At 64.2% G+C, this 52744-nt stretch carries 64 protein-coding genes and 2 tRNA genes (1 of these 66 cut by a window edge); 23 read left to right on the top strand and 43 right to left on the bottom strand.

From position 1 onward, the window contains the following. Positions 1–50 precede the first annotated feature (50 nt). Positions 51–127, top strand: a tRNA-Met gene (locus E7681_RS15760). A 215-nt stretch (positions 128–342) separates the two neighbouring features. On the opposite strand, the gene E7681_RS15765 is transcribed toward E7681_RS15760, so the two are convergent. Further along, the gene (locus E7681_RS15765) at positions 343–858 is read right to left on the bottom strand and encodes an acyloxyacyl hydrolase (RefSeq protein WP_136340223.1); all 516 of its coding nucleotides are present in this window, start codon (positions 856–858) and stop codon (positions 343–345) included. Between the two features lie 172 nt (positions 859–1030). On the opposite strand from E7681_RS15765, the gene E7681_RS15770 reads away from it, so the two are divergent. Further along, the gene (locus E7681_RS15770) at positions 1031–1357 is read left to right on the top strand and encodes a YnfA family protein (RefSeq protein WP_136340224.1); all 327 of its coding nucleotides are present in this window, start codon (positions 1031–1033) and stop codon (positions 1355–1357) included. A gap of 44 nt (positions 1358–1401) precedes the next feature. Here E7681_RS15770 and E7681_RS15775 read toward each other — a convergent pair. The 12 genes from E7681_RS15775 to hmgA all read right to left on the bottom strand — a co-directional run bounded on the left by E7681_RS15775 (position 1402) and on the right by hmgA (position 13814). After that, positions 1402–1476 (bottom strand) — tRNA-Glu (locus E7681_RS15775). Between the two features lie 88 nt (positions 1477–1564). Continuing rightward, entirely contained in the window at positions 1565–2791 is a 1227-nt protein-coding gene (locus E7681_RS15780; protein WP_136340225.1) for a Tm-1-like ATP-binding domain-containing protein, read from the bottom strand. A 3-nt stretch (positions 2792–2794) separates the two neighbouring features. Beyond that, positions 2795–3730, bottom strand: coding sequence for a phosphotransferase enzyme family protein (locus E7681_RS15785; protein ID WP_136340226.1), 936 nt, complete (start codon positions 3728–3730; stop codon positions 2795–2797). Next, complete coding sequence (locus E7681_RS15790; protein ID WP_136340227.1) at positions 3727–5010, bottom strand: aspartate aminotransferase family protein; 1284 nt, start codon at positions 5008–5010, stop codon at positions 3727–3729. The genes E7681_RS15785 and E7681_RS15790 overlap by 4 nt, the downstream gene beginning before the upstream one ends. A 147-nt stretch (positions 5011–5157) precedes the next feature. Next, positions 5158–5925 carry an HpcH/HpaI aldolase family protein gene (locus E7681_RS15795; protein ID WP_136340228.1) on the bottom strand — a complete coding sequence of 256 codons (768 nt, stop codon included), beginning with the start codon at positions 5923–5925 and terminating at the stop codon, positions 5158–5160. Between the two features lies 1 nt (position 5926). Further along, the gene (locus E7681_RS15800) at positions 5927–7342 is read right to left on the bottom strand and encodes a pyridoxal phosphate-dependent decarboxylase family protein (protein ID WP_136340229.1); all 1416 of its coding nucleotides are present in this window, start codon (positions 7340–7342) and stop codon (positions 5927–5929) included. A 96-nt stretch (positions 7343–7438) separates the two neighbouring features. Further along, positions 7439–7639: a DUF2783 domain-containing protein gene (locus tag E7681_RS15805; RefSeq protein WP_136340230.1), complete on the bottom strand. Its 201-nt coding sequence runs from the start codon at positions 7637–7639 to the stop codon at positions 7439–7441. Position 7640: 1 nt separating this feature from the next. Continuing rightward, positions 7641–9245 (bottom strand): FAD-dependent oxidoreductase, encoded by a 1605-nt coding sequence (locus E7681_RS15810; protein WP_136340231.1) that lies wholly within the window; start codon positions 9243–9245, stop codon positions 7641–7643. Between the two features lie 95 nt (positions 9246–9340). After that, the gene (locus E7681_RS15815) at positions 9341–10291 is read right to left on the bottom strand and encodes an MBL fold metallo-hydrolase (protein ID WP_136340232.1); all 951 of its coding nucleotides are present in this window, start codon (positions 10289–10291) and stop codon (positions 9341–9343) included. 14 nt (positions 10292–10305) lie between these two features. After that, positions 10306–11562, bottom strand: coding sequence for a fumarylacetoacetase (fahA, locus tag E7681_RS15820; protein ID WP_136340233.1), 1257 nt, complete (start codon positions 11560–11562; stop codon positions 10306–10308). Positions 11563–11576: 14 nt separating this feature from the next. Continuing rightward, positions 11577–12428, bottom strand: a complete 852-nt coding sequence (locus E7681_RS15825; protein ID WP_136340234.1) for an MBL fold metallo-hydrolase — start codon at positions 12426–12428, stop codon at positions 11577–11579. 24 nt (positions 12429–12452) lie between these two features. After that, positions 12453–13814: a homogentisate 1,2-dioxygenase gene (hmgA, locus tag E7681_RS15830; protein ID WP_136340235.1), complete on the bottom strand. Its 1362-nt coding sequence runs from the start codon at positions 13812–13814 to the stop codon at positions 12453–12455. A 71-nt stretch (positions 13815–13885) separates the two neighbouring features. On the opposite strand from hmgA, the gene E7681_RS15835 reads away from it, so the two are divergent. Beyond that, positions 13886–14332, top strand: a complete 447-nt coding sequence (locus tag E7681_RS15835; RefSeq protein ID WP_136340236.1) for a MarR family winged helix-turn-helix transcriptional regulator — start codon at positions 13886–13888, stop codon at positions 14330–14332. On the opposite strand, the gene E7681_RS15840 is transcribed toward E7681_RS15835, so the two are convergent. The 12 genes from E7681_RS15840 to ffh form a co-directional block, all read right to left on the bottom strand. Then, positions 14329–15138: a division plane positioning ATPase MipZ gene (locus E7681_RS15840; protein WP_136340237.1), complete on the bottom strand. Its 810-nt coding sequence runs from the start codon at positions 15136–15138 to the stop codon at positions 14329–14331. The two genes, E7681_RS15835 and E7681_RS15840, sit on opposite strands and share 4 nt — an antisense overlap. Positions 15139–15333: 195 nt before the next feature. Next, positions 15334–15555, bottom strand: a complete 222-nt coding sequence (gene rpmE / locus E7681_RS15845; RefSeq protein WP_136340238.1) for a 50S ribosomal protein L31 — start codon at positions 15553–15555, stop codon at positions 15334–15336. 11 nt (positions 15556–15566) lie between these two features. Further along, positions 15567–15950, bottom strand: a complete 384-nt coding sequence (gene rplS / locus E7681_RS15850; protein ID WP_136340239.1) for a 50S ribosomal protein L19 — start codon at positions 15948–15950, stop codon at positions 15567–15569. 273 nt (positions 15951–16223) lie between these two features. After that, positions 16224–17024, bottom strand: coding sequence for a tRNA (guanosine(37)-N1)-methyltransferase TrmD (gene trmD, locus E7681_RS15855; RefSeq protein WP_136340240.1), 801 nt, complete (start codon positions 17022–17024; stop codon positions 16224–16226). Positions 17025–17034: 10 nt separating this feature from the next. Then, positions 17035–17934 (bottom strand): MATE family efflux transporter, encoded by a 900-nt coding sequence (locus E7681_RS15860; protein ID WP_136340241.1) that lies wholly within the window; start codon positions 17932–17934, stop codon positions 17035–17037. Between the two features lie 48 nt (positions 17935–17982). Beyond that, positions 17983–18822, bottom strand: coding sequence for a hypothetical protein (locus E7681_RS15865; protein ID WP_136340242.1), 840 nt, complete (start codon positions 18820–18822; stop codon positions 17983–17985). Next, entirely contained in the window at positions 18819–19331 is a 513-nt protein-coding gene (gene rimM, locus E7681_RS15870) for a ribosome maturation factor RimM (protein WP_136340243.1), read from the bottom strand. The genes E7681_RS15865 and rimM overlap by 4 nt, the downstream gene beginning before the upstream one ends. A 129-nt stretch (positions 19332–19460) precedes the next feature. Next, positions 19461–19814: a 30S ribosomal protein S16 gene (rpsP, locus tag E7681_RS15875; RefSeq protein WP_136340244.1), complete on the bottom strand. Its 354-nt coding sequence runs from the start codon at positions 19812–19814 to the stop codon at positions 19461–19463. A 70-nt stretch (positions 19815–19884) separates the two neighbouring features. Continuing rightward, positions 19885–20181: a chorismate mutase gene (locus tag E7681_RS15880; RefSeq protein WP_136340245.1), complete on the bottom strand. Its 297-nt coding sequence runs from the start codon at positions 20179–20181 to the stop codon at positions 19885–19887. Next, the gene (locus tag E7681_RS15885; protein WP_136340246.1) at positions 20174–20776 is read right to left on the bottom strand and encodes a GNAT family N-acetyltransferase; all 603 of its coding nucleotides are present in this window, start codon (positions 20774–20776) and stop codon (positions 20174–20176) included. The genes E7681_RS15880 and E7681_RS15885 overlap by 8 nt, the downstream gene beginning before the upstream one ends. Continuing rightward, positions 20776–21327, bottom strand: a complete 552-nt coding sequence (locus E7681_RS15890) for a GNAT family N-acetyltransferase (RefSeq protein WP_136340247.1) — start codon at positions 21325–21327, stop codon at positions 20776–20778. Before E7681_RS15890 ends, E7681_RS15885 begins: the two co-directional genes overlap by 1 nt. A gap of 4 nt (positions 21328–21331) precedes the next feature. After that, on the bottom strand, positions 21332–22849 hold the full coding sequence (gene ffh / locus E7681_RS15895) for a signal recognition particle protein (protein WP_136340248.1): 1518 nt from the start codon (positions 22847–22849) through the stop codon (positions 21332–21334). Between the two features lie 360 nt (positions 22850–23209). Between ffh and E7681_RS15900 the strand changes: the two genes are divergently transcribed. Continuing rightward, positions 23210–23434 (top strand): hypothetical protein, encoded by a 225-nt coding sequence (locus E7681_RS15900; protein WP_136340249.1) that lies wholly within the window; start codon positions 23210–23212, stop codon positions 23432–23434. A gap of 59 nt (positions 23435–23493) precedes the next feature. Here E7681_RS15900 and E7681_RS15905 read toward each other — a convergent pair whose 3' ends face one another. Beyond that, a complete protein-coding gene (locus tag E7681_RS15905) occupies positions 23494–24087 on the bottom strand; it encodes an FMN-dependent NADH-azoreductase (RefSeq protein WP_136340250.1) in 594 nt (197 codons plus the stop codon). A 120-nt stretch (positions 24088–24207) separates the two neighbouring features. Between E7681_RS15905 and E7681_RS15910 the strand changes: the two genes are divergently transcribed. Both E7681_RS15910 and E7681_RS15915 read left to right on the top strand, forming a co-directional pair. Further along, on the top strand, positions 24208–25080 hold the full coding sequence (locus E7681_RS15910; RefSeq protein WP_136340251.1) for a LysR family transcriptional regulator: 873 nt from the start codon (positions 24208–24210) through the stop codon (positions 25078–25080). 1 nt (position 25081) lies between these two features. Beyond that, a complete protein-coding gene (locus E7681_RS15915) occupies positions 25082–25963 on the top strand; it encodes a DMT family transporter (protein WP_136340252.1) in 882 nt (293 codons plus the stop codon). A gap of 2 nt (positions 25964–25965) precedes the next feature. On the opposite strand, the gene E7681_RS15920 is transcribed toward E7681_RS15915, so the two are convergent. Beyond that, positions 25966–26313: an ArsR/SmtB family transcription factor gene (locus E7681_RS15920; RefSeq protein WP_136340253.1), complete on the bottom strand. Its 348-nt coding sequence runs from the start codon at positions 26311–26313 to the stop codon at positions 25966–25968. A gap of 263 nt (positions 26314–26576) precedes the next feature. Here E7681_RS15920 and E7681_RS15925 point away from each other — a divergent pair, with 263 nt between their 5' ends. The 5 genes from E7681_RS15925 (at position 26577) to E7681_RS15945 (ending at position 29133) form a co-directional block, all read left to right on the top strand. After that, on the top strand, positions 26577–26906 hold the full coding sequence (locus E7681_RS15925; protein WP_136340254.1) for an AtpZ/AtpI family protein: 330 nt from the start codon (positions 26577–26579) through the stop codon (positions 26904–26906). A 2-nt stretch (positions 26907–26908) separates the two neighbouring features. Then, complete coding sequence (locus E7681_RS15930; RefSeq protein ID WP_136340255.1) at positions 26909–27667, top strand: F0F1 ATP synthase subunit A; 759 nt, start codon at positions 26909–26911, stop codon at positions 27665–27667. A 56-nt stretch (positions 27668–27723) separates the two neighbouring features. Then, positions 27724–27948, top strand: coding sequence for a F0F1 ATP synthase subunit C (locus E7681_RS15935; RefSeq protein ID WP_136340256.1), 225 nt, complete (start codon positions 27724–27726; stop codon positions 27946–27948). A gap of 82 nt (positions 27949–28030) precedes the next feature. Further along, positions 28031–28570 carry a F0F1 ATP synthase subunit B' gene (locus E7681_RS15940; protein WP_136340257.1) on the top strand — a complete coding sequence of 180 codons (540 nt, stop codon included), beginning with the start codon at positions 28031–28033 and terminating at the stop codon, positions 28568–28570. Between the two features lie 5 nt (positions 28571–28575). Continuing rightward, positions 28576–29133 carry a F0F1 ATP synthase subunit B gene (locus tag E7681_RS15945; protein WP_136340258.1) on the top strand — a complete coding sequence of 186 codons (558 nt, stop codon included), beginning with the start codon at positions 28576–28578 and terminating at the stop codon, positions 29131–29133. A gap of 54 nt (positions 29134–29187) precedes the next feature. On the opposite strand, the gene E7681_RS15950 is transcribed toward E7681_RS15945, so the two are convergent. Both E7681_RS15950 and E7681_RS15955 read right to left on the bottom strand, forming a co-directional pair. Then, the gene (locus tag E7681_RS15950; RefSeq protein ID WP_136340259.1) at positions 29188–29955 is read right to left on the bottom strand and encodes a FadR/GntR family transcriptional regulator; all 768 of its coding nucleotides are present in this window, start codon (positions 29953–29955) and stop codon (positions 29188–29190) included. Positions 29956–30120: 165 nt separating this feature from the next. Continuing rightward, complete coding sequence (locus E7681_RS15955; protein ID WP_136340260.1) at positions 30121–30579, bottom strand: GNAT family N-acetyltransferase; 459 nt, start codon at positions 30577–30579, stop codon at positions 30121–30123. A 94-nt stretch (positions 30580–30673) separates the two neighbouring features. Here E7681_RS15955 and E7681_RS18895 point away from each other — a divergent pair, with 94 nt between their 5' ends. After that, entirely contained in the window at positions 30674–30832 is a 159-nt protein-coding gene (locus tag E7681_RS18895) for a hypothetical protein (protein ID WP_168733231.1), read from the top strand. Here the strand turns inward: E7681_RS18895 and E7681_RS15960 are convergent. Beyond that, complete coding sequence (locus tag E7681_RS15960; RefSeq protein WP_168733232.1) at positions 30829–31281, bottom strand: GNAT family N-acetyltransferase; 453 nt, start codon at positions 31279–31281, stop codon at positions 30829–30831. The genes E7681_RS18895 and E7681_RS15960 overlap by 4 nt on opposite strands. A 186-nt stretch (positions 31282–31467) precedes the next feature. Here E7681_RS15960 and smc point away from each other — a divergent pair, with 186 nt between their 5' ends. Then, positions 31468–34923, top strand: a complete 3456-nt coding sequence (gene smc, locus E7681_RS15965; protein ID WP_136340262.1) for a chromosome segregation protein SMC — start codon at positions 31468–31470, stop codon at positions 34921–34923. Positions 34924–34977: 54 nt separating this feature from the next. On the opposite strand, the gene E7681_RS15970 is transcribed toward smc, so the two are convergent. The 5 genes from E7681_RS15970 to E7681_RS15990 all read right to left on the bottom strand — a co-directional run bounded on the left by E7681_RS15970 (position 34978) and on the right by E7681_RS15990 (position 39678). After that, positions 34978–35523 (bottom strand): hypothetical protein, encoded by a 546-nt coding sequence (locus E7681_RS15970; RefSeq protein ID WP_136340263.1) that lies wholly within the window; start codon positions 35521–35523, stop codon positions 34978–34980. Next, entirely contained in the window at positions 35523–36692 is a 1170-nt protein-coding gene (locus E7681_RS15975; RefSeq protein ID WP_136340264.1) for a lytic murein transglycosylase, read from the bottom strand. The genes E7681_RS15970 and E7681_RS15975 overlap by 1 nt, the downstream gene beginning before the upstream one ends. Before the next feature lie 63 nt (positions 36693–36755). Then, positions 36756–37676, bottom strand: coding sequence for an adenosylcobinamide-phosphate synthase CbiB (gene cbiB, locus E7681_RS15980; RefSeq protein WP_136340265.1), 921 nt, complete (start codon positions 37674–37676; stop codon positions 36756–36758). After that, entirely contained in the window at positions 37673–38611 is a 939-nt protein-coding gene (gene cobD / locus E7681_RS15985) for a threonine-phosphate decarboxylase CobD (protein ID WP_136340266.1), read from the bottom strand. Before cobD ends, cbiB begins: the two co-directional genes overlap by 4 nt. 65 nt (positions 38612–38676) lie before the next feature. Further along, on the bottom strand, positions 38677–39678 hold the full coding sequence (locus E7681_RS15990) for a glutathione S-transferase family protein (protein WP_136340267.1): 1002 nt from the start codon (positions 39676–39678) through the stop codon (positions 38677–38679). Positions 39679–39925: 247 nt separating this feature from the next. On the opposite strand from E7681_RS15990, the gene E7681_RS15995 reads away from it, so the two are divergent. Further along, the gene (locus tag E7681_RS15995) at positions 39926–40285 is read left to right on the top strand and encodes a hypothetical protein (protein ID WP_136340268.1); all 360 of its coding nucleotides are present in this window, start codon (positions 39926–39928) and stop codon (positions 40283–40285) included. Here E7681_RS15995 and E7681_RS16000 read toward each other — a convergent pair whose 3' ends face one another. Next, complete coding sequence (locus E7681_RS16000; protein WP_136340269.1) at positions 40286–41455, bottom strand: MalY/PatB family protein; 1170 nt, start codon at positions 41453–41455, stop codon at positions 40286–40288. A gap of 258 nt (positions 41456–41713) precedes the next feature. On the opposite strand from E7681_RS16000, the gene def (E7681_RS16005) reads away from it, so the two are divergent. The 4 genes from def (E7681_RS16005) to E7681_RS16020 all read left to right on the top strand — a co-directional run bounded on the left by def (E7681_RS16005) (position 41714) and on the right by E7681_RS16020 (position 44023). After that, positions 41714–42232 (top strand): peptide deformylase, encoded by a 519-nt coding sequence (gene def / locus E7681_RS16005; RefSeq protein WP_136340270.1) that lies wholly within the window; start codon positions 41714–41716, stop codon positions 42230–42232. An 11-nt stretch (positions 42233–42243) separates the two neighbouring features. Next, positions 42244–42738: a peptide deformylase gene (gene def / locus E7681_RS16010; RefSeq protein ID WP_136340271.1), complete on the top strand. Its 495-nt coding sequence runs from the start codon at positions 42244–42246 to the stop codon at positions 42736–42738. 112 nt (positions 42739–42850) lie between these two features. Continuing rightward, entirely contained in the window at positions 42851–43756 is a 906-nt protein-coding gene (fmt, locus tag E7681_RS16015; protein WP_136340272.1) for a methionyl-tRNA formyltransferase, read from the top strand. Between the two features lie 30 nt (positions 43757–43786). Beyond that, on the top strand, positions 43787–44023 hold the full coding sequence (locus E7681_RS16020) for a GlsB/YeaQ/YmgE family stress response membrane protein (protein WP_136340273.1): 237 nt from the start codon (positions 43787–43789) through the stop codon (positions 44021–44023). 10 nt (positions 44024–44033) lie between these two features. Here E7681_RS16020 and E7681_RS16025 read toward each other — a convergent pair whose 3' ends face one another. The 6 genes from E7681_RS16025 to ispH are packed head-to-tail and all read right to left on the bottom strand — an operon-like array spanning position 44034 to position 47725. Then, positions 44034–44657 carry a trimeric intracellular cation channel family protein gene (locus E7681_RS16025; RefSeq protein WP_136340274.1) on the bottom strand — a complete coding sequence of 208 codons (624 nt, stop codon included), beginning with the start codon at positions 44655–44657 and terminating at the stop codon, positions 44034–44036. Then, positions 44654–45121: a ribonuclease HI gene (rnhA, locus tag E7681_RS16030; RefSeq protein WP_136340275.1), complete on the bottom strand. Its 468-nt coding sequence runs from the start codon at positions 45119–45121 to the stop codon at positions 44654–44656. Before rnhA ends, E7681_RS16025 begins: the two co-directional genes overlap by 4 nt. Continuing rightward, positions 45114–45707, bottom strand: coding sequence for a class I SAM-dependent DNA methyltransferase (locus tag E7681_RS16035; protein ID WP_136340276.1), 594 nt, complete (start codon positions 45705–45707; stop codon positions 45114–45116). Before E7681_RS16035 ends, rnhA begins: the two co-directional genes overlap by 8 nt. Then, complete coding sequence (locus E7681_RS16040; protein ID WP_136340277.1) at positions 45704–46156, bottom strand: DUF3429 domain-containing protein; 453 nt, start codon at positions 46154–46156, stop codon at positions 45704–45706. Before E7681_RS16040 ends, E7681_RS16035 begins: the two co-directional genes overlap by 4 nt. Continuing rightward, a complete protein-coding gene (locus tag E7681_RS16045; RefSeq protein ID WP_136340278.1) occupies positions 46153–46767 on the bottom strand; it encodes a LysE family translocator in 615 nt (204 codons plus the stop codon). Before E7681_RS16045 ends, E7681_RS16040 begins: the two co-directional genes overlap by 4 nt. A gap of 7 nt (positions 46768–46774) precedes the next feature. Further along, positions 46775–47725, bottom strand: coding sequence for a 4-hydroxy-3-methylbut-2-enyl diphosphate reductase (gene ispH / locus E7681_RS16050; protein ID WP_136340279.1), 951 nt, complete (start codon positions 47723–47725; stop codon positions 46775–46777). Positions 47726–47859: 134 nt separating this feature from the next. Here ispH and E7681_RS16055 point away from each other — a divergent pair, with 134 nt between their 5' ends. After that, positions 47860–48285 (top strand): c-type cytochrome, encoded by a 426-nt coding sequence (locus tag E7681_RS16055; protein WP_136340280.1) that lies wholly within the window; start codon positions 47860–47862, stop codon positions 48283–48285. Positions 48286–48319: 34 nt separating this feature from the next. Here E7681_RS16055 and E7681_RS16060 read toward each other — a convergent pair whose 3' ends face one another. Further along, on the bottom strand, positions 48320–48886 hold the full coding sequence (locus E7681_RS16060) for a LabA-like NYN domain-containing protein (RefSeq protein WP_136340281.1): 567 nt from the start codon (positions 48884–48886) through the stop codon (positions 48320–48322). A gap of 138 nt (positions 48887–49024) precedes the next feature. Between E7681_RS16060 and folK the strand changes: the two genes are divergently transcribed. From folK to E7681_RS16080, 4 genes are all read left to right on the top strand, one after another. Next, entirely contained in the window at positions 49025–49591 is a 567-nt protein-coding gene (gene folK / locus E7681_RS16065) for a 2-amino-4-hydroxy-6-hydroxymethyldihydropteridine diphosphokinase (protein WP_136340282.1), read from the top strand. A 78-nt stretch (positions 49592–49669) separates the two neighbouring features. Continuing rightward, the gene (rpoZ, locus tag E7681_RS16070; RefSeq protein ID WP_136340283.1) at positions 49670–50029 is read left to right on the top strand and encodes a DNA-directed RNA polymerase subunit omega; all 360 of its coding nucleotides are present in this window, start codon (positions 49670–49672) and stop codon (positions 50027–50029) included. 30 nt (positions 50030–50059) lie between these two features. Further along, positions 50060–52192, top strand: coding sequence for a RelA/SpoT family protein (locus E7681_RS16075; RefSeq protein ID WP_136340284.1), 2133 nt, complete (start codon positions 50060–50062; stop codon positions 52190–52192). Positions 52193–52207: 15 nt separating this feature from the next. Further along, positions 52208–52744, top strand: the 5' portion of a protein-coding gene (locus tag E7681_RS16080; RefSeq protein ID WP_136340285.1) for a DUF2062 domain-containing protein. Its footprint extends 126 nt past the window's final position; 537 of the gene's 663 nt are visible here — the first part of the coding sequence; its start codon is at positions 52208–52210; the stop codon falls past the right edge of the window.

Raw genomic sequence — 52744 nt, forward strand, 5'->3', positions numbered from 1 at the left:
GCCAAACCTAGTAATAACCAGAAATCTCTCTATAAGATGAAATAACTTGCCGCGGGATGGAGCAGCCCGGTAGCTCGTCAGGCTCATAACCTGAAGGTCGCAGGTTCAAATCCTGCTCCCGCAACCAGTACTATCGAACACGCCGCCTTCGGGCGGCGTTGTTCGTTTTGGGACACTCCCAAAGCCAACAATCCCGCCAATTCCCCGACCAACACAATGGCAAAACCGTCGCCTTCAGGCAAAAGCCGAACCTCGCTCAGCAAGCCGCGGATGATCGACTCCGTCAGATCGGCCTCGACAGAATACCAGGCCAAAAGAAAAGGCGCCTCACGGCGCCTTTCTTTACTTCTTCAGTGGGATGCTGACCCTCAGTTGGACCGTTTCCAGCCCGGGGTTCAGTGTCGCCGTGTCCGCGTTAGACCGGTGGTCGTAGGATAGGCCGATCCGCAGGCCGTTCTTGGCCTGCCAGCCAATCTCCGCGCCCGAGCGGAACTCCATCGCCGAGCCCAGATCCGGGCCGTCGCCCTCGGCGTAGATGCCGGGCATCAGGTGCAGCTGCACGTAACCGTGGTTATTGGCGAACCAACCGGTCCACGCCGCGCCGAAGCCCATCCACGCCGATCCGTCCGCCGTGATCGATGCGCCCATGACAGGCTGGAACGGACCATAAGCGCGGTTGAAATCGTACCGCACGTACAGCTCTTCGCTGATCGAATTTTTCTGGAATTGAACGTCACCCGCGGACAGGGCGATCCGGGCCGGGGTGTCGGATTGCGCCAGGCAACCCGTGGCGCAGTGGTTGATCTTCATGTCTGCCAGACCGGCCAGCAGGAACAGAACCGCAAACGTGCCGTCCATCGAAACCTCCGAATGTTGTTATCCTTGGCTACACGAGCGCGCGCGCGATGTCATCCCGGGCCGCAGGATTTCCCGCAACTGTGGGAAATCGGTCGCCGCAAGGAGAGGAGTTTTCCGTTGAGATTGTTCCCATTTGCAGCAATCTGACCCCATACGAACCAAGGGGCCGGACATGCTAACAGCCGTCGCATTCATCGTCGCCGCCATTGCGGAAATCGCGGGGTGCTTTGCGTTTTGGGCGTGGTTGCGCTTTGAAAAGCCGGTGTTCTGGGTCGCGCCCGGCATCGCGTCGCTGATCGTGTTCGCCTATGCGCTGACCCATGTCCAAACCGAGGCCGCCGGTCGCGCCTATGCCGCCTATGGGGGCATCTACATCACGGCCTCGCTGATCTGGCTTTGGGCGGTCGAGGGGGTGCGTCCCGATCGTTGGGATGTGATCGGCACGATCATCTGCCTTGTGGGCGCGGGGGTAATCCTATTGGCACCACGCAGCGCGTAGCGGCGTGCGCACGGTCGTCACATCGAAATGTCGGGTGGGAAAAATGGCAGCCCGTAGGGGAATCGAACCCCTCTTTCCAGGTTGAAAACCTGGCGTCCTAACCGATAGACGAACGGGCCAAACCGTTGGCGTGAGGCGGTGTTTAGAAAAACCCGAGAGACTGTTCAAGCGGCAAAATGCAAGTTTCCGAATAATTTTTTCGGCCGCTCAAACGCGGATCGTTCCGTCCTTCAGCCAGGCGTCAAACTGGGCCAGAACCGTGTCGCAAAATGCCGGATCGTTGATGTGGCAGTTCATCGCGCGCAGCGGCACATTGGCGGGGCAGGCCGCGCGCAGCGCTGCGTTGAAGGTCGCCAATCCCTCGGGATCATGCAGCGGCGCGCCGGGACGGTCCCACTCATGCGTGCCCAGTAGCGGCAGGAACAGGACGCTGGGGCCCGTGGCCTGACGCAGCTTATCCGCCAGCGCCTTGGCCACCGCGACACGCTCCTCAGCCCCCAGCACGGCCGAGCTCAGCAGCCGGTTATGCGCGTGCACCGGGCGGTCTTGCAATGCAGGCGGCACCTCTTGCCAGCCGATGAAATCCACCAGATCGTTGCAGGCCGGCGCGACCATCTGCGGCACACCGCGCCGCCCCGCCGCCGTCATCCGCTCTGGCCCCGCCGAGATGCCCGAGCCCATCAGGTGATTGCCCACCTCTTGCGTGGCGAAATCCATCACGCAGCAGAACGCACCCTGCGCCGCCAGTGCCTCGAACGCGCGGCCGCCCATGCCGGTGGCGTGGAACACCGCCAGATCGAACCCGCGTTCGGCCAGCGCCGGTTTCAGCACATGCATGTACCGCAGGATCGAGCCGCCAAAGCTGGTCATCCCCACCAGCGGGCGCGTCGCGCCGGGCCTCTGCACCGTACGCGCCGCCCCCAGCACCGCCCCTGCGGCCTGTGACAGCGAGGCGCGGCAGATGTCGTTCAGCCCATACAGGCCCCCCGCCCACAGCATCATCTGGATATCGGGGGCCAGCCGCTCTGGCGGGATCATGGCCGAGAAACTGACGGTCGAGACCACCATCTTCGGCACCCCCAGCGGCAGCGCGGCGCAGACGTCCAGCGCCAGATCGGTGCCCATCGTGCCACCCAAGGCGATGACGCCGTGAATGCGCCCCTCGGCCTGCAAGCGCGCCGCCTGCAGCGCCGCCCCGCGCGCCATGATCTGCATCGCGGCATTTTCGTCGTCGCAGGCAATGGCTGCGGCGATCGAGCTGTCCGCCGCCCCCGCCACCGCGTGTTTGTCGATCTCGACCGGGCAGGGCGGGTCTCCCAGAACGCTGACATCCATCCGGCACACCTGACCGCCTTGGCCCACGATACACTCGGCCAGAAACTCCAGCTCCTCGGCCTTGGTGTCGTAGGTGCCAACAATCAGGATGGTGTGCATCGCCTATTTCCCCAGAAACTTGCGCGCCAGCGGCATCACCGTCCGCACCGCCAGGGCCGAGCGTGCAGGCCCCCATGGCTCGCCCAGCCGCGGGATCACCCAGCCCGGATAGGTCATCGCGCGCAGCAGGATGAAGAACTCCAGCACAAAGGGCGACACCTCGCGCCGCGTGGCGTAGCCGTCCAGCAGGGCGCGGCGCACCTGCGGGTAGTCCGGCGCCTCGAGGAACCGCATCAGGAACGTCGCCAGCTCGAAATCGCGGAACCCCCAGGCCCCGTCGTCAAAGTCGATCAGCGCCAGACGTCCCTCATCGACCAGCACGTTTTCCGTCAGGATGTCGCCGTGGATCAGGCCGAAATCCAGGTCCCGCTCGATCCCCGCCAGCCGGACGCGCGCCTTGGAGCGCGCCTGCAGCAGCGTCTCGCGCTCCTCTTCGGTCAGGTGCGGGTTTTCCCAGAACTTGCCCCACAGCGGGTCGTCGCCCAAGAGCCCCTCGAAATCCCAATGCGGGCGGGTGAACCCCTCGGGCTTGGCCCAGCGGTCCGACAGCGTGTGCATCTTGGCGATCAGCTTGCCCAGCTCGCGCACGAATCCCAGCCGGTCGGGTACGTGCAGCGTCCCGCCCACGCCCGCCGGTTCCCCCGGCAGCCAGCTCAGCAGGCTGACCGGCGTGTCGCCGATCATCTCGATCAGCCGCCCGTTATCGGATGGAATGGGGTGCGGCACGCGCATGCCTGCCTCGGCCAGCGCCTCCATCCACTCCATTTCCGAGACCAGCTCCCCCCGGCTGCGATATCCCGGTCGGTGCAGCCTCAGCGCCCGCGCGCCGTCCGGCGTCTCCGCCCGGTAGACCACGTTTTCACGCCGCGCGGCCAGATGGACTTGATCCGCCGGAATACCCCACAGCGCCGCGGCCCGGATCGCCAGTTCGTCGCTCATGGCTGCACCTCCGTCAGAACCGTGTCCAGCGCGCCGATCATCTGGTCCACATCCCCCCGCGCAAACACCATCGGAGGGCGCATCTTCAGCACGTTCCCATGCCGCCCCAGATAGTTCAGCAGCACGCCCTGATGTCGCATCGCCTCGGCCACGCGCTGGGTAAACTCGGGCGCGGGGGTCTTTTCTGCCCGGTCCAGCACCATTTCGGCCCCGAAAAACAGCCCCGCCCCGCGTACATCGCCGATGCAGTCGTGCCGCCCGGCCAGATCCTGCAAACACGCCTTTGCATAGGCGCCCACCTCGGCCGCGTTCTGTTGCAGCCCCTCGCCCTCGATCACGTCCAACGTCGCCAGACAGGCCGCCATCGACACCGGATTCCCCCCGAACGTGTTGAAATAGCCAAACCCGTTGCGGAACGCGGCCATCGCGTCACGCGTCGCCAGCACCGCGCCCACCGGATGCCCGTTCGCCATCGGTTTGCCGATGGTGACGATCTCGGGCACAAACCCGATCCGCTCATGCCCCCAGAAATGGCTGCCCAGACGGCCAAAGCCCGGCTGCACCTCGTCCGCGATCACTACGCCACCGGCGCGCCGCACGGCCTCCACCGCCGGGGTCAGCCAGCCGTGGGGCAGGTCCGGGAAGCCTTCGTTGGCAAAGAACGGGCACACCACCAGCGCGCTCAATCCATGCCCGCGCGCTTGCAATTCAGCAATCTGCGCCTCAACCTCAGCCGCGAACGCCCGCGCATGGGCCATCCCCGCCTCGCCCCCCAAGGGGCGATAGCTGTCCGGCGCAGGCACGAACGCAACATGATCCTGAAACCCGCCAATCGGAGGTTTCTTCTTGCCCAGCTGCGACACCGCCGCCGTGTTGCCGTGATAGGTGAAATCCGTCGCGATCACCCCGGTGTTGCCGGTCAACGCCTGCGCCATGCGCAGCGCCACGTCGTTCGCCTCGGACCCTGTGCAGGTGAACAGCACCTTGTCGATGGACGGGTCGATCTTGCCCATCAGCCGCTCGGCATAGTCCACGATCCCGTCATGCAGATAGCGCGTATGCGTGTTCAGCGTCCCGGCTTGGGCGCAGATCGCCTCGGTCACTTTGGGGTGGCAATGGCCGACATGCGGGACGTTGTTGTAGCAGTCCAGATAGCGCCGCCCGTCCGCGTCCCACAGGCTGACGCCTTGGCCGCGCACCAGATGCACCGGGTCCTTGTAGAAGGTCGGCAGGTTCGGCCCCAGCAGGCGGTTGCGTTTTTCCAGCAATGTCTCGGTCATCGGGGCGGTCCTTTGGGTGGTTCCGCCCCGACTATCGGCCGAGTTTCCGGCAATGTCATGCCCCTTCGTCAGAGGCATTTTGCCAACGTACAAAAACGCCCGAGAATCATACAATTTTCCGGGTTAAGCCTTGGTTGCCGGGGCGTTTCAGCCCTTCCATTTTGCCACTTTGGCGCGGGCGGCCTGGGCGAACATCACCACATCCAGCCCCACCGCCAGGAACTGAGCGCCCCAGTCGCGGTATTCGGCGGCCACCTCGTCCACGGGCGACAGGATGCCGGCGGCCTTGTCGGATTCTGCGATGGTTTCCAGGCACTTACGGATGACGGCGCGAACGTCCTCATGCGCGGCGTTGCCCGGATGGCCCAGATCGGCGGCCAGATCGGCGGGGCCGATAAAGACGCCATCCACGCCCTCGACGGTCAGGATTTCGTCAAGGTTTTCAACGCCTTTGCGGTTTTCGACCTGCACGATCAGGCAGATTTCCTGATTGGCCGTCTGGACGTAATCCTTGATCTCGCCAAAGCGCGAGGCCCGCGCGGCGGTCGCCCCCACACCGCGGATCCCCTCGGGCGGATAGCGCATCGCCCGCACCAGATGCCGCGCCTGCTCGGCCGTTTCCACCATCGGCACCAGCACCGTCTGCGCACCCGCGTCCAGTACCTGCTTGATAATCCAGTCTTCTCCGATCGGAACGCGTACGACAGGGTGCGAGTCCGACCCCTCCAGCGCCTGCAGTTGGAACATGATCGAGCGGATGTCGTTCGGCGCGTGCTCTCCGTCGATCACGATCCAGTCGAAACCGGCGGTGCCCAGGATCTCCATCGCGAAGGGATCGGCAAAGCAGCCCCAGCATCCGTACTGCATATCGCCATTGGAAAGGGCTGATTTAAAAAGGTTTTTCTTGGCGGGCATGTCAGGCGTCCTTCAGGGTTTTGGCGGTTTCGGTGATGACGGTCAGGGCGGTTTGCACGTCGTCGCGCGTGCAATCGAACTGTCCCGCCTGGAAGCGGATGACCAGTTTTCCGGCGGTCCGGGTCTGGGTCAGGTAGATGCGGCCATCGTCGTTGATCGCGGCCAGCAGCGCCAGCGTGGCCTCGTCCGCGTCGCGCCTCTCGGGCGCCCAGCGGAAGGTGAACAGCGACAGAACGGGGTCAGTCACGATCTCGAACTCGGGCAGGGTGCGGATCTGTTCGGCCAGTTCCTGCGCCCAGGTGACGTGGTTGCGGATCATCCCGCGCAGTCCATCCAGCCCGTAAGCCCTTATGAGAAACCACAATTTCAGCGCGCGGAAACGGCGACCCAGCGGCACGGACCATTCCGAGTAGTTGATGATCCCGTCCGCGCCGTGGGTCTTCAGATACTCGGGCTGGATGGCCAGCGTCCGCGTCAGAGCCTCGGGCGATTTCACGAAATGCGCGGAAAGATCGAATTGCGTGCCCAACCATTTGTGCGGGTTGAAGACGATCGAGTCCGCCTCCTCCACGCCCGCCCAAAGCGTCCGATATTCCGGGCAAATCATCGCGGCACCCGCCCACGCGGCGTCTATATGGCTGTAAAGGTTATATTTTTTGGCGATAGCGCAGGTGGCGGCAATGTCATCGCACGCACCCGTTCCGGTGCCGCCGACGCAGGCGACGATCCCGGCGGGCAGGTAGCCTGCCTTCAGATCCGCGCAAATCTGCGCCTCCAGCGCGGTCACGTCTATCGAGCGCAACGGCCCCTGTGTCGGGATGCGCACCAGGTTTGCCGCGCCAATCCCCGCGACCCAGATCGCCCGATCGACCGAGGTATGCACCTCGTTCGAGCAATAAATCCGTATGGGTCTTTGCCCGGCCAGCCCCTGCGCATTGCCGTCCCAGTTCAGCGCGCGCTCGCGCATCACCAAGACAGCAGCCAGCGTCGCAGAGGAGGCCGAATCCTGAATCACACCCGCAAACCCGTCCGGCAGACCCAATCCCTGGCGCAGCCAATCCATCATGCGGGTTTCCATCTCGGTCGCCGCCGGAGAGGTCTGCCACAACATGCATTGCGGTGCCATCGCGGTGATCAGGTTATCCGCCAGCACCGCCGCCGGGGACGCATTCGAGGGAAAATACGCAAAAAAACGTGGGTGTTGCCAATGGGTTATGCCCGGAACGACGATACGTTCGAAATCCGCGATCACGTCCTCGATGGGCTGGGCGGCGTCGGGTGGGGCGGCGGGCAGGGCGGCCAGAACCTCGCCCGGTTTGGTCTGTGCGCGCACGGGGCGATCCCGCAGGCCCGCGTGATATTGCGCGGCCCAGTCGGCAGCCCATTTTCCCCATTTCGGAAAATCGCTCCAGCGCATCAAACCCCTCCCGGTAATCGCTTAACATGTTAAGTAGCAGAAAGGGCAGCGCCCCGGCAAGGTTAGACCATCACCGGGGCGCTTAAAGGTCAAGCATCAGGCTTTGTGGGCGGCTTCCTTCGCTGCGGCCAGCGCGGCGGTCAGAACGTCGCGCTGGCCGATATGGTTGGCAAGGATCAGGATCAGCCGGGCGTTCAACGCGTCGCTTTCTGCCTTGGTCAGCCCTTCGTGGGTGGCCAGCAATTCGGCATAGAAATCATCGGCTTGCGGGATGTTCGGGGTCAGGGTGACGGGCATCTTATTGCTCCTTGCCGATGGCGCGGCGCAGGGCTGCGGCCACGGATTTTTCATCGAATTTGCCCCAGCGGGCGGCGACATGCTGGTCGGGACGGATCAGGTAAACGGCCGAGGGCGCGCTGCACAGGTAACGCTCGGCCAGGGCCGGATCAGCGCTTTCGGTGGTCAGCGGCAGGTTGGTGATTTCCACACCGTCCACGGTCAGTTTCTCGGGGGCGTCCACGTTGATCGTCAGCAGGGTGAACTTGTCGCCCAGCTTGTCCAGCAGGAACCCGTCGGCCAGCGGCACGTCCGGACAGGGCGAGCCGGGACGCGTGCGCGAGGGCCCATCCAGACGGTCGGCACCGTTCAACGGCGAGCCGTCATAGGTGCAGGGCACCGACAACCGCCCCGAGTTCACCAGCGGGCGGGCAAAGGCGTGATGCTCGGACAGGTCCAGCACGGCGTCGCGGAAAATCCGGCTGGTTTCCGATTTCGGCGTGATGAAATCGGTCGAGCGCGAGGAGTTCAGGATATTCTCGTCCGCGCCGTAAATCCGTTCCAGATCATAGGTTTCCAGCAGGCTTTCGGGGGCTTTGCCCTCCATCACCAGCTTCAGTTTCCAGATCAGGTTGTCGGTGTCCTGCAGGCCCGAGTTGGCCCCGCGCGCGCCGAACGGGCTGACCTGGTGTGCGGCGTCACCGGCGAAAATCACGCGGTTGTGGCGGAATTTCTCCATCCGGCGGCACTGGAAGGTGTAGATGCTGACCCATTCCAGATCGAATTTCACGTCCTCGCCCAGCATCGCCTTCAGGCGGGGGATGACGTTTTCGGGCTTCTTCTCTTCTTCCTTGTCGATGTCCCATCCCAGTTGCAGGTCGATCCGCCAGACGCCATCGGGCTGTTTATGCAGCAGTGCGGACTGGCCCTTGTTGAAGGGCGGGTCGAACCAGAACCAACGCTCGGTCGGGAAGTCGGCGTCCATGATCACGTCGGCGATCAGGAAGTTGTCTTCGAACACGCGGCCGACGAAATCCAGCCCCATCATGGCGCGGATCGGGCTGCCAGCGCCGTCGCAGGCGATCAGCCATTCGGCCTCCAACCCGTAGGTGCCTTCGGGCGTGTCGATCAGCAAGGAAACGTGATCGCCCTTGTCCTCGGTCTTCAAGACCTTGTTTTTGCCGCGGATTTCGATGGGAGCCCCGGCGGCTTGCAGCTCCTGCACGCGGTTCACCAGGTATTCTTCGAAATAGTATTGCTGCAGGTTGATGAAGGCCGGGCGCTTGTGGCCGTCTTCGGGCAGCAGGTTGAAGTCATAGACCTTGCGGTCGCCGAAGAAGACCTTGCCCAAGTTCCACACGACGCCCTTGTCCACCATCGGCTGGCCGCAGCCCAGACGGTCCAGGATTTCCAGCGGGCGCTTGGCGAAACAGATCGCGCGGGAGCCGAAGCTGACCTTGTCGTTGTCGTCCAGGATGATCGCCTCGATGCCCTGTTGGGCAAGGTCGATGGCGGCGGCCAGGCCAATGGGGCCGGCGCCTACGATCACCACCTTGCGGCGGGTCAGCGCGTCCTGATCGGGACTGCGGGAATAGGGGTAGAGGGGGATTTCAAAGATCTTGTTCATGGTTCTCCTCCCAGAGACATACCGGGGTCGTTCACGCCCTTTGGGGCGTGGTGTGCAGGGTAAGGATGGGCGGGTTGCCCCGCCCGGATCCGGGGTCAGCCTTGCAGGGCCTCCCACATCTCCAGATCGCGCTGCGCGGTCCAGATGCGGGGGGTGTCGATGCCGCGCGCTTCGTCATAGGCGCGGGCGACGTTGAAGGGCAGGCAGTGTTCGTAGATCGCGTAATCTGCGAATTTCGGGTCACATTCGGCGCGCACGGCGTCCCATGCCTCTTTCAGCGAACCATTGCGGGCGGCGACCTTGGCGGCCGGGCGGTAGGTGCTGGTGACGAAATCGCGGGTGTTCTCGATGGCGGCGTTCACCATCTCTTTGCCGACCAGCGCGTCGCCGCGACCGGGCGCAATGGCGTCCACGTCATAGGCCTTGATCCGGTCCAACGTGGTGCCCCAATCGTTGAAATGCCCGTCACCGCAATAGCAGGCCGAGTGGTATTCCACGATGTCGCCGGTGAACATGACGTTCTGGTCGGGGACGTAGATCACCGAGTCGCCTGCCGTATGCGCGCGGCCGATCTGACGGATGTCGACGCGGCGGTTGCCCAGATAGACGGTCATGCTGTCGCTGAACGTGGTGGTCGGAAAGGTCAGCCCGGGGATGCTTTCGTGGCCTTCGAACAGGCGGGGGAAGCGTTGGAATTCGCTGTCCCAGTCCTCTTGTCCGCGTTCCACGACCATCGCGCGGGCTTTGTCCGACATGATGACCTGCTGCGCGCCAAAGGCGCTGGCGCCCAGCACGCGGACGGCGTGGTAATGGGTCAGCACCACATGGGTGATCGGCTTGTCCGTCACCGAGCGCACGCACTCGATCACCTTGTTGGCCAGACGCGGGGTGGCCTGTGCTTCGACGATCATCACGCTATCGTCGCCGATGATGACGCCCGAGTTCGGGTCGCCCTCGGCGGTGAAGGCATAGAGGCCCTCACCCACTTCGGTGAAGCTGATGGTTTTCTCGGTCATGTCCCCTTGGGACGCGAATGCCTTTGCCATTTTTGTTGTCCTTTTCAGCGTTTGTAAGGGTCATCCAGCGCGGGCAGGATGGTGCCCGTGCAAGTGCCAAATCCGATGGTGTAGCCGTCGCCATGCGCCGCGCCGCTTAGCGTCAGCGTGTCGCCGTCCTCGAGGAAGCTGCGGGTTTCGCCGGTGTCCAGCGTCAGGGGTTCCTTGCCGCCCCAGCTGAGTTCCAGCAGCGAGCCGCGCTCGGACTTGGTTGCGCCCGAGATGGTGCCCGAGCCCAGCAGATCGCCCACATTCATCGGGCAGCCCGAAGTCGTGTGATGCGCCAGCTGTTGGGCCGAAGAATAGTACATCTCTTTGTAGTTCGTCTGCGCGATCTGGGTCGCCGCCTTGCCCGCGGGCGCCAGCGAGACCGACAGGTCGATGTCGTACAGCATCGGGCCGGTGTCGCGCAGATGCGGCAGCAGCTCGAATTCACGGGCGGGGGTGTTGCAGCGGAACGGCTCCAGCGCGGGTTTGGTCACGATCCACGGGCTGATCGAGGTGGCGGTCGCCTTGGCCTGGAATGGTCCCAGCGGTTGGTATTCCCAAGCCTGTATGTCGCGCGCGGACCAGTCGTTCAGCAGCACGTAGCCAAAGATCGCCTTGTCGGCCTCATCCAGCGTGATCGGTCCGTCCGAGGCGGTGCCGACGATGGCGCCCATCTCCAGCTCCAGATCGAAGCGGCGGCAGGGCAGGAACGCGGGCAGCGCGTGGTCAGGCGATTTCAACTGACCCCAGGGGCGGCGAATGTCGGTGCCGCTGACCACGACCGAGGACGCCCGGCCATTATACCCGATCGGGATGTGCAGCCAGTTCGGCGGCAGCGCGTTTTCCGGGTCGCGGAACATGCAGCCGACGTTATAGGCATGGTGCCGGCCAGCGTAGAAATCGGTGTATTCCGACACCAGGAACGGCATCAGCATCGTCGCATCAGCCTGCGGGACCAGAAACGCCTCGGCTTCGGCCTGATCGGCGCTGCCTTCGGCCAGAATCTCGGTCAGGCGGGCACGCAGGGCGGCCCACAGTTCGGGGCCTTCTTCCATGACTTCGTTCCAGAACGGCACGTCGAACAGCGGCTCGCCCGACAGGTCCAGCAGACCGGCCTCTTCTGCGGCCTGGCAGTCCAGGATCATGTCGCCGATGGCCACGCCGCAACGCGGGTCCATGTCGGCGGTTTCAAACACGCCGTAAGGCAGGTTGTTCAGAGGAAAGGGGCAATCGGCGGAATTGGCCGTTTTCACCCAGCTTTTCATCAATGGCATATGCGCGGTTCCTTTCAGTCCAGGGGAATGGTCATGCCGTCGGTCCCAATAAACAACGGACCGGACCATTCCCGGCAGGTTTCCTCCTGCCAGTGGTGTTCGGTAAAATTCGGGTCGTCACAGGGGACGAGGTGATTGAGCGCCAGCCGTTTTACCCCGGCGGCTTGCGCGATGCGCCCGACCTGATCGGCGGGGCTGTGAGAGCGTTCCAGATGCACCCGCAGCCGGTCATCGCCATTGCCGACACGGGCGCACAGAGCGTCGATCCCGGCGCTCAGCATGGCTTCGTGGACCAGCAGGTCGCTGCCTTTGGCGAAGTCCGCCATCTGCGGGATCGGCGCGGTGTCCCCCGACAGGGTGACAGAGCGCGAGCCTGTCAGCCGCAGCGCAAAGCTGTCGGTGATCGGCGGGTGCTCGTTGCGGATCACGTCCATGCGCAGCGGGCCAAGGGCGTGTTGCCCGACCTCCAGTACGGAAATCTGCGCCAGCGCGGCCAGATCAGGCCGCCCCTCGTCCCGGATGCGCAGGGCAATGTCGAAGGACATCGAGGACAGGAAACCCTGCCAATAGTCTTGCAACCCCTGCGGTCCGATCACGGGGACGGGGCGTTTCAGCCCCGCCGTCCATGCGGTGTGCAAAAGCGGCCCCAATTCCAGGTAGTGGTCCGAGTGCAGATGCGTGATGACGATGGCATCCAGATCGGTCAGCGCGACACCTGCGTCGCACAGCCCGCGCGTCACCCCCAGACCGGCGTCGACCAGAATGGTCTGGCCGTCCATCCGGACCAGGGTAGACGTGGGCATCCGCGTGCCGGGCCGGATCGCCGGTCCGCCTTTGGTGCCCATCAGGGTGACACTGTTCTGCATCCGCACTCCTCCCTCCCGGGCAGCTTACTTCTTGCCCGGAGTGCCGTCGAACTTCTTCTCGAGGCTGGTCCAGCAGTCGATGTAATCGTCCTGCAGCGGGGCCTCTTGTGCGGCGAACTGGGTCAGGTGCTGCGGGAAGCGGGTCTCGAACATGAAGGACATGGTGTTGTCCAGCTTCTCCGGCCCCAGATTGGAGTTCGACGCGCCCTCGAAGGCGTTCTTGTCCGGCCCGTGCGGCAGCATCATGTTGTGCAGGCTCATCCCGCCGGGGATGAAGCCCTGCGGTTTGGCGTCGTACTGGCCATAGATGTTGCCCATCATCTCGGACATGATGTTCTTGTGGTACCACGGAGGACGGAAGGTGTTCTCGGCCACCATCCAACGCTCGCGGAACAGCACGAAGTCGATATTCGCGGTCCCCGGCACGCCCGAGGGGGCGGTCAGCACGGTGAAAATGCTGGGATCGGGGTGATCGAACAGGATCGCGCCAACCGGGCAATAGGTGCGCAGGTCGTACTTGTAGGGCGCGTAGTTGCCGTGCCAGGCCACCACGTCCAGCGGCGACTGGCCGATCTTGGTTTCGTGGAACTGGCCGCACCATTTCACGGTCAGGGTCGAGGGGACTTCCTTATCCTCGAACGCGGCCACCGGGGCTTTGAAATCGCGCGGGTTGGCCATGCAGTTGGCGCCGATCGGGCCGCGGCCCGGCATCTCGAACTTCTGGCCGTAGTTTTCGCAGACGAAGCCGCGGCAGGGGCCTTCCAGCACCTCAACCCGGTAAACCAGACCGCGCGGGAGGATGGCGATCTCTTTGGGCTCGACGTCGATGATGCCCAGCTCGGTGAAGAAGCGCAGGCGACCCTCTTGCGGGACGACCAGCAGTTCCGAGTCGGCAGAGAAGAAGTATTCATCCACCATCGAGGCTGTCACCAGGTACACATGGCTGGCCATGCCCACCTGCGTGTTCACGTCGCCAGCCGTTGTCATGGTGCGCATGCCGGTCAGCCAGGTCAGCGGCGCATCGGTGTGCGGCACGGGATCCCAGCGGTACTGGCCCAGGCTGATCACGTCGGGATCGACGCAGGGCGCGGATTTCCAGTAGGGCAGGTCGATCTTGGTGTAGCGATGCGAGTGCTTCACGCTGGGACGAATGCGGTAGCACCAGGTACGCTCGGGCGGGTTGGCGGTGAAGGCCGTTCCCGACAGCTGTTCACCGTACAGGCCGTAATCGCATTTCTGTGGGCTGTTCATGCCTTGCGGCAAGGCACCGGGCAGCGCCTCGGTTTCGAAATCATTGCCAAAGCCGGGCATATAGCCGGGCGTCGTCCCTACCGTGTCGGGGGCCTGAGTGTAGGCGCCGGGGTGGGGCTGGGTGTGCTGATTCATCGCGCGTCCTCCATTAATGGTTGCGGAGTTAATGGTTGATTTTGTAACTAACAACAGAGAGAGGTGCCGGTATGACAAAAAATGATGAATTTCCCCTGCAGCAATTTCTGCCCTACCTGCTGAATCAAGCCGCCGAGGAAAGCAGTCTGGAATTTCAGCAGGTCTACAAGAATCGCTACGGGATGCTGCGCACCGAATGGCGTGTGCTTTTTCACCTTGGCATCTACGGGCGCATGACCGCGAAAGAGATCGGTGAGCGATCCAAGATGCACAAGACCAAGATCAGCCGCGCGGTGCAGCGTCTGGCCGAGCGGCGTTTCCTGACCCGGGATCAGGACGAGAAAGACCGCCGGTTGGAGCATCTGGAGCTGACAACAGCCGGGCAGGCAGCCTATCGCGATCTGCGTGGCGTGGCCGAACGGTATGACGTGAAACTGTCCGCCACGCTGACCCCCGAGGAAAACCGCGTGTTGCGGCAGGCTCTGGTCAAACTGGCGCGGATGTCTCCCGACGCTTAGAAGCTGGCGTCGATGCCGGGCAGGTCCAGCGCCTTCATCAGGTCGCGCAATTCCTGCCGCGCCGCGACGTTCGAGATGTTCAGCTGCTTGACGCCGATATCCCGCAGGTCCAGCAAGGTCAGCCCGCGCGGGAACAGCTCGCGGAAAATGACGCGTTCGTGGAAGCCGGGGACGACGCGGAACCCGATCCGCTTGGCCAGCGCGGCCAGCGCCTTTTCCATCTTTTCCTTGTTGACCATCTGCTGAGCGCCCAGACGGTTGCGCAGCACGACCCAGTCGATCGGCTTCAACCCGGCCTGAGCGCGCAATTGGCGGGCATTCCAGACCATTTCCGAATAGACCGACGGGCCCAGAATTTTCGTGCCGTCCGAATCCACATGGGCCAGAAGGTCGAAATCGACAAAGCTGTCGTTCAGCGGCGTGATCAGCGTGTCGGCCAGCGAATGCGCCACCTGGCTCAGGCGGGTATGCGAGCCGGGGCAGTCGATCAGGATGAAATCGTTGTCCGGTTCGACCGTTGCGATGGCCTTGGACAGGCGGTGGTCATAGGGGTTTTCGCCGGGCTTCAGCTCGTCCTGATCGATCTGGGGCAGGTCGAAATAGACCGGGCTGGGCAGGTCCAGACCGGATTCTTCGAGGAAATTCTGGCGGTTGGTCGTGTAGCGGGCAAAGGTCTTCTGCCGCAGGTCCAGATCCAGGACTGCGACTCGCTTGCCCATCCGGGCCAATGCGGTGGCGACATGCATCGAAACGGTCGATTTGCCTGCCCCGCCTTTTTCGTTCCCAACGACAATAATATGCGCCATTGTTACCCTATCCCGCTATACCTGCCGCGTTTTGGCCCGTCCTCCACAGGATATTGTGGCTGGCGCGGTTTTTCAAAACATTGTTGGCCTTTTGGCGCCTTCCTTCGCATCTGTTGCAGGAATTTGGAAGGCCCTGCACAGAAAAAGAAAAACCCCGCCAGAGGCGGGGTTTTCCAAACAGAACGCTGCGCAGGATCAGAAGCCCAGGCCGGCGTACTTGTTCTTGAACTTCGAGACGCGACCGCCGGCGTCCATCAGGCGCGACGAACCGCCGGTCCATGCGGGGTGCACGGAGGGGTCGATGTCCAGCGACATGGTATCGCCTTCTTTGCCCCAGGTCGAACGCATGGTGACCAGGGTGCCGTCGGTCATTTTCACTTCGATGAAGTGGTAGTCGGGGTGAATGCCTTCTTTCATCGATCTGATCCTTATGCTTCGGCGCCGTCTTTGGGCTTGTAGTTGGCAACTTCTGCGATACGGGCCGATTTGCCACGGCGAGTGCGCAGGTAGTACAGTTTGGCGCGACGAACGCGGCCACGACGCACCACGGTGATGCTGTCGATGTTGGTCGAGAACAGCGGGAACACACGCTCCACGCCTTCGCCAAACGAAATCTTGCGGACGGTGAACGAACCGGCAATGCCCGAGCCGTTCTTGCGGCTGATGCAAACGCCTTCGTAGTCCTGAACGCGGGTACGGGTGCCTTCGGTCACCTTGTAGCCGACGCGAACGGTGTCACCGGGTTTGAAGTCGGGGATGTTTTTCCCCAGGGCGGCGATTTGCTCCGCCTCCAGCTGTGCGATCAGATCCATCGCATATCTCCTAATCTGCTTGCGGTTTGTTCCGCAAAGTTGCTCGCGTCCTCAGAGCTCTTGTCCTTCGACCGGGTCCGCATGATGCGCCCGACAGAGATCAGGTCGTCTTTCCTTGGGTGCTTTGGTGCTTGCGTCATCTCCGGTGCGGCGCGGACAGAAGGAAGCCCGCAGTCATCGGATACAAATAACCAAAGCGTCCGAGTCGGGTTCCCGCTCGGACTTGGCGCGCTTGTAGGGAAGTTTGTCCAATGGCGCAAGGGGCGCGAGGCGTTATTCGCCCTTGTTTTTCTGGTAGGCGTCCCACATGTCCGGCCGGCGCTCGCGGGTGATCTGCTCGGCCATCTTCTGGCGCCATTCTTCGATCTTGCCGTGATGGCCCGACATTAGCACCTCGGGGATGGGGCGGTCCATCCATTCGGCGGGGCGGGTGTACTGCGGATGCTCCAGCAGCCCGTGGGAATGGCTTTCGTCCTCAATGCTGTCGGCATTGCCCAGAACCGAGGGCAACAGGCGCACCGTCGCGTCGATCATTGCCTGCGCGGCGATCTCGCCGCCGGTCAGAACGAAATCGCCCAGCGAGACCTCGGTAAATCCGTAATGGTCCAGCACGCGCTGATCCACGCCTTCGAAGCGACCGCACAAAAGGGTGACGCCATCCGCCTCGGACCATGACCGCGCCATCGCCTGATCGAACCGCCGACCGCGCGGCGACAGGTAGACCAGCGGGCAGTTGCCGCGCGCGTTCCGGGTGGCATCCTCGACCGCGGCGCCCACCACGTCGGGACGCAGCACCATGCCAGCGCCGCCGCCGGCCGGGGTGTCATCCACGTTGCGATGCTTGCCCACACCGAACGAGCGCAGGTCGGTCAGTTCCAAATTCCACTTGCCCTCGTTCAGGGCGCGGCCGGTCAGGCTTTCCTCCAGCACGCCGGGAAAGGCGTTGGGGAACAGCGTGATGACGCGAGCCGTCCAGATGCCGGGGCGCAGGGCGGGTTCGGCCATCAGGTCGCTGGGCTTGACGCTCAGGCGGATGGATTTGCGGCCGTAGGATTTTGCGGGTGTGTCGCTCATGCCGGGCGTCTTACCCGTTATCCTCCCCTGCCGCCAAGGCCTGTTTTTCGCACAATGCGTCCAGCGCTGCGGCCAAGCCGGCGTAGTCATGGGGAAACGCGGCCTCGGCCTGATGCAGGTCGTAGGGCCAGGGGAAGGCCTGGGTGTCTTCCTCCTCGGCCAGCAGGGTACGCAGCAAGTTGGCCACGCCAGAGCGGACGCGGGGATGTGGGCTTTGCAGGTATTGTTCAGCCAGAGCCGCCGTGCCGCCCAGATCGGACTGGATGAAACGAACATGCGGCGTGTCCAGTAGCGCCAGCAGTAGCAGGGGCCAGCGTTCTGTGTCGCGCATGGTATCCCCCGCGGCAAAGCTGTGGTCAAACAGCAGATCGAATGCGTCAGCGTCGTGTGCCATAAACAGATCCTGCGCTATGGCGGCGATCTGGTTTGCGGTCACGGGATCGGGCAGGCCGCGCAGGGCGTCGATGGCGTGCAACACCGTTTCGGGTGTTTGCGGGCGGTTCGTGGGCATAGCCTCCAGCGCGGCCAGCATGTCATCCATCAGCGCGTCCATCTGTGCGACTTCGGGCGTCCAGCGGTAGCGATAGATGCCGATACCGGCCGCCACAGCGCCCATCGCCAAGGGCAGCCAGACGGGCAGGGAAAGGGGCGTCAGAATAGCCAGCGCGCGGCCCAAGCCGAACAGCAGGCTGGTAACGCCGATATTGACGACGAAGGTTATAACGGCGGTCGTAGCGAGCGCGCCGAAGGACTCTGGCATCCGGCGGGTCTGCACGACCAAAGCGGCGAAAAGCAGGGCAAAGACGGGTACGATTTCCCAAGGCGCGTTTGCCCAACCCGCCAGCACGGGGGCGGCGAACAGGGGGACGACATAGAGAAGAAGACCGGAGGTGGAGTATTTGCTGAACATGTGCCGATCCTACGTGAGTCGCTCAGCCCCAGCGAATGACAAAACCGGTCATCTGTCCGGGTCGTAGCGCGGTTTGCGACGGGTGTCGGCGGGGCGTTCTGCCATCGCCAGGGACTCCTTGGCGCGATATAGAGCGCGGCCCCGCAGGGTGCCGCGGTTCATCTTCAGGAACTGCGCGCTCAGTTCTGCCGACTGGCCGGGATTATGGCGCGTCACAGGCCGGAGTTTTTCCTGCACCGTCCCGGGCACGCCCAGCAGATTCAGCAGCGCGCGACCGGGGCCGAGCGGGTCGTCGGCATAGTCCTCCAACGCGGCGACATGGACGGGGACGGGGGCAATGGCGCGGGCGATCTCTTGCGCCTCGGCGCGCAGGTCGGGGGCGGGGGTGAACTCGGCCCGGAACGCGGCGTAGTCCTGCGTCAGGCGAGAGGTGCGCAAGACATGCCGCCAGGCGCTGTTCAGAAACGCTTCGGAGTCGCGCACGGTGTAGAGGAACTCGATCTGCACATCCGGCCCGAACCGGCGGCGGGTTTCGTGGATCAGTTCCTTAGCCAACGGGATCGCCATCGGGGCGTAGCGGCGCGGCTTGCGCAAGCGCGCGCCGCGAAATCCCAGCATCATGCCCGAGAAGCTTTCGCGGCTGATCACGATCACCGGATCGTCGGGGATGCCTGCCAGAAACGCCCGTACCCCGCGCCGGAAACGCAACCGGCGCAGCAACGAGGGGAACTGACCGTAGAGACGGCCCAGAAACCGCGCGTCCCCCAGCGCCTCTTTGACGTAGATCGTGGCATAGGGGGCCAGTTTGCCCCGGTTGCGCTCCAGCAGCGCCTGAAGGCTGGTCGTCCCGGTCTTGTGAAAGCCCGCGTGGATCAGGACGCGAGTCATTCGCCCAGCAGGCCCTCGGGCGGGTCGGCGATGATGCGGCCGGCGGTCAGGTCCACGGTGGGCACTGCCGCGCGGGTAAAGGGCAGCAGAACGGTGTTCTTCAGCCCCGGCCCGTGGATTTCCAGCAGATCGCCCGCGCCGTGGTTCTGCACCGATTTCACCCGGCCCAAGGCGGTGCCGCCGGTGTCGAACACCTCCAGCCCGATCAGGTCGGCGTGATAGAATTCGTCATCAGGCAACGAGGGCAGACGATCACGCGGCACGAACAGTTCGACACCTTTCAGCGCGTCGGCCTCTTCCTTGGTCGTGACCGAGGACAGCCGCACCACAAGCCCGTTCTTGGTGGGGCGCAGCACGCCCACCTCGTAGATGTGCCGCCCGTCTTCGGTGACCAGCGGGTTGTAATCCTCGATCGCCTCGGGGTCGGCGGTAAAGCTTTTCAGCCGCACTTCGCCCTTTACGCCATAGGCGCCTGCAATCGACGCCACGCAGATCAGCTCTTTGTCCATATGGCCCTGTCCATCCTGTGTTTTTCCCACAGATACCGCGTCCTGATGCGGCGGGCAATTCGGCAAAAGAAAAGGGGCACCGCAAAGGGTGCCCCAAATCCGAAAGATGCGGCCCGAAGGCCGGGCATCTTATTCCTCGGCTGCTTCGGCGGCCTTGGCTGCTTTCTTGGCGGCCAGTTCCTGAGCGGCTTTGCCCGGGGTGCCTTTTTTCGGGTTGCTGCGCTCTTTCTTGGCGACAACACCGGCAGCTTCCAGGAAGCGTGCAACGCGGTCGGTCGGCTGTGCGCCCTGACCCAGCCAGTACTGGATGCGCTCCATGTCCAGCTTCACGCGCTCTTCGCTGTCTTTCGGCAGCAGCGGGTTGTAGGTGCCCAGCTTCTCGATGAAGCGGCCGTCGCGGGCCATGCGCGAGTCAGCAGCGACAACGCGGTAGAAGGGACGCTTTTTCGAGCCGCCACGGGCCAGACGGATTTTCATTGCCATTGTGAGATCTCCTTTAGATGGCGTTGACCGGCGATGGGCCGGTTATTTCGGTGTTCACGGGACCGGAGGCTTATTGCTGGTGCTTCCGGTGGTGTTGGATGACTTCCTGAATGATGAATTGCAGAAAGCTTTTGGCGAATTCGGGGTCCAGATCGGCGGCCAGGGCCAGCTCCTCCAGACGGGCGATTTGACGGGCCTCGCGGTCGGGGTCCGAGGGCGGCAGGTCGTGCTCGGCCTTCAGCTTGCCGACGGCCTGGGTGTGCTTGAACCGCTCGCCCAGCGTGTAGACGAGGATCGCATCCAGACGGTCGATGCTTTCGCGGTGTTCCTTCAGGATTTCCGCGGCGCGGGTCACGGCGTCAGTCAATGGGCATCCCTTTCGGTTTGAACAGCGGGTCGGCGTAGTTGGCGATCTCCATCTCGATCCCGTGGGCCAGCTGCGAGTTGCGCAGCTTTTCCGGGGTCGGATGGCGATAGACGAAATCGTTGCCGTCGACGGTGGCGGCGGCATCGTCGCGCTTGGCGCCCAGACGCTCGGCCAGACGGATCGAGTCGAGGTTCTTGGGGTCCACGTAGGACACGGCGGTTTCCCAGCCCAGAGTGTTGTACAGGTATTTGCGCGCGGCGTGGGTTGCCTCCAGCGCGTAACCGTGGCCTGCGGTTTCCGGCCAGATGATCCAGGCCAGCTCGGGCTCGGGCCATTTGGCGGGCTTCCAGCCGCCGGCCATACCCAAAGGCTTGTCCGTCACCTTGTCGTGGATCATCCACATGCCGTAGCCCCGGATCTGCCAATGGCCGATCTCGGCCGCGTACAGCATCCAGGTCTCATAGGCATTCAGCGGTCCGCCCATGAACCGCGCGCGATAGCTGGTGAAGGTCGACTTGAAGTTCGGGTAATCCTCGGGCTCGGGGCCACGCAGGATCAGGCGTTTGGTTTCCAGAACGGGGATTTCGATAGGCATTATGCGTAGGCCTCCACCGAGCCGTCGGTATCCAGATCTGCCGGGCCGGGGTGCCGATACAGCAGGTCCTGACCCATGTAGACGTTGTGGTATTCACGTTCGAACCACGCGCCCATCCGTTCGGCCAGCGCGACCGAGCGGTCATTGCCCGGCACGATGTTCGAGGTCAGCGTGGCAAAGCCCAGCTCTGCATAGGCCCATTCGCGGGCGCGCAGGGCGGCCTCATAGGCGATGCCCTTGCCCTCGAACCCGTCGAACACGACCCAACCCAGTTCGGGCTCCGGCCAGCCATGCGGGTTCCAGATGCCGGAAATCCCCGCCATCTTGCCCGAGGCTTTGTCCTCGATCGAGAAGTAGCCGTAGCCGTGCATGTGCCAGTGACCGACGTTCAGCACGAACCAGCGCCACGCATCGCTGCGGTTGTCATAGGCGCCAAAGCCCTCGGCCCGGGTGCGATCGCACAGGAAATCCATCATCGGCTCGGCGTCTTCATGACGCGGGCCGCGCAGGATCAGGCGATCGGTTTCCAGGATGGGGGCGTTGGTCAGCATTAGGTTACTTTTTCTTGCCAAAACCGCTCAGGCCGCCGGGCAGGCCCAGACCCCCGCCCAGACCGGGCAATCCGCCGGGCAGCTTGCCGCCCATCGCCTTGGCCGCCGCTTCCAGCGCCTTGGGGTCTACTTGCGACGGGTCCATGCCGGCCATGTCGGCGGGCATGCCGCCCTTGCCCATCAGGCCCTTCATCGCCTGCTTGAGCATGCCGCCCTTACCCATCTTGCCCATTTTCTTCATCATGTCGGCCATCTGGCGCTGCATCTTCAGCAGCTTGTTCAGCTCGCTGACATCCATGCCCGCGCCTGCCGCGATCCGCTTCTTGCGGCTGGCTTGCAGGATTTGCGGGTTGGCGCGCTCCATCTTGGTCATCGACTGGATCAGGGCGATCTGGCGCTTGAGGATGGTGTCGTCGAACCCGGCCTCTTTGACTTGCGCGGCCATTTTGCCCATGCCGGGCATCATGCCCATGATCGACTCCATGCCGCCCATCTTCAGCATCTGCTCCAGCTGCATCTTCAGGTCGTTCATGTTGAACTGACCCTTCTTGAAGCGGCGCATCATGCGTTCGGCCTGCTCGGCCTCGATGGTTTCCTGGGCCTTCTCGACCAGGGCCACGATGTCGCCCATGCCAAGGATACGGCCCGCGACGCGCTCGGGCTCGAAGGTTTCCAGCGCGTCCATCTTTTCGCCAAGGCCGACATATTTGATCGGCTTGCCGGTCACGGCCCGCATCGAGAGCGCAGCACCGCCGCGGCCGTCACCGTCCATCCGGGTCAGAACCACGCCGCTGATGCCGATCTTGGCGTCGAATTCCTCGGCCACCTCGACGGCGACCTGACCGGTCAGGCCATCGACCACCAGCAGGGTTTCGCGTGGGTTGACGACGTCGCGGACGTCCTCGACCTCTTTCATCAGGGTCTGGTCGATCTGCAAGCGGCCAGCGGTGTCCAGCATGTAGACGTCGTAGCCGCCCAAGGATGCCTGTGTTTTCGCGCGCTTGGCGATCTGAACGGCGGTTTCGCCCGCCACGATCGGCAGCACGTCGACGCCGATCTGCTGGCCCAGAACCTGCAGCTGCTGCATTGCCGCCGGGCGGTAGATGTCGAGCGAGGCCATCAGGACGCGCTTGCCGTCCTTATCCTTAAGGCGCTTGGCCAGCTTACCGGTGGTCGTGGTCTTACCCGAGCCCTGCAGACCCACCATCAGGATGGGGGCAGGCGGGTTGTCGACCTTCAGCGCGCCGGGCTCACCCTCGCCGCGCAGAACCTCGACCAGTGCGTCATGGACGATCTTGACGACCTGCTGACCGGGGGTAACCGACTTGGTCACGGACTGGCCGGTCGCCTGATCCTGTACTTTCTTCACGAAATCGCGGGCGACGGGCAGCGAAACGTCGGCTTCCAGCAGGGCGACGCGCACTTCGCGCAGGGCGGTTTTGACGTCCTCTTCGGACAGCGCACCCTGTTTGGTCAGCCGGTCAAAGACTCCGCCAAGGCGTTCGGACAGATTTTCAAACATTCCCGCGGCTCCTTAACCCCGTTTCAACATGGCCCTACACCTAAGCAGGACCGGCCCAAATGCCAATGTCCCCCGTGGGCGCAACGCGCTGACGGGGGGCGATCCCTGCAAAAAAGCATGGGACCGGAAGACTCAGGGGCTTCCGGATTGGTCGCGATGCGTTTAGTCTGCAATGCGAAGGGTGTCAAGTTTTCGGGCTGGACCGGGGAAATGTGCCCTTCAAACAGGCCGTGTGTGTGTTTTGCGCACCTAATTCGGCAGTTCGACGCCGAACCACCAATTAATTGGGTTGCAAGGCGACTCGCGTGCTGTATTTTTAGAGGTGAAGATTCTTCTCCTTCAACAGACAGGACTTACACTATGAAAAAGATGATTTTGGCTCTGGCCGTCACCGCCGCCGTCGCACCGGGTTTCGCTCTGGCAGGCACCCCCGTCGCAGGCACCACTGAACCCGCACCGGCAAAAGACGACGCATTCGCACCGTCGTCGCTGGCAGCTGGCTCGCTGGGTGGTTCGGGCGCAACCGCGGCTGCTATCATTGCAGTGACCGCGATCGCCGTTGCAGTTGCAGGCGGCACCGACTAATCAAGATCCCTTCTGGGATTGAGAGCGCGGCGGGAATTGTCCCGCCGCGTTTTTTTTGTTCAGGCGGCCAGGCGGGCGATGTCGTCATTGGCCGACTTCAGCGAGTCTTCGGCGTCGATCGCATAGTGGTCGGACGCAACGAACTGCACGTCCGTAATCCCAAAAAAACCAAGCATATGGCGCAGATAGCCGGACGCGAAGTCGATGTCCGACCCCATCCGGGTGCCATTCGAGGAATAGGCGACGATGGCGCGCGTGTCCTTCACCAGACCCTCGGGGCCAGCTTCGGAATAGCGGAAAGTTTCGCCCGCGCGGGCCATCTGGTCCAGCCAGGATTTCAGCTGCGAGGGCAGGGCGAAGTTGTAGATCGGCAGGCCGATCACAACCACATTCGAGGCTTTCAACTCGGCGATCAGGGCGTCCGACTGGGCGGCGATTTCAGCCTGTTCGGCGGTACGTTTGTCGGCGGGCGTGTTCACGGCGACCAGCCAGTTCGCGTCAGTTGCGGGCAGCGGATTCGCCCCCAGATCACGGGCGGTCACGGTGGCTTTGGGGTGGGCAGCGAGCAGCTTGGCGACGATGTCATCGGTCAGCTGACGCGAGATCGAGCCCTGAGTCTTGATGCTCGAATCAATGCGCAGAATGTGGGTCATGTTGAGGTTCCTTCGGTGGGGTTGTTTTCGTCTGCCTCAGAAATATGTCTTGCGTGAGCGAACACAATTTCTCAAATTGCACGGTAAATGTTTGCTGACGCACAAGTCTGGAGGCTTGAAATGGACAGCTGGGATGAAATTCGCACCGCGTATCAGGTCGCGCGGATGGGAACGGTCAGCGGTGCGGCCGAGGTGCTGGGTGTCCACCACGCAACCGTCATCCGCCATATCGACGCGCTGGAGGGGCGGCTGGGCGTCAAACTGTTCCAGCGCCACGCACGCGGCTACACGCCAACCGAAGCAGGGCACGATCTGTTGCGCGTCGCGCAAGGGGCCGACGATCAGTTCGCGCAGCTGGCCGGGCGGATCAAGGGGCGCGGTCAGGATGTCTCGGGCGAGTTGGTTATCACTTCACTTTCCGGTCTCGCGCCGCTGCTGACCCCGGTCCTGTCGGCGTTTCGGCAGGAGTATCCGGAGGTGGTGCTGCGCTACCTGACCGGCGACCGCCTGTTCCGGCTGGAATACGGCGAAGCGCATGTCGCCGTGCGTGCCGGCAGCGTGCCGCAGGATCCCGATAACGTCGTGCAACCGATGCTGCGGCAACGGTCGGGATTGTTCGCGGCCCCTTCCTATGTCGCGCGGATGGGCCTGCCATCCGGCCCCGAGGACTATCGCAATCACCAGTTCGTCGGCTCGGACCACGACACCCGCGCCCCGTTCAACAGGTGGATGTGGGAAAACGTCCCCTCGGAAAACATCATCTTCCGCAGCACCGACGGCCGCGCCGTCAATCTGGCCGTGCTAGAGGGGATCGGCATCGGCTTTCTGCCCCAGTGGGAAGCCTGCCGTTACCCCGATCTGGTCGAAGTCTGCCCCGCGCACCCAGATTGGGAGGCCCCCCTGTGGTTGGTCACCCATATGGCACTGCACCGCACGACAAAAGTGCAGGCATTCCTGAGCTTCCTCAAGGATCACGCAAAGGATTGGACCTGACATGAACCAGGCCATGCGCGGCCATGCGGCCATGCTGTTGTTCTCGGCTCTGGTCGCCGGGTCGTTTTCGCTGGGCGTTCTGGCGGCCCCGCATATCGCGCCGACCGCGCTGAATGTCGTCAGATTTGCCATCGCTTCGGTGCTGGTCGGGACGGCGGCGCTGCTGACCACCGGCATCCCCCGCACGGCCTGGCGCGCGCCCTGGCGATACTTCGCCTTGGGCGGCACCTTCGCGATCTACTTCGTCCTGATGTTCCAGGGCCTGAAAACGGCAGCCCCGGTCTCGGCGGCCGCGGTGTTTACCCTGACTCCGATCCTCAGCGCCGTTGCGGGTTATTTCATGCTGCGCCAGATCACCACCCGCTGGATGGCTGCCGCGTTGGCTATCGGTGGGGCGGGTGCCGTCTGGGTGATCTTCCGCGCCGACCTACAGGCCCTGATGAATTTTCACATGGGCCAAGGAGAGATCATCTATTTCTGGGGCTGCGTCGCCCACGCCATATATACGCCGATGGTGCGCAAACTGAACCGGGGCGAGCCCGCCGTGGTGTTCACCTTCGGGATGCTGGTGGCCTGCTTTCTGGTCGTGGGCGCCTGGGGCTGGCGCGACATCGTCGAAACCGATTGGGCTGCGCTACCCGCCATTGTCTGGGTGACGATCCTCTATGTCGCGGTCTTTGCCAGCGCGGTCACCTTTGTGCTGCTGCAATACGCCTCGCTCCGGCTGCCATCAGCCAAGGTCATGGCTTACACCTACCTCACCCCGACCTGGGTTCTGGTGTGGGAGTTCTTCATGGGCCACGGCACCCCGCCCGGCCTTGTACTGATCGGCGTCGGTCTCAGCATCGTCGCACTTGTCATGTTGCTCGAAGGGGACCGATAAACTCAGTCGGGATCGACCGAAGTGTCCGTCAATTCGGTCTCCAGGAAACGCTCGAACGCGTCTAGGTTCACCGCTTCGAACTGGCCAAAGCTTTGCATCCAGACGCTCGCCCCGCGCAGCGCGTCGGGCTCCAGCTTGCACCACTTCACCCGCCCGCGTTTCTCCTGGCTGATCAGCCCGGCCCCCGCCAAAATCGCCAGATGCTTCGAGATCGCCGCCAGCGACATCTGGAACGGCTCGGCCACGTCGGTGACGGCCATGTCGTCCTCCAGCAGCATCGACAAGATTTCGCGCCGCGTCGGGTCGGCCAGGGCCGCGAATACGGCATCAAGGGAAAGGGCCTGTGTCATGCAGCCTGCGTTACCCACGGGGAAAGCTCTGGTCAACACAATGCCCGCCCCGCTGCACAAAGATCAACCGATCAGTTGAATATACGGAATCCGAGTTGGTATCGCTAACGCCCGACTGCGCCCCCTTCAGCCTTGTTTCTTTCTGATTAAAAATACTCAATAAAACAACAGCTTGAGGCCAGTGAAACGGGCCGGAATGCGCGCTTGACTCAGGGCTCGCCGCGCCGTAGCAAGTCGGCAATCGTCCGAAGGGGGTTTTGCGCGTGACCGATCCCGACCAGAAACTCGAAATGGAGCGTCTGGAAGCCAGGATCGCGGCAGCGAAAGCGGCCCAGTCTCCGAAACCCCGCGCGGACGAGCACTACTCTCTGGCCAATCAGGCCTGGCGAATGGTGATTGAACTGGTTTCCGGTCTTGGGATCGGGTTTGGCATAGGATACGGGCTGGACAGCCTGTTCGGGACGATCCCGATCTTCCTTGTCATTTTCACATTGTTGGGTCTCGCGGCGGGCATTCAGACCATGATCCGCACGTCGAAAGAGATCCAGGAACAGACATTGGCCGATCAGGCCGAGAAGGACGAGAGGGCATAGACGTGGCAACCGAAGCACATGGCGCCGAAGAGGGCGGTCTGGTTTTCCACCCGATGGACCAATTCATCGTGAAGCCGCTGTTCGGCGGTGACACCATTGAATGGTACACCATCACCAACGTGACCCTGTGGATGGCCCTGGCGGTCGTCGCTGTCATCGCGATGATGGTGCTGGGCACCTCGCGCCGCGCCACCGTGCCGTCGCGCAGCCAGTCGATCGGCGAGCTGGCCTATGTCTTCGTCTACAAGATGGTCGAGGATGTCGCCGGTAAGGACGCGATCAAGTTCTTCCCCTACATCATGACCCTGTTCATGTTTATCGTTTTCGCGAACTTCCTGGGTCTGATTCCCATGAGCTTCACCACCACCTCGCACTTCGCTGTGACCGTGGTGCTGGCGCTGCTGGTGTTCCTGACCGTCACCATCACCGGTTTCGTGAAGAACGGCATGCACTTCCTGGGCCTGTTCTGGGTTAGCTCGGCGCCGCTGCCGCTGCGTCCGATCCTGGCCATCATCGAACTGATCTCGTACTTCGTGCGCCCCGTCAGCCACAGCATTCGTCTTGCTGGCAACGTGATGGCCGGCCACGCCGTGATCAAGGTTTTCGCGGGCTTCGCTGCCATTGCGGCTGTCAGCCCCGTCTCGGTGATCGCGATCACCGCCATGTACGGTCTCGAGGTCCTGGTGGCCTTCATTCAGGCCTACGTGTTCACCATTCTGACCTGCGTGTACCTGAAGGATGCGCTGCATCCGTCGCACTAAGGTCCGGCACTCTACAACCTACTAAATTCCAACTTCCAATCGTAAGGAGATACATCATGGAAGGCGATCTGGCACACATCGGCGCAGGCCTGGCAGCAATCGGTTCGGGCGCAGCCGCTATCGGTGTGGGTAACGTTGCAGGCAACTACCTGGCAGGCGCTCTGCGCAACCCGTCGGCAGCTGCTTCGCAGACCGCGACCCTGTTCATCGGCATCGCATTCGCAGAAGCCCTGGGGATCTTCTCGTTCCTGGTCGCTCTGCTGCTGATGTTCGCCGTCTAATCCTTACGGAACACATCCTTACGGCCGGGTGGGCGCGCGTTGCGTCCGCCCGGTGTAACCGGAAGTTCCCAAGGAGGACGATATGGCGACGCAAACGCACGAAGCCGCAGGTCAAGCCGCTGAGGCCGCCGCACCCGGCATGCCGCAGCTGGACTTTTCGAACTGGGGCAACCAGATTTTCTGGCTTCTGGTCACGCTTGTCGTGATCTACTTCGTCCTGTCGCGCATCGCGCTGCCCCGCATTGCTGCGGTTCTGGCCGAGCGTCAGGGGACCATCACCAACGACATCGCCGCAGCTGAAGAGCTGAAGGCGAAGGCTGTTGACGCGGAAAACGCTTACAACAAGGCTCTGGCTGACGCCCGTGCCGAAGCGCAGCGCATCATCGCCGAAACCAAGGCCGAAATTCAGGCCGATCTGGACGCCGCGACCGCCAAGGCCGACGCCGAGATCGCCGCGAAAGTGGCTGAGGGCGAAACTGTCATCGCCGGAATTCGTGCGACTGCCCTGGACGCCGTCAAGGTCGTCGCAAAGGACACCGCAGCCGAGATCGTTGCCGCACTGAGCGGCGAGGCCGATGCCGCAACCGTGGACGCAGCCGTGGCTGCCCGGATCAAGGGGTAAGAGACATGCGTAAACTTGCAACTCTGCTGGCCCTGACCGCGGCAACCCCTGCATTTGCTGCCTCGGGTCCGTTCTTCTCGCTGCACAACACGAACTTCATCGTGCTGTTGGCCTTCATCCTGTTCATCCTGGTCCTGATCAAGTTCAAGGTCCCGGGCATGCTGGGCAAGATGCTGGACAAGCGGGCTGATGACATCAAATCCGAACTGGACGAAGCACGCACCCTGCGTGACGAAGCCCAGGCGCTGCTGGCCTCGTACGAGCGCAAGCAGAAGGAAGTGAAGGATCAGGCCGATCGCATCGTCGCCCACGCCCGCGAAGAGGCCAAACTGGCCGCCGAGCAGGCAAAAGCCGACCTGCAAAAGACCATCGCACGCCGTCTGAAAGCCGCAGAAGATCAGATCTCCTCGGCCGAAGCAGCAGCCATCCGCGATGTGCGTGACCAAGCCATTGCCATCGCCATCGGCGCTGCCAATGACGTGATCGCCAAGCAGATGACCGCAGCCGAAGGCAACAAGCTGATCGACGCAGCCATCGCCGAAGTCGACGCGAAACTGCACTGATCTTTGGGACATTCCCGAACGAATAACCCGCGCTACTGCGCGGGTTTTTTCGTTTCAACGGGCTTTTTCGTGGTCGAAACGCTGTTGGGCGATCTTTTCGTTCTGCTCGGCCTTTTGCTGGTCGGACAGGGACGCTTTGACGTAGTCCAGATGCGCCTCGACGGCGGCGCGTGAGCCTTCGGGGTCGCGGGCCTGCAGGGCGTCGTTGATAGCGCGGTGCTGGTTCAGCAGCGTGTCGCGGGTGGTGCGTTGTTTGAACATGATCTGACGATTGTAGAACACGCCCTCGCGCAGCAGCTGGTACATCGAGCGCATCATGTGCAGCATGACCACGTTGTGGCTGGCCTCGATGATCGCAAGGTGGAAATCGGCGTCCAGGCGGGCCTCGTCTCCGGGGTCGCGTTTCAGGTGGGCCGAGGCCATTTTGTCGAAAATCGTCTGGATGACTTTCAGGTCCGTATCCGAGGCTAAACGCGCCGCACGCTCAGCAGCTAGTCCCTCCATGTCGCGGCGGAACGATATGTAGTCAAAAACCGCCTCGTCGTGGGAGGCGAAAAGTTTGACGAGGGCGTCGGAAAAGGCGGAGCCTAGGACGTCGGCGACGTAGATGCCGGCGCCAGCTTTGGTGGTCAGCAGGCCCTTGTCCTGCAGCTCGGCCACGGCTTCGCGCAGCGACGGACGGGACACGCCCAGCCGGTCAGACAGTTCCCGTTCCGAGGGCAGCCGCTCTCCGGGCCGCAAAATTCCGCGTAAAATCAATAGCTCAATCTGGCGCGTCACGGCGGCAGAGAGTTTCTCGGGCTGAACTTTCTGGAAGGGCATAGCGGGTCTCTTTTGGTAAAACCATATGACCACGCCGCAATTCTGGCAAGCTGATCTATGCCGGAATCGCATATGTCCGCGCGCATCCGGCGGGCAAACTTCCCTGTGGTTTGTGTGGTTTTCCCGCCAAACCACAGGGATTGCCGAAAGGGGCGATTTTCGCGGTCAAACCGGCCGGGTGAAGGTCAACGAGGTGGGGCGGTCGTAGCCTTCGTGCCGGGTGGCATCGGTCTGCACAAAGCCCATCGCGCGAAAGGTGGCGTGGTTCTCGACCAGCTCGATCCGGGTTTGCAGGGTGACGCTGGGCAGGCCCAGATCGCGGGCGCGGGTGACGGCGTGTTCGATCATCTGGCGGGCCAGACCCTGCCCGCGCCGGGTGGCGTCAACGGCCAGCTTGCCAAGATAGAGCGTGTCCGGCTTGGCGGTCAGGATCATGCAGGCGACGGGGGTGCCGGCATCCTCGATCACCCAGAGCTCTTTGGTGGCGGCCTCGGTCGCCAGCGTCGCGGGCGTCATGCGGCCCAGAGAGGACGGCGGATTAATCCGCCCTTCCATGTAGGCGAAGGCGGAAACCAGCAACGCGTGGACCGCGTCGAAATCATAAGGGGCATGAACCTGTTTCATGCTAAGAGATCAGCGTGAGCACAGGCCGTGGTCAAGGGCCTTGCGCGCGCCCGCGCGCTTTGGCATGTGACGACGATCACAAGAGGACCAGACAATGGACTATAGCAAGATGGGTGGCGCCAAATCCGGCTCGAACAAGCCGCGCCACAAGGAACACAACGAGCCGGGGACGGACAAAACCCCCTACGGCAAGAAACCCGTCAAGGCGGCGCTGCTGGAACGGATGAAGAAAGCGGCCGAGAAAAAGGACTAAAGCCTTTTTCCCATGAACAGGCTGGCGGGGTGGTCCTGGTAATCGCCAAACCGCCCGCGCACGGCATATCCGAGCGAAGTGTAAAGGCCCACGGCGGCCTTTAGCTTGTCGCCGGTTTCCAGCAGGACTTCGGGTAGGTGCATGTCCGCGGCGTGGGTTTCCAGCGCCGCCATCAGGGCGCGCGCCGCGCCCGTGCCCCGCGCCTGCGGGGTGACGAACAGGCGCTTCACCTCGCCGTATTCGCTGCAATTCACCAGCGCGACGCAGCCCAGGGCGGTGCCGTCCTGACGGGCGACGAGGAAGGTGATCTCGGGGCTGTCCAGTTCCTCGGCGGTGAAGGTAAAGCATTCGTCGGCCGTGTAGACCGAGCGCAGCGCCTGTTCAGAGCCGTCAATCAGCATGCGCCCGTCAGGTGTCAGCGGGCTTTCGGCGGCGATGGTCAGGGGCATTTGCACTCTCTCCGGTCGGGGTTGGGTGTTTGTGGCCCGTGGGTGCGGGCGGGTCAAGCGGCGGAAATCCGCAATATCTTGTGGATAAATGGTATCATAAGGCCATATCCGGGGTGTGGGCGTTGACTCGGGCCGTCTAGGGGCCGCAGGATCGGTGGACATCTGGAATCAGGGACCGACCCGCGCGTGTTTTTCACGAAACTCAGACTGTCCGGCTTCAAAAGCTTTGTGGACCCGACCGAACTCCTGATCAAGGAGGGGCTGACGGGCGTCGTGGGGCCGAACGGGTGCGGCAAGTCGAACCTGCTGGAGGCGTTGCGCTGGGTGATGGGCGAAAACCGCCCCACGGCGATGCGCGGCGGCGGGATGGAGGACGTGATCTTTGCCGGGGCGGCGACGCGGCCCGCGCGCAATCACGCCGAGGTGGCCCTGCTGATCGACAACCACGAGCGGCTGGCCCCGGCGGGTTTCAACGAAGAGGACCAGTTGGAGATCGTGCGCCGGATCACGCGGGACGTGGGCAGTGCGTACAAGGTGAACACCAAGGACGTGCGGGCGCGCGATGTGCAGATGCTGTTCGCGGATGCCTCGACCGGGGCGCAGTCGCCTGCGCTGGTGCGGCAGGGGCAAATTTCCGAGCTGATCAACGCCAAGCCGAAGAACCGCCGCCGGGTGCTGGAGGAAGCGGCCGGGATCTCGGGCCTGTATCAGCGGCGCCATGAGGCGGAGCTGAAGCTGAAGGCGGCCGAGCAGAACCTGGCGCGGGTGGATGATGTCGTTGAACAGCTGGCCAACCAGTTGGCGCAGCTGGAACGGCAGGCGCGGCAGGCGGCGCGGTATCGGGCCATCGGGCAGGAATTGCGGCAGGCCGAGGGGATGCTGCTGTACCGCCGCTGGCGCGAGGCGGATGAGGCGCGGCTGGTGGCCGAGGGCGATCTGCGGCAGCGGCTGACGGCGGCGGCGCAGGCCGAGGCGGCGGCGCGGCAGGCGGCCAAGGCGCGGGCGGTGCAGGAGGATGCGCTGCCTCCGCTGCGCGAGGAAGAGGCGATTGCGGCGGCGATCCTGCAGCGGCTTCAGGTCCAGCGGGACGCGCTGTCGGATCAGGAGGCGCGGGCCGTCCAGACCATCCAGACCCTGCGTAGCCGGATCGAACAGCTGGCCCGCGACATTGAGCGTGAGGCCGGGCTGAACCGCGACGCCGGAGAGATGATCGAACGGCTGGAGTGGGAAGCGCGCGAGCTGTCCAAGGCGGGCGCGGGCCACTCAGACAAGCTGGAGGCCGCTGCCGAGGCGGCGCGCGAGGCGGCGAGCGTCTTGCAGGACCGCGAGGCGGATCTGTCCGAGCGGACCGAGGATGTGGCGCGTCTGGCCGCGCGGCACCAGTCGGCGCAGCGGATGCTGGAGGACGCGCGCAAGATGCTGGCGCGGGCCGACGCCGAGGCGGACAAGGCGCGCGAGGCGGTCGAGGCGGCCCAGATCGCGCTGGAGAATGCCGAGATCGAGCACGAGGCCGCGCAGGAGGCCGAGGCCATCGCCGTGGATACGGCAGCGCGGGCCGAGGAAACCTTGATGGAGGCCGAGGCAGCGCGGGCGGAAACGCAATCGCGCGAGGCGGATGTGCGGGCGGAACGATCCGAGGCCGAGGGCGAGCTGAACGCCCTGCGAGCCGAGGTGACGGCGCTGGCCAAGCTGCTGCAACGCGACACGGCCGAGGGCGGCCAGATCATGGACCGCTTGCAGGTGGAACAGGGCTTTGAAAAGGCGCTGGGCGCGGCGCTGGCCGACGATCTGCGCGCGCCTGAGGTCGAGGAAGACGGCCCCTCGGGCTGGGCGGTGCTGCCGGATTATGATGCTCCGCAATCGCTGCCCGCCGGGGTGGTGGCGCTGTCGGCGCATGTCTCGGTGCCCGAGGTGCTGGCGCGGCGAATGGCGCAGATCGGGCTGATCGAGGCCGAGGACGCCCCGCGCCTGCAACCGCTGCTGCAACCGGGGCAACGGCTGGTCAGCCTGGAGGGCGACCTGTGGCGCTGGGACGGGTATCGGGCCTGGGCCGAGGATGCGCCGTCAGCAGCGGCGCTGCGGTTGCAACAGATGAACCGGCTGGAAGTGCTGAAGCAGCAGATGGAGCGGGCGACCTCGCGCGCGGATGCGGCACGGCAGGCGCATGAGGCGCTGACGGCGCGGCTGACGGACCTGACCCACGCGGATCAGGCGGCACGGACGGCGCGGCGGCAGGCGGACCAGCTGGTGGCCGAAGCGAACCGCAAGCTGAGCCGGGCCGAGGCGGATCGCAACTTGGCGGGGTCCAAGCTGGAATCGCTGGGGCTGGCGGTGGCGCGGCACGAAGAGGATTCGACGGGCGCGCGGGCGCAGGTGTCCGAGGCGACGCGCACGGTCGAAGGGCTGGACGATCTGGACGCGGCGCGGGCCTCGGTCGAGGACGTGAAAATGACGGTCGAGGCGGCGCGGATCACGATGATGTCGCGGCGCTCGGCGCATGATGAATTGCGGCGCGAGGGCGAAGCGCGGCTGCGGCGATCCCAGGAAGTGACCAAGGAGCTGAGCGGCTGGCGGCACCGGTTGGAGACAGCCTCGACCCGGACGGCGGAGCTGGAAGAGCGCAAGGCGGCGACCGAGGATGAGTTGATCGAAGCCAGCGCGGCCCCCGAGGAGATCGCGATCAAGCGCGAGGAATTGGGCGAGGCAATCGAGCAGGCTGAGGAGCGCCGCCGGATTGCCGCCGACAAGCTGGCCGAGGCCGAGACGGCCACGCGGGCGGCTGAACAGGCCGAGCGGGATGCGGAGCGGGCGGCGTCCGAGGCGCGGGAAGCGCGGGCGCGGTCCGAAGCGCGGGCGGATGCAGCGCGCGAGACGGTGGCCTATGCCGCCGAGCGGATCGAGGAAGAACAGGAAACGACGCCTGCCAAGCTGCTGGAGCGGCTGGAAGTGGATGCGGAGGCGATGCCGCCTTCGGACACGATCGAGGCGGATGTGAACCGGCTGAAACGCCAGCGCGATGCCTTGGGCGCGGTGAACCTGCGGGCCGAGGAGGACGCCGAAGAGGTGCGGGCCGAGCATGGCACTCTGATCGCCGAAAAGGCGGACCTAGAGGAGGCGATCAAGGCGTTGCGGCAGGGGATTTCCAGCCTGAACCGAGAGGGGCGCGAACGCCTGCTGACCGCGTTCGAGCAGGTGAACGGCAATTTCGGGCAGCTGTTCCGGCACCTCTTTGGCGGTGGCGAGGCGAACCTGGTGCTGGTGGAGTCGGACGACCCGCTGGAGGCCGGGCTGGAGATCATGTGCCAGCCGCCGGGCAAGAAGCTGTCGACGCTGAGCCTGCTGTCGGGGGGCGAACAGACGCTGACCGCGCTGGCGCTGATTTTCGCGGTGTTCCTGGCGAATCCGGCGCCGATCTGCGTGCTGGACGAGGTGGATGCGCCGCTGGACGATGCGAACGTCACGCGGTTCTGCGACATGCTGGACGAGATGTGCCGGCGCACCGACACGCGGTTCCTGATCATCACGCACCACGCGGTGACGATGGCGCGGATGGACCGGTTGTTCGGGGTGACGATGCAGGAACAGGGCGTGAGCCAGTTGGTCTCGGTCGATCTGAAGAAGGCCGAACAGCTGGTGGCGTGACGGGGGCGCCGCTGGTTGCCTGCGGCAACCTCGCCCCGCCCGCCGTCCCGTATATCAGAGCTTGATGAGGCGGTCGGTGAGGCTGACCACGCCGTCCTGCACGATCGAGCAGAGCAACCCACGCAGTCGCAGGTGGACGTTTTCGCGGTCGGTGATCCAGTCCTTGGCGGGGGCGCCGTAGCGGGCCTTCCACTTCACGCAGGCGTCGTTGAACACGTCCGAGACCTGAAGGATCGCGGTGCCGGCCTGAATGCGGCTGCCGACCGGGAAATTGGCGTAGGAACAGTCGATATCCGCGACGATGGGGTCGCCCGGGTGGGGCTGTTTTTCGCGGTCCAGCCAGACGGCATCCATCACGCGGACGGGCAGGATCGAAACTTGGATGCGCGGGTCGGGGGAGCCGTCCGCCAGCACCATCCACGGCGCTTTCAGCCAGCGGTCGCCGGGGATGCCGCCTGCGACGGTGAGGGGGAGGTCCTGAAGGAACTCGCGCTGGCGGTAGTCGGGGCGGCGGCACAGCATCGAGATCGGCGCGTTGTCCTGCGGTGCGGCGCGGACGTGATCCATCGCGGCGCGGAGCTGTTCAGAGGTGGCTTGCATCACAGTTTTCCCAAAAGTTCGGTGGTGGGCCAGGCGTCGGCGGGCAGGCCGAGGCGGAGCTGCTCGGCCTGGACGGCCTTGCGGGTGTTAGCGCCCAGAATACCGTCGATTTTGCCGACATCATAGCCGCGCGCAACCAGCTTTTGTTGCAGCTGTTTCATCTGCGCGCCCGAGAGGCCCGGATCGGGGTTGCCCGCGTCGAACACTGGCGCGCCTTGCAGGCGGTTGGCGAAATAGGCGGCGGTCAGGACGTAGGTAAAGGACTGATTCCACTCGAAATACACGTTGAAATTCGGGTAGGCGAGGAAGGCCGGACCCTTGTAGCCCTGCGGCAGGATCAGGCTGGCGGGCAGTTGCGCGTCCCACTTGCCCGAGCGGGGTTTGACCCCCATCGCTTGCCATTCCGAGACCGGGTGCGTGGTGTCGATGCCTGAATGCGACCAGTCCATGCGGGCGGGCAGGGTGACCTCTTGCAGCCAGGGTTGGCCGGGGGTCCAGCCCAGATGCGACAGCATCTTGGCGCCGGACATCAGCGCGTCGGGGGCCGAGGTTTTCAGGCTCACATGGCCGTCGCCGTCACCGTCCACGCCGTTATCCAGAATGTCCTGCGGCAGCATCTGGACCATGCCGATCTCGCCAGCCCAAGCGCCGGTGGTGCGGGCGGGGTCGAAATCGCCGTGTTTATAAAGCTCGAGCGCGGCAAAGACCTGCGGGCGGAACAGCTGCGGGCGGCGGCAGTCATGGGCCAGCGTCACCAGCGCGTTGAGCGTGTTGAAGTCGCCCTGGAAGGCACCGTAATCCGTCTCGAACGCCCAGAAGGCCAGCAGGACGCCGGGGGCGATGCCGTGCTGTTGCTGGATGCGGTCGAAGGTCGAAGCGTATTTGCTGGCGTTGGACTGGCCGCGCTTCATCCGGTCGTTCGAGATCAGGCGGCGGGCGAAGGTGGTGAAATCCAGCTGGAACACGCCTTGGGCGCGGTCGGCTTTTAGCACCTTGGCGTCCTGCTGGACCCCGGCGAAGAACGCCTTGGCGGTGGCGGCGTCGGTGCCTTTGGCCGTGGCCTCGTCGCGCAGGCCCTGCACGAAGGCGCTGAACGATCCGCCGCAAGGGGCCGCGATTGCGGTGCTGGCGGAGAGCAGAAGGGCGGTCAGGGCTAGGGGCAGGCGCATGAAATCCTCGGGTACTGAAAAACGTTGCGCGCAGCCTAGCAGGCGGGCGGAGGGCGGTGAAGCTCAGAAAACCCAGCAGGCCAGCAGCTGCGCCGCACCGATGGCAAAGGCCGCGCCCAGCGTCAGGCCCCAGGCGCGCCAGAGGGCGGCGACGGCGGCGTCGATCTGCAGCGGGCCGGGGGTGCGGCTGCCGCTGGGATGGACCCACGGATAGGCGCGCATCTGGCCGTGATAGGCGCGCGGGCCGGACAGGGCGACGTTCAGGGCGCGGGCCATCGCGGCCTCGGGCCAGCCGGCATTGGGCGAGCGGTGCTGGCGCGCCTCGGTTCGGATGGCGGGCCAGTCGGTCAGGACGTGGTGCGTGGCGGCGATCAACAGGGCGGTCAGGCGCGCGGGGATCAGGTTCAGCAGGTCGTCAAAGCGGGCGGCGGCCCAGCCGAATTGTTCATGCCGGGGGGTGCGGTGGCCGATCATGCTGTCGGCGGTGTTGGTGATTTTATAGAGCAGCAGGCCCGGCAACCCGCCGATCAGGAACCAGAAGGCAGGGGCGATGACGCCGTCGGACAGGTTCTCGGCCGCGGATTCGATGGCGGCGCGGGACACGGCGGGGGCGTCCATCTGGGCGGTGTCGCGGCCGACGATCATCGCCACGGCGCGGCGGCCGTCGCCCACGGACAGGCGCAGGGCGTCGGCCACGGCCTGAACGTGCTGGACCAGCGATTTCTGCGCCAGCAGGATCGCGGCGATCAGGATTTCGGCGACGGGGCCAAGGCAGGACAGCAGCGCGCCGAGGGCGAGGGCGGCCAGTGCGAGGGCGGTCATGGTGGCGACGCCGCGCAGAAGGCGGAAACTGCCGGTGTTGAGGTGCTGATCGGCCAGCGCGATCAGGCGGCCCATCAGGACGGCGGGGTGGGGGACGCGGGACCAGAGCCATTTCGGCTCGCCCATCGCGGCGTCCAGCAGCATGGCAAGGAAAAGGGTCATTGCAGGGCGGCCTCCAACCGGGGCCAGTGCTGCGGGGCGGGCAGGCCGAGGCGCAGGAACTGGCGGGAATAGGGGAAGATGCGGGTCCAGATGTGGTGACGGGCCAGACGGTCCTGCCATTGGGCGGCGTCGGGCACTTCGTAGAGGCGGAACAGGGGTGTGCCGCCGTGCAGGGTGGCCCCGGCGCGGGTCATCAGGGTGTCGAGGCGCTGGGCGTCGGTGGTCAGGCGGGCGCGGGTGTCATTGGCCCAGTCGGGATCGGACAGGGCCTGCGCGCCGATCGCCAGCGCGGGGCCGGAGACGGGCCAGGGACCGAGCATCTGCTCAAGCCGCTGGATATCGTCGGGCAGGCCGATGGCAAAGCCAAGGCGCAGACCGGCGAGGCCCCAGAACTTGCCGAAGCTTTTGAGGATGATGGTGCCGGGGCGGGTGGCGTGCTGGATCAGAGACCGCTCGGGGGCGATGTCGCAGAAGCTTTCGTCGATCACCGTCAGGGGGGCGGTCAGGGCATCGGGGCCGTGCCACGAGCCGGTCGGGTTGTTGGGGTGCACCAGAACGCGGGCGTCGGGCGTGTCGTTCGTGGCGGTCCAACCAGCGGCGGTGAAGGCGGCGGCGTGCTCGTTATACGTCGGTTGGGGGATGTCGACGGTGCCGGGCGCGCGCAGGTGCGGGATGTGCGAGATCAGGATCGACGCACCGGGCGCGGCGAGGATCGCGGCCTGATCGGGGACGGACCAGAAGCGGCGGGCAGCGTCGAGCAGGCGGGTTTGCGCGGCGCGGTCGGGCAGGGCCGTCCATGCGTCGGGGGGCAGGGCGCTGACCGGGTAGGGCACGGGGTTGATGCCGGTGGACAGGTCGATCCACGTCTCGCGGGTGCCGCCGTAATGGGCCGCTGCCGCGTCGATGCCGCCGCCGTGGTCTCGGGTCTGTGTCACGTTCGTCCCCTTGTTGCTGCGGTGTGAATGCCGCAGATCGGGGGGCAAGGGCAAGGGGCCGCTTGTCAGGCTTGGCGGGCTGCCGCGCTGAGGTGCGCCCGACCGTGCGGTTCGGCGTAGTCCAGGACCGGGTTGATCGGGATGATCCGGTTCGGATTGAGGGTGTCGTGGCTGTAATGGTAGTGGCGCACGATATGGTCCAGATGGGTCGTCTCGGCCACGCCGGGCCACTGGTAAAGCTCGCGCGTGTAGGCCCAGAGGTTGGGGTAGTCGATCAGGCGCTTCAGGTTGCATTTGAAGTGCAGGTGATAGACCGGATCGAAGCGGATCAGCGTGGTGAACAGGCGCCAGTCGGCCTCGGTGGCTTGGGCGCCCAGCAGGTAGCGGTTCTGCGACAGGTGGGCCTCGAGCCAATCCAGACTGTCGAACAGCGGGCGCACGGCGGCGTCATAGGCGGATTGCGTGGTGGCGAAACCGGCCTTGTAGACGCCGTTGTTGACGGTGTCGTAGATGCGGGTGTTCAGCGCCTCGATCCGGTCGCGCAGGGGGGCGGGCCAGAAATCCTGTCGGTCGCCGGTCAGCCCATCGAAGGCCGAGTTGAACATGCGGATGATCTCGGCGCTTTCATTCGAGACGATGGTTTGGGTCTGCGTGTCCCACAGCACGGGCACGGTGACGCGGCCGGACATGTCGGGGCGGGCCTTGAGGTAAACATCGCGCAGGAAGGGCAGGCCGTGCAGGGTGTCGCCGGTCGCGCCGGGGAAATCAGTGGCAAAGGTCCAGCCGTCTTTCAGCATGTCGGGGTGTACGACCGAGACGGGGATATGCGGGGTCAGCCCCTTCAGCGCGCGGAAGATCAGGGTGCGATGCGCCCAGGGGCAGGCGTAAGAGACATAGAGGTGATAGCGCCCGCTTTCGGCAGCGTACCCGCCGGTGCCGCTGGGGCCGGGGCGGCCGTCAGGGGTGACCCAGTTGCGGAAGGACGCGGTGGTGCGCCGGAACGCCCCCCCGGATTTCGAGGTGTCGTACCAGTCCGTGCGCCAGTTGCCGTTTTCCAGAAGTCCCATGTGCCTCTCCTCTCGGTTCAACAGATAGCCGAGGGGGGTGCAGATGAAAACGCGACCCTGCGCGCAGGGGGTTTGCGTTGCTGCACATGCGAGTGATTCTGTGTGATTTGAGGGGGTTGCGGGGTGTGGGGCGCCGGTTGTCCCTTGTGGATAAGGTTATGCAACACGCTGCGGCGCATCATAAAACAGTAACTTGACGTTAACCACGGATGCGGCATCCTGAGGGGAACCGAAAGGGAACACGCAGATGGAAACATTCCTGTCCAAAGAGGTGCAGGCGGGGCTGGATGCCGCGCGCACCGCAAGCCTGAAACGCTCCAGCCGGATGATGGTCGAGGCGAATGGCCGCTCGTTCCGGGTGCTGAAATTCTGGGGCACCGGGTTCGCGCTGGACGCCCAGGATGCGCCCAAGCTGCGCGGGCTGGTGGACCTGTATGATCGCGGGTTCCACCTGTATCAGTGCCTGATCGTCGCCTCGGGCGAAGAGGACGGGCTGATGAACTATGAGTTCAAGCGGTTGACCGCGGCCCATACCACCGCGCCCGTCGATTTCGTGGTCGAGGATCGCTCGGAGCGGAAGCTGCTGGAGAACCGCCCCGAGGGTTGATTACTGCAGATCGGCGAAGGCCGCCTGCATCCGCTCGGCTGCTTGCTGCACCAGCGCGCGGGGCGTGGCCAGATTGAAGCGCAGGAAATTGTCGCCACCCGAGCCAAAGGTCGGCCCGTGGTTGACGGCGATCTTGGCACCTTGCTCGACCCGGCTGGTGAATTCTTCGCGGGTCATGCCGGTGCCCGAGAAATCGACCCAAGCCAGGTAGGTCGCCTGCAGCGGCATGGATTTCAGGCCGGGAATGGCGTTGATCGCGGCGTCGAACAGCTGGCGGTTGCCGTCGATATAGGCGACGGCCTGATCCACCCAAGCGGCCCCGGCGGGGGAATACGCCGCCTCGGCCATGTGCAGCCCGAAGGAGTTGGGCGACATCCCCAGCGCCATCATCCGCGCGCCGAATTTGGCCCGCAGCGTCGGGTCGGGGATGATCACGTTGCCCGAATGGCTGCCCGCGATGTTGAAGGTCTTGGTGGTGGCCGTCATCATGATCAGCCGGTCCTCGATCCCGTCGATCAGGGCCATTGCTGTGTGTTTCGCGCCGGGGAAAACCAGGTCGTGGTGGATCTCGTCCGAGACCAGGATCAGGTCGTGCCGCTTGGCGAAGGCGGCGACGCCTTCCAGTTCCTCGCGGGTCCAGACGCGGCCGCCGGGGTTATGTGGCGAGCACAGGATCATCATCTTTTCCGAGCCGTCGAGCTGCGCGTCCCAGGCGTCGAAATCCATCTCGTAATGGCCGTCATTGTTGCGCAGGTCACACTCGACCACGCGACGGCCGTTGGCGCGGATCACCTTGGCGAAGGCGTGGTAGACGGGGGTCATCAGCACCACCCCATCGCCCGGCTGGGTGAAGCTGTCGACGCACATCGCGGTTCCGTTGACCAGCCCGTGAGTGGTGAAAATGGCCTCGGGGTCAACGGTCCAGTTGTGGCGGGTCTGCATCCACCAGCAGATCGCGGCGCGATAGCTGGCATCGTCGCCGTAATAGCCATAGATGCCGTGATCGTGCATCGCGCCGACGGCATCCTGTACGCAGTCAGGCGCGCGGAAATCCATATCGGCCACCCACATGGCGATGCCATCCTTGGCAGGGACGCCATAGATTTTCTCCATCATGTCCCACTTCGAAGAATGGCTGTCGAAACGGTTGATGATGTCGTCAAAGCTCATGTGGGTCTCCTGTTGTCGTGTGGCCGCAGCCTAGGACGAGATGTCCGGGCGGGACAAGGGGTGGTGTTGCGTGGGTGATTGTTCTCATATTTTGCGTCATTCAGGAAGATGGTTCCTGATGATTTGCAAAAAATGGGAATATGTCCCAATAATATGATAAAATTCGGGAATTTATTGCGTCGGCGGCTGCCCGCGCCTGCGTCTGCGCGAAATTTTGGCCCATTGCGCGAGGGAAAGCCATATCCTAAATGCCCAACCATGATACGCCCGATCCTGATCCATCCCGATCCCCGCCTGAAAAAGGTCTGCGCCCCGGTGCCCGACCTGTCCGACGATCTGCGCAAGCTGGCCGAGGACATGCTGGAGACGATGTACGACGCCCCCGGTATCGGGCTGGCGGCGCCCCAGATCGGGGTGATGGACCGGCTGATCGTGCTGGATTGCGTGAAAGAAGCCGGCGAGGCCCCGCGCCCGCTGGTGATGTTCAACCCCGAAATCGTGGCCAGCTCGGACGAGACCAGCGTCTACGAAGAGGGCTGCCTGTCGATCCCCGAGCAATACGCCGAGGTAACGCGGCCTGCCGAGGTCTCGGTCCGCTGGATCGACCTGAAGGGGAACGAGCAGCAAGAGGATTTCGCCGGGCTGTGGGCGACCTGCGTGCAGCACGAGATCGACCACCTGAACGGCAAGCTGTTCATCGACTATCTGAAGCCGCTGAAGCGCCAGATGATCACCCGCAAGATGGAAAAGCTCAAGCGCGAGCGCGCACGGGGCTGACAGGAAGCGCCATGACCGCCCGCAAATGTATCCCCTGGCCGAACAAGTGCCTGCGTACCCCGGCTGAACCGGTCGAGGTGATCACGGACGAGATCCGTGCGATCTGGACTGACATGATCGACACGATGGAGGCAATGCCCGGCGTCGGCCTGGCCGCCGTGCAAATCGGCGTTATGAAACGGCTGGCGGTTGTGGACGCGTCCGAGGCGCGTGGGCAGGTGGTGCGGATGGCCAATCCCGAGGTGCTGCATGCCAGCGTGCAGCTGCGACCCCATGACGAGGCGAGCCCGAACCTGCCCGGCGTACATGCCCGGATCGAGCGGCCCCGGGCGGTGACGGTGCGGTTTCTGAACGAAGCGGGTGAGGTCGAGGAGCGTGATTTCGTGGGGCTGTGGGCGACCAGCGTCCAGCACCAGATCGACCATCTGAACGGCAAGATGTATTTCGACCACCTGTCCAAGGTGAAGCGCGACATGCTGGTGCGCAAGGCTCGGAAGCTGGGCTGACCGGTTGGGGCTGCGGCAAATTTCTTGCAAAGAAATTTGACCGGAAAATTTGAAATTTTCCGGGCCTCCGGCGGGAGTATTTGGGATCAGAAAGAAGGCAGGGAGCGGCAGGATGCGGATCGTTTTCATGGGGACGCCCGAGTTCTCGGTGCCGGTGTTGGACGCGTTGGTTGCTGCCGGGCACGAGATTGCCGCCGTGTATTGCCAGCCACCGCGTCCGGCAGGGCGGGGGAAGAAGGATCGTCCGACTCCGGTTCATGCGCGGGCTGAGGAGTTGGGCTTGGAGGTTCGGCATCCGGTGTCCCTGAAAGGGGCTGAGGCGCAGGCGGAGTTTGCGGCTTTGGGCGCGGATGTGGCGGTGGTGGTGGCCTATGGCCTGATCCTGCCGCAGGCGGTTCTGGATGCGCCGGTGCATGGGTGTTTGAACATTCATGCCTCTTTGCTGCCGCGTTGGCGCGGTGCGGCGCCGATCCATCGGGCGATCATGGCGGGCGATGCCGAAACCGGGGTTTGCATCATGCAGATGGAGGCGGGGTTGGACACCGGGCCGGTTCTGTTGCGGCAGGCGACGGTGATCGGGGCCGAGGAGACCACGGCGCAGTTGCATGACCGCTTGTCCGAGATGGGGGCGGCGCTGATCGTTGAGGCCTTGGCCCGGTTGGGGTCTTTGGAGGCGGAGGTTCAGCCCGAGGACGGCGTGACCTATGCTCACAAGATCGACAAGGCTGAGGCGGCGGTGGATTGGGCTGCGTCCGCGGTCGAAGTGGATCGCAAGATCCGTGGGTTGTCGCCGTTTCCGGGGGCTTGGGTCGATGTGGACGGGGTGCGGCTGAAGCTGTTGGCCTCGCGCCTGGTTGACGGGTCGGGGGCGCCGGGCGAGGTGTTGGATGATGCGCTGACGGTGGCCTGCGGCTCGGGCGCGGTGCAGCTTTTGCGCTTGCAACGGGCCGGGAAGGGGGCGCAGGATGCGGCCGAGTTCCTGCGCGGGATGCCGTTGCCCAAGGGGGCGCGGCTGTAATCCGAAGCGCGGGACGGTTCGGAGGCTGAGATGGGCGTGATTTACCTGATCATCATTGGTGCGGCGGCCGGTTTTCTGGCGACGCGGTTGATGAAGCTGGAGACGGACATCATCACCACCATCGTGATCGGCATGGCGGGCGCGGTGATTGGCGGGCTGGTGCTGCGGTTCTTGCTGAACGTGATGGGCATGGCCTCGGGTCTGGTCGGGGCTGTGCTGGGGGCGATGGCGCTGATCTGGCTTTGGCAGACCTATATCCGCAAGTGATTTCTGAGCGTTAGCGGCGCGGTGGGCGGCTTTTGTAGACTGGCAGGCTCCAACCAAAGGTCAGTGATCCTGCGCGCAAGGCCCATGTGGTGAGGGCGCAGGCGCTGAGGCTGATCAGGGGCGCGTGGCCAAGGGCCTGCACGATCAGCGCGGCGGCGGAGCCTGCGAAGGCGGCGGTCACGTAAAGCTCGCCCTGTTTCAGAACCAGCGGCACCTCGTTGCAGACGACATCGCGCATCAGGCCGCCGAATGTGCCGGTGATCATGCCCATGATCAGGACAACGGCGGCGGGTTGGCCCTGTCCCATCGCGATGGCGACGCCTGCGGGGACGGCCACGGCCAGCGCCAGACTGTCGAGCCACAGCAGCGTTTTATAACGCGATTCCAGCAGGTGCGCGGTGAAGAATACCAGCGCGGCCGCGCCGACGGTGACGCCGATATAAGCCGGTTGCGCGATCCAGAAGATCGGGTTGCGGTCCAGCAGCAGGTCGCGCAGCGTGCCGCCGCCGACCGCCGTCAACGTGGCGATGAAGGTGAAGCCGACCAGATCCAGCTGGGCCCGCGATGCGGCCAGTGCGCCGGTCAGCGCGAACACGGCGACCGAGGCGAAATCCAGCAGTGCGGCGGGGGTCATTGTCCGGCTTTCGCGGGTTTGAACGGGGCCATGCCGGCGCGGGCCAGCTCGTCGGCGCGCTCGTTCTCGGGGTGGCCGGCGTGGCCCTTTACCCATTTCCAGGTGACGGTGTGGCGGGCCTGCGCCTGATCGAGGCGCTGCCACAGTTCCACGTTCTTCACCGGCTTCTTGTTCGAGGTCTTCCAGCCGTTGCGTTTCCAGCCGAAGATCCAGCCGGTGACGCCGTTCTTGACATAGGCGCTGTCGGTCACAACCGTGATAACGGACGGTTTTGCCAGCGTTTCCAAGGCGTTGATCGCGGCCAGCAGCTCCATCCGGTTGTTGGTGGTCTCGGGCTCGCCGCCCGAAAGCTCGCGTTCCTTGACGATGGCGTCGCCGTCCATGGCGCGCAGCAGGACGCCCCAACCGCCGGGGCCAGGATTGCCGGAGCACGCTCCGTCGGTATATGCGAACAGGTCAGGCATGGGTGGCCACGGATACCCAATCGGACTCGGTGCCGTCCAGCCCTTTGTCGCGGCCGGGGGTGATTTTCGTGACGGTGAAACCGGCGGCGTGCAGCAGGGCGGTCAGCTCGTCGGGGGTGTAGTAGGTGTAGAAGCGGCCAAGGCGGTCGCGGCCATCGCCGGTGCCGGTTTTCAGCGCCAGATGGAACTGCCCGCCGGGGCGCAGGGCGCGGTGGATGGCGGCCAGATGGCGGGGCAGGTCGGCGCGCCTGGCGTGGAGCAGGCTGAAATTGGCCCAGATGCCATCGTAGGTGTCGGTGGCGGACAGCTCGTCAAACGTGGCCAGGCTGGCCGAGACATCCCTGTGCTGGGCGGCGAGGGCGACCATTTCCGCGGAGGCGTCGGAGGCATCCACGCGCAGCCCGGCGCGGGCCATTTCGGCGGCGAACAGGCCGGGGCCGCAGCCCAGATCCAGCACGCGGGCGGCAGGGGGCAGGGCGGCGATGAAGGCTTGCAGGAAGGGGCTGTTGACGTGCTGGGCGGTGACGCTGGCGTATTCGGCGGCGCGCTCGTCATAGACGCGGATGGTGTCGCGGTCCTGGCTCATGCGCTGGCCGTGATCAGCAGGCAGGTGACAGTGAGCAGCGTCAGCGGGATGCGCAGGGACATCCACCAGTCGGGGGCCAGCTGGTAGCGGGCGAAAAACGCGTCGATCAGCAGCGTGGCGAGGAAGCCGATGGACAGGTTCAGCGCCGCGCCCTGATGGCCGCCGCCGGTCGAGAAAAAGGCCCAGAAGGCGGGCGGGACGGCGAGGAGATAGCCCAAGGATGCCGTGCCGCCGCGCGATTTGCTGGCAAAGCCCCAGAACACGCCCGCGCTGAAGGCCAGGATCACCGCGCCGTAGAAGACGCCGATATAGGGGCCGGTAAAGCGCGCGCCGAGGGTGCGCAGGCTGAACACGGCGAGCGGGTCCGACAGGACGGTCAGCGCGCTCCAGACAAAGGGGGTTACCCCCGCGAGGCCGATCAAAAGGGGCGTGCGGGGGATCTTGGTCATGCGCGCTCGGCCGCCAGACGGCCTGCGAGCAGCAGGAAAATCCCGGCGAACGTACGATTCATCCAGCGCATTGTACGCTCGGACGACAGCACCAGACGGCGGGCGGTGGCGGCGAACACGCCGTAGAGGACGAAGACGACGAAGGTCATCGCCATGAAGATGCCGCCAAGCGTCAGCATCTCGGCCGTGGCGGTGGCGGCGTTGCCGGACAGGAAGGGGGGCAGCAGCGCGAGGAAGAAGATCGACAGCTTCGGGTTCAGCGTGTTGATCAGGATGCCGCGGCGGGCGATGGCCCATGCCGATTGGCGCGTGGTCTGGCCCGAGATCGCCAGCGCCCCACCGGCGCGCAGGGCCTGCCAGGCCAGCCACAGCAGGTACGCGACGCCCGCGAATTTCACGGTCTGGAACAGCAGGGCCGAGGTGTGCATAGCGGCGGCCAGCCCCAGCATGGCGGCGGACATGGCGGGGACGATGCCGATGGTGCAGCCAAAGGCGGCGATGACGGCGGCGCGGCGGCCCTGACCCAGACCCATCGCCAGCGTGTAGATCACCCCGGTGCCGGGGGCGAGGACGACGACCAGCGCGGTCAGCAGGAATTGCACGGAAATCATGGGCACCTCAGGCGGGTTGGCGCAGGACGCGGGGAACTTTGAACTCGATATTCTCTTGCGCGGTCTCGACGATATCCACGGTCACGTCATAGCGGGTGCGGAAGGCGTCGATCACCTCGTTGATCAGGATTTCGGGGGCCGAGGCCCCGGCGGTGATGCCCAGCGTCTTGATCCCCTCCAGAGCGCGCCAGTCGATTTCCGAGGCACGCTGCACCAGTTGGGCGTAATCGCAGCCGTTGCGGGCGGCGACCTCGACCAGGCGGCGGGAGTTGGAGGAGTTGGGCGCGCCGACCACCAGCAGGGCGTCGCATTGGGGCGCGATGGCCTTGACCGCCTCTTGCCGGTTGGTGGTGGCGTAGCAGATGTCTTCCTTGTGCGGGCCGACGATGTTGGGGAACCGCGCGTGCAAAGCGGCCACGATGTCGATGGTGTCATCGACGGACAGGGTGGTCTGGGTGACGAAGGCCAGATTGTTCGGGTCGCGCACAGGGACGGTGGCGACATCGGCCACGGTTTCGACCAGCAGAACCTCGCCCTCGGGCAGCTGGCCCATGGTGCCGATGGTTTCGGGGTGGCCCGCGTGGCCGATCATGATGATCTGCAGACCGTTTTCGGAGTGACGCTCGGCCTCGATATGCACCTTCGACACAAGCGGGCAGGTGGCATCGACATAGATCATGTTGCGGGTTTCAGCTGCGGCGGGGACGGATTTTGGCACCCCGTGGGCCGAGAAGATGACCGGGCGGTCGTCGGGGCAATCCTCCAGCTCTTCCACAAACACCGCGCCCTGGTCGCGCAAGCTGTCCACGACGTATTTGTTATGCACGATCTCGTGGCGGACATAGACGGGCGCGCCCCATTTCTGGATCGCCATTTCGACGATCTTGATGGCGCGGTCGACACCGGCGCAAAAGCCGCGCGGGGCGGCCAGATAAAGGGTCAGCGGCGGTTTGGTCATGCGGGGCCTCCTGTCGGGGACAACAGGTAAGGCGTTGCGGCGGCGTGGTCCAGTGCGAAGCGCTCACGCAGGGGTGAGTTGTGCGCGGCGCGCGTGTATGGTGCCTTGGGTCGGACAGACGAAAGGGAAGACGGATGAAGCTGATCTATGGGGCCGTGTTTGCACTGGCGGCCAGCGGGGCCTGGGCCGAGGGGTTCCTGCCCTATGACAACCCGATGGCGGTAGAGCTGGGGCAGAAGATCTATGCCGATCAATGCGCGGCCTGCCACGGCGAAGGGCTGGAAGGGCAGGAGGACTGGAAAGCGCAGGACGAGGACGGCTATCTGCCCGCCCCGCCGCACGATCCCAGCGGGCACACGTGGCACCATGCCGACGAGGTGCTGTTCAAGATCACCAAATACGGCGCCGAGGCGCTGGTGGGAAACGGCTACAAGTCGCGGATGTCCGGATTCGGAGAGGTGCTGTCGGACGCCGAGATCGTCGCCGTGCTGGCCTATATCAAAAGCACATGGCCGCAGAAGGTGATCGAGATCCACAACGGGATCAACGCACAGCAGTAACGAAAAACCGGGGCGCTGGGCCCCGGTTTGTCACTTAGCTCGAGTAGGCGCTCTCGCGGTCGGCGGGAACCTCGCGCGGGGGGCGGCCGATCACTTCTTTCAGCTCGTCCAGCTCGATGAAGTTGTCGGCCTGACGGCGCAGTTCGTCGGCGATCATCGGGGGCTGGCTGCGGATGGTCGAGACCACCGAGACGCGGACGCCCTGACGTTGCAGCGATTCCACCAGCGGGCGGAAATCGCCATCGCCCGAGAACAGCACGATGTGATCGACGCGGGGGGCCAGTTCCATCGCATCGACGGTCAGTTCGATGTCCATGTTGCCCTTGACCTTCCGGCGGCCCTGGCTGTCGGTGTATTCCTTGGCCGGCTTCGTCACCATGGTGAAGCCGTTGTAGTGCAGCCAATCCACCAGCGGGCGGATGGGCGAGTATTCGTCATTTTCCAGAAGGGCCGTATAATAAAAGGCCCTCAACAGCTTTCCCCGGCGCATGAACTCCTGACGAAGCAGCTTATAGTCGATGTCAAAACCCAGGGCCTTGGCAGCGGCATATAAATTGGATCCGTCGATGAACAGCGCCAGCCGTTCGTCTTTGTAGAACATCTAAAAAATCCCTTCCGATTTAAAGCTGGTCTGTCCGTCCGTGAGTGAGTGTGCAAATGGAAGACCTGCAGCTTAAGAAGTAAGTCGCTACGAAAAGGTGCGCAAGTAGGTTGGTGCGCTCGAAAGGATAGGTCCGCAATGATATCCAATCAAGAGATCGTGTTGGCGTTGGGTTCGAATCAAGCCGTTGATAATGCTGGAAGTGCTGAAGTTCTGAGCATGGCGCTGGCCGAGCTGGAGGCGCGCGGTATCGCGGTGGTGCGGCGTAGCCAAATGTACGCGACCCCCTGCTTTCCGGCCGGTGCCGGGCCGGATTATGTTAACGCTGCGGCAGTTGTGCGCACCGATCTGGCGCCCGCGGATTTGTTGGCCGTTCTGCACGAGGTCGAGGCCGGGCTGGGCCGCCAGCGCATCGCGCGGTGGGCGGCGCGGACGGTCGATCTGGACCTGATCGCCTATGGCCAGCAGGTGCTACCGGACCGGGCGGGCTATCTGGCGTGGCACGAACTGCCGCCAGAGCGACAGGCGCAAGAGGCCCCGGCGCAGCTGATCCTGCCGCACCCGCGGATGCACGAACGCGCCTTTGTGCTGGTGCCGATGCGCGACGTGGCCCCGGACTGGCACCATCCGGTGCTGGGGCACAGCGTTCGGCAAATGTGCGAGGCCCTGCCGGAGGCGGCGGTAAAAGAGGTGCGGGCGCTTTGAAAATGGCCTTGTCAATCCCCATATTTCCCCATAGAAAGCGCCTTTCAGACCCCCTGTCCCAATGACTGGAGTGCCCCCATGGCCCGCGTTACCGTTGAAGATTGCGTAGACAAGGTACCGAACCGTTTCGAGCTGGTGATGCTCGCCGCCCATCGTGCGCGCGAAATCTCGGCCGGTGCGGGGCTGACCATCGACCGCGACAACGACAAGAACCCGGTTGTGGCTCTGCGTGAGATCGCCGAGGAAACCCAGTCGGCAGACGAGCTGCGCGAACGCCTGATCGAGAGCAACCAGACCCAGATCGAGGTCGACATGCCCGAAGAGGACGACATGGCGCTGCTGATGGGTGGCGGCGAAGCGGCCGACAAGCCCGCAGAGGACGACATGTCCGAAGAAATGCTGCTGCGCCAGCTGATGGAAGCCCAGGGGCAGAGCTGACTCCATCAACACACGGGAAGCGGATAAATCATGATCGCGGTTGAAGACCTGATCGCTCTGGTCCGCAATTATAACCCGAAGACGAACGAAGAGCTGATCCGGGCGGCCTATGCCTTTGGCCTGCAGATGCATGAGGGGCAGTTCCGCCACTCGGGCGAGCCCTATTTCAGCCACCCCGTCGCAGTCGCTGCCATCCTGACCGAGCAGCGGCTGGACGACGCCACCATCATCACCGCCCTTCTGCACGACACGATCGAGGACACCAAAGCCTCGTATTCCGAGCTGGAGAAGCGATTCGGCCGCGATGTGGCCGACCTGGTCGATGGCGTGACCAAGCTGACCAACCTGCAGCTGTCCAGCAGCGAGACCAAGCAGGCGGAAAACTTCCGCAAGCTGTTCATGGCCATGTCCAAGGACCTGCGGGTGATCCTGGTCAAACTGGCCGACCGTCTGCACAACATGCGCACCATCAAGGCGATGCGCGCCGAAAAGCAGGTGCAGAAGGCGCGCGAAACCATGGACATCTTTGCCCCGCTGGCCGGGCGCATGGGGATGCAGTGGATGCGCGAAGAGCTGGAAGACCTGGCCTTCAAGGTGCTGAACCCGGAAGGGCGCGCCAGCATCATGCGCCGCTTCGTGATGCTGCAGAAGGAAACCGGCGATGTGATCCACCGCATCACCGGCGACATGCGTCACGAGCTGGAAGAAGCCGGGATCGAAGCGCAGGTGTTTGGGCGGGCGAAAAAGCCGTACTCGATCTGGCGCAAGATGCAGGAAAAGGACATGGGATTTTCCCGCCTGTCCGACATCTACGGATTCCGCGTCATCACCGATAACGAGATGGACGCCTACCGCGCCCTTGGCGTGATCCACCAGCGCTGGCGCGCGGTGCCGGGGCGGTTCAAGGACTACATCAGTCAGCCGAAATCGAACGGCTATCGCTCGATCCACACCACGGTGTCGGGGCGCGATGGCAAACGGGTCGAGGTGCAGATCCGCACCCGCCAGATGCACGACGTGGCCGAAACCGGCGTCGCGGCGCATTGGTCCTATCGCGACGGTGTGCGCAGCAAGAACCCGTTCGCGGTGGACCCGGCCAAGTGGATCGCCACCCTGTCGGAACAGATGAGCATCGAGGAAGACCACGACGAGTTCATGGAAGCTGTGAAGCTGGAAATGTACTCGGACAAGGTGTTCTGCTTTACGCCCAAGGGTGAGGTGGTGAAGCTGCCCAAGGGCGCCACGCCGATTGATTTCGCCTATGCCATCCACACCCGGATCGGCAACGCCTGCGTCGGCGCCAAGGTCGACGGGATGCGCGTGCCGCTGTGGACGCGGGTCAAGAACGGCCAGTCGGTCGAGATCATCACCGCCGAGGGGCAGACCCCGCAGGCGACCTGGCTGGAGATCGCGACCACCGGCAAGGCCAAAAGCCAGATCCGCCGGGCCCTGCGCGCCGTGGACCGGGAACGCTTCATCAAGCTGGGGCGCGAGCTTGCGCGCTCGGCCTTTGAGCATGTGGGCAAGAAATCCACCGACAAGGCGCTGGACACCGCCGCGCGCCACCTGCGGATCGAGGGCCGGGACGAGGTTCTTGCCCGTCTGGGCAGCGCGGAGCTGACGACTTCGGAGGTGATCCACGCGGTTTATCCCGAGCTGATCTCTCGTGAGGGGGACGAGGTGGAGCCGAATCGCGCTGTTGTCGGCCTGTCCTCGGACCAGCGGTTTGATCTGGCCAAGTGCTGCCAGCCGCTGCCGGGTGAACGCATCGTCGGCATCACTTATCGCGGCAAGGGTGTGGTCGTGCACGCCATCGACTGCGAGGCGCTGACCTCCTACGAGGACCAGCCCGAACGCTGGGTCGACCTGCACTGGCACGCGGGCAAGCACCCGGCGGTGCATACCTCGACGCTGGATGTGACGATTGGCAACGATGCCGGCGTACTGGGACGCATTTGCACATTGATCGGAGAGCAGAAGGCCAATATCTCGGACTTGCACTTTGTTGACCGCAAACCGGATTTTTACCGACTGCTGATTGATCTGGAGTTGCGGGATGTGGAACACCTGCACTCGGTGATGCTGGCGCTGGAGGCCGAAAGCGATGTCGCGGCGGTGCAGCGCCACCGCGACCCGTCGCGGCTGGGGACACACACGGGATAACGGGAAGGGCCAGTTTTGGTATTCAAGCGCAGGGACAGAAGGCCGATCTGGAAGGTCGTTGCCGAGTTCTTCTGGCCCCGGGGCGGTTGGCGCCGCGCTGCGCTGTACGTCAAACACCGCCTGCACCGACTGCCCGACACCCCCGAAAAGATCGCGCGTGGGATTTTCGCCGGCGTCTTCACCACCTTCACCCCGTTTTACGGCCTGCATTTCGTGATCGCCGCGATTCTGGCCTTTGTCATGCGCGGCAACATCATCGCGGCGCTGCTGGGCACGTTCTTTGGCAACCCGCTGACCTATGTGCCGATCGGCGTGATCTGCATGAAGGTGGGGTATTTCCTGATGGGCCGTGGCCCGCAGGATCACGAGGTGCACCGCAGCCTGGTCGGTAAATTCATCGACGCGGGCGAGAACCTGAAGGACAACCTGTTCGCCGTTTTCACCGGAAAACACGTGGAATGGCACGAACTGGAAGTGTTCTATCACGAGGTGTTCCTGCCCTACCTGATCGGGGGCATCCTGCCGGGGCTGTTGGCCGCGGTGATCTGCTAT

The organism is Thalassobius vesicularis, from assembly GCF_004799325.1.
In the GTDB taxonomy this organism is placed as follows: domain Bacteria; phylum Pseudomonadota; class Alphaproteobacteria; order Rhodobacterales; family Rhodobacteraceae; genus Thalassobius; species Thalassobius vesicularis.

What these genes read in the sequence shown, in the direction of transcription:
- E7681_RS15765 (WP_136340223.1), bottom strand. Translation starts at nt 858, where the DNA reads ATGGACGGCACGTTTGCGGTTCTGTTCCTGCTGGCCGGTCTGGCAGAC.
- E7681_RS15770 (WP_136340224.1), top strand. Translation starts at nt 1,031, where the DNA reads ATGCTAACAGCCGTCGCATTCATCGTCGCCGCCATTGCGGAAATCGCG.
- E7681_RS15780 (WP_136340225.1), bottom strand. Translation starts at nt 2,791, where the DNA reads ATGCACACCATCCTGATTGTTGGCACCTACGACACCAAGGCCGAGGAG.
- E7681_RS15785 (WP_136340226.1), bottom strand. Translation starts at nt 3,730, where the DNA reads ATGAGCGACGAACTGGCGATCCGGGCCGCGGCGCTGTGGGGTATTCCG.
- E7681_RS15790 (WP_136340227.1), bottom strand. Translation starts at nt 5,010, where the DNA reads ATGACCGAGACATTGCTGGAAAAACGCAACCGCCTGCTGGGGCCGAAC.
- E7681_RS15795 (WP_136340228.1), bottom strand. Translation starts at nt 5,925, where the DNA reads ATGCCCGCCAAGAAAAACCTTTTTAAATCAGCCCTTTCCAATGGCGAT.
- E7681_RS15800 (WP_136340229.1), bottom strand. Translation starts at nt 7,342, where the DNA reads ATGCGCTGGAGCGATTTTCCGAAATGGGGAAAATGGGCTGCCGACTGG.
- E7681_RS15805 (WP_136340230.1), bottom strand. Translation starts at nt 7,639, where the DNA reads ATGCCCGTCACCCTGACCCCGAACATCCCGCAAGCCGATGATTTCTAT.
- E7681_RS15810 (WP_136340231.1), bottom strand. Translation starts at nt 9,245, where the DNA reads ATGAACAAGATCTTTGAAATCCCCCTCTACCCCTATTCCCGCAGTCCC.
- E7681_RS15815 (WP_136340232.1), bottom strand. Translation starts at nt 10,291, where the DNA reads ATGGCAAAGGCATTCGCGTCCCAAGGGGACATGACCGAGAAAACCATC.
- fahA (WP_136340233.1), bottom strand. Translation starts at nt 11,562, where the DNA reads ATGCCATTGATGAAAAGCTGGGTGAAAACGGCCAATTCCGCCGATTGC.
- E7681_RS15825 (WP_136340234.1), bottom strand. Translation starts at nt 12,428, where the DNA reads ATGCAGAACAGTGTCACCCTGATGGGCACCAAAGGCGGACCGGCGATC.
- hmgA (WP_136340235.1), bottom strand. Translation starts at nt 13,814, where the DNA reads ATGAATCAGCACACCCAGCCCCACCCCGGCGCCTACACTCAGGCCCCC.
- E7681_RS15835 (WP_136340236.1), top strand. Translation starts at nt 13,886, where the DNA reads ATGACAAAAAATGATGAATTTCCCCTGCAGCAATTTCTGCCCTACCTG.
- E7681_RS15840 (WP_136340237.1), bottom strand. Translation starts at nt 15,138, where the DNA reads ATGGCGCATATTATTGTCGTTGGGAACGAAAAAGGCGGGGCAGGCAAA.
- rpmE (WP_136340238.1), bottom strand. Translation starts at nt 15,555, where the DNA reads ATGAAAGAAGGCATTCACCCCGACTACCACTTCATCGAAGTGAAAATG.
- rplS (WP_136340239.1), bottom strand. Translation starts at nt 15,950, where the DNA reads ATGGATCTGATCGCACAGCTGGAGGCGGAGCAAATCGCCGCCCTGGGG.
- trmD (WP_136340240.1), bottom strand. Translation starts at nt 17,024, where the DNA reads ATGAGCGACACACCCGCAAAATCCTACGGCCGCAAATCCATCCGCCTG.
- E7681_RS15860 (WP_136340241.1), bottom strand. Translation starts at nt 17,934, where the DNA reads ATGTTCAGCAAATACTCCACCTCCGGTCTTCTTCTCTATGTCGTCCCC.
- E7681_RS15865 (WP_136340242.1), bottom strand. Translation starts at nt 18,822, where the DNA reads ATGACTCGCGTCCTGATCCACGCGGGCTTTCACAAGACCGGGACGACC.
- rimM (WP_136340243.1), bottom strand. Translation starts at nt 19,331, where the DNA reads ATGGACAAAGAGCTGATCTGCGTGGCGTCGATTGCAGGCGCCTATGGC.
- rpsP (WP_136340244.1), bottom strand. Translation starts at nt 19,814, where the DNA reads ATGGCAATGAAAATCCGTCTGGCCCGTGGCGGCTCGAAAAAGCGTCCC.
- E7681_RS15885 (WP_136340246.1), bottom strand. Translation starts at nt 20,776, where the DNA reads ATGCCTATCGAAATCCCCGTTCTGGAAACCAAACGCCTGATCCTGCGT.
- E7681_RS15890 (WP_136340247.1), bottom strand. Translation starts at nt 21,327, where the DNA reads ATGCTGACCAACGCCCCCATCCTGGAAACCGATCGCCTGATCCTGCGC.
- ffh (WP_136340248.1), bottom strand. Translation starts at nt 22,849, where the DNA reads ATGTTTGAAAATCTGTCCGAACGCCTTGGCGGAGTCTTTGACCGGCTG.
- E7681_RS15900 (WP_136340249.1), top strand. Translation starts at nt 23,210, where the DNA reads ATGAAAAAGATGATTTTGGCTCTGGCCGTCACCGCCGCCGTCGCACCG.
- E7681_RS15905 (WP_136340250.1), bottom strand. Translation starts at nt 24,087, where the DNA reads ATGACCCACATTCTGCGCATTGATTCGAGCATCAAGACTCAGGGCTCG.
- E7681_RS15910 (WP_136340251.1), top strand. Translation starts at nt 24,208, where the DNA reads ATGGACAGCTGGGATGAAATTCGCACCGCGTATCAGGTCGCGCGGATG.
- E7681_RS15915 (WP_136340252.1), top strand. Translation starts at nt 25,082, where the DNA reads ATGAACCAGGCCATGCGCGGCCATGCGGCCATGCTGTTGTTCTCGGCT.
- E7681_RS15920 (WP_136340253.1), bottom strand. Translation starts at nt 26,313, where the DNA reads ATGACACAGGCCCTTTCCCTTGATGCCGTATTCGCGGCCCTGGCCGAC.
- E7681_RS15935 (WP_136340256.1), top strand. Translation starts at nt 27,724, where the DNA reads ATGGAAGGCGATCTGGCACACATCGGCGCAGGCCTGGCAGCAATCGGT.
- E7681_RS15940 (WP_136340257.1), top strand. Translation starts at nt 28,031, where the DNA reads ATGGCGACGCAAACGCACGAAGCCGCAGGTCAAGCCGCTGAGGCCGCC.
- E7681_RS15945 (WP_136340258.1), top strand. Translation starts at nt 28,576, where the DNA reads ATGCGTAAACTTGCAACTCTGCTGGCCCTGACCGCGGCAACCCCTGCA.
- E7681_RS15950 (WP_136340259.1), bottom strand. Translation starts at nt 29,955, where the DNA reads ATGCCCTTCCAGAAAGTTCAGCCCGAGAAACTCTCTGCCGCCGTGACG.
- E7681_RS15955 (WP_136340260.1), bottom strand. Translation starts at nt 30,579, where the DNA reads ATGAAACAGGTTCATGCCCCTTATGATTTCGACGCGGTCCACGCGTTG.
- E7681_RS18895 (WP_168733231.1), top strand. Translation starts at nt 30,674, where the DNA reads ATGGACTATAGCAAGATGGGTGGCGCCAAATCCGGCTCGAACAAGCCG.
- E7681_RS15960 (WP_168733232.1), bottom strand. Translation starts at nt 31,281, where the DNA reads ATGCCCCTGACCATCGCCGCCGAAAGCCCGCTGACACCTGACGGGCGC.
- E7681_RS15970 (WP_136340263.1), bottom strand. Translation starts at nt 35,523, where the DNA reads ATGCAAGCCACCTCTGAACAGCTCCGCGCCGCGATGGATCACGTCCGC.
- E7681_RS15975 (WP_136340264.1), bottom strand. Translation starts at nt 36,692, where the DNA reads ATGCGCCTGCCCCTAGCCCTGACCGCCCTTCTGCTCTCCGCCAGCACC.
- cbiB (WP_136340265.1), bottom strand. Translation starts at nt 37,676, where the DNA reads ATGACCCTTTTCCTTGCCATGCTGCTGGACGCCGCGATGGGCGAGCCG.
- E7681_RS15990 (WP_136340267.1), bottom strand. Translation starts at nt 39,678, where the DNA reads ATGGGACTTCTGGAAAACGGCAACTGGCGCACGGACTGGTACGACACC.
- E7681_RS15995 (WP_136340268.1), top strand. Translation starts at nt 39,926, where the DNA reads ATGGAAACATTCCTGTCCAAAGAGGTGCAGGCGGGGCTGGATGCCGCG.
- E7681_RS16000 (WP_136340269.1), bottom strand. Translation starts at nt 41,455, where the DNA reads ATGAGCTTTGACGACATCATCAACCGTTTCGACAGCCATTCTTCGAAG.
- def (WP_136340270.1), top strand. Translation starts at nt 41,714, where the DNA reads ATGATACGCCCGATCCTGATCCATCCCGATCCCCGCCTGAAAAAGGTC.
- def (WP_136340271.1), top strand. Translation starts at nt 42,244, where the DNA reads ATGACCGCCCGCAAATGTATCCCCTGGCCGAACAAGTGCCTGCGTACC.
- fmt (WP_136340272.1), top strand. Translation starts at nt 42,851, where the DNA reads ATGCGGATCGTTTTCATGGGGACGCCCGAGTTCTCGGTGCCGGTGTTG.
- E7681_RS16020 (WP_136340273.1), top strand. Translation starts at nt 43,787, where the DNA reads ATGGGCGTGATTTACCTGATCATCATTGGTGCGGCGGCCGGTTTTCTG.
- E7681_RS16025 (WP_136340274.1), bottom strand. Translation starts at nt 44,657, where the DNA reads ATGACCCCCGCCGCACTGCTGGATTTCGCCTCGGTCGCCGTGTTCGCG.
- rnhA (WP_136340275.1), bottom strand. Translation starts at nt 45,121, where the DNA reads ATGCCTGACCTGTTCGCATATACCGACGGAGCGTGCTCCGGCAATCCT.
- E7681_RS16035 (WP_136340276.1), bottom strand. Translation starts at nt 45,707, where the DNA reads ATGAGCCAGGACCGCGACACCATCCGCGTCTATGACGAGCGCGCCGCC.
- E7681_RS16040 (WP_136340277.1), bottom strand. Translation starts at nt 46,156, where the DNA reads ATGACCAAGATCCCCCGCACGCCCCTTTTGATCGGCCTCGCGGGGGTA.
- E7681_RS16045 (WP_136340278.1), bottom strand. Translation starts at nt 46,767, where the DNA reads ATGATTTCCGTGCAATTCCTGCTGACCGCGCTGGTCGTCGTCCTCGCC.
- ispH (WP_136340279.1), bottom strand. Translation starts at nt 47,725, where the DNA reads ATGACCAAACCGCCGCTGACCCTTTATCTGGCCGCCCCGCGCGGCTTT.
- E7681_RS16055 (WP_136340280.1), top strand. Translation starts at nt 47,860, where the DNA reads ATGAAGCTGATCTATGGGGCCGTGTTTGCACTGGCGGCCAGCGGGGCC.
- E7681_RS16060 (WP_136340281.1), bottom strand. Translation starts at nt 48,886, where the DNA reads ATGTTCTACAAAGACGAACGGCTGGCGCTGTTCATCGACGGATCCAAT.
- folK (WP_136340282.1), top strand. Translation starts at nt 49,025, where the DNA reads ATGATATCCAATCAAGAGATCGTGTTGGCGTTGGGTTCGAATCAAGCC.
- rpoZ (WP_136340283.1), top strand. Translation starts at nt 49,670, where the DNA reads ATGGCCCGCGTTACCGTTGAAGATTGCGTAGACAAGGTACCGAACCGT.
- E7681_RS16075 (WP_136340284.1), top strand. Translation starts at nt 50,060, where the DNA reads ATGATCGCGGTTGAAGACCTGATCGCTCTGGTCCGCAATTATAACCCG.